The 57,671-nt window shown below is 51.4% G+C and carries 56 protein-coding genes and 1 pseudogene (1 of these 57 running past the window's edge); 29 read left to right on the plus strand and 28 right to left on the minus strand.

The features are described from left to right. Positions 1 to 301: 301 nt before the first annotated feature. Together QWY30_RS14745 and QWY30_RS14750 are read left to right on the plus strand one after the other, a co-directional pair. Positions 302 to 706 (plus strand): annotated as a pseudogene (locus QWY30_RS14745) (carboxymuconolactone decarboxylase family protein); the annotation flags it as partial. A gap of 137 nt (positions 707 to 843) precedes the next feature. Next, positions 844 to 1,758 (plus strand): NAD(P)-dependent oxidoreductase, encoded by a 915-nt coding sequence (locus QWY30_RS14750; RefSeq protein WP_290242301.1) that lies wholly within the window; start codon positions 844 to 846, stop codon positions 1,756 to 1,758. Positions 1,759 to 1,818: 60 nt separating this feature from the next. On the opposite strand, the gene QWY30_RS14755 is transcribed toward QWY30_RS14750, so the two are convergent. Both QWY30_RS14755 and metK read right to left on the minus strand, forming a co-directional pair. Continuing rightward, on the minus strand, positions 1,819 to 2,019 hold the full coding sequence (locus tag QWY30_RS14755) for a DUF1289 domain-containing protein (protein WP_290242303.1): 201 nt from the start codon (positions 2,017 to 2,019) through the stop codon (positions 1,819 to 1,821). A 1-nt stretch (position 2,020) separates the two neighbouring features. Further along, positions 2,021 to 3,190, minus strand: coding sequence for a methionine adenosyltransferase (metK, locus tag QWY30_RS14760; RefSeq protein ID WP_290242306.1), 1,170 nt, complete (start codon positions 3,188 to 3,190; stop codon positions 2,021 to 2,023). Positions 3,191 to 3,407: 217 nt separating this feature from the next. Between metK and dapF the strand changes: the two genes are divergently transcribed. From dapF to QWY30_RS14800, 8 genes are all read left to right on the plus strand, one after another. After that, entirely contained in the window at positions 3,408 to 4,334 is a 927-nt protein-coding gene (gene dapF / locus QWY30_RS14765) for a diaminopimelate epimerase (RefSeq protein ID WP_290242309.1), read from the plus strand. After that, complete coding sequence (locus QWY30_RS14770) at positions 4,331 to 5,020, plus strand: DUF484 family protein (protein WP_290242311.1); 690 nt, start codon at positions 4,331 to 4,333, stop codon at positions 5,018 to 5,020. Before dapF ends, QWY30_RS14770 begins: the two co-directional genes overlap by 4 nt. A gap of 14 nt (positions 5,021 to 5,034) precedes the next feature. Then, positions 5,035 to 5,979 (plus strand): tyrosine recombinase XerC, encoded by a 945-nt coding sequence (gene xerC / locus QWY30_RS14775; protein ID WP_290242312.1) that lies wholly within the window; start codon positions 5,035 to 5,037, stop codon positions 5,977 to 5,979. A gap of 257 nt (positions 5,980 to 6,236) precedes the next feature. Then, the gene (locus tag QWY30_RS14780; protein ID WP_290242313.1) at positions 6,237 to 7,400 is read left to right on the plus strand and encodes a CobW family GTP-binding protein; all 1,164 of its coding nucleotides are present in this window, start codon (positions 6,237 to 6,239) and stop codon (positions 7,398 to 7,400) included. A 207-nt stretch (positions 7,401 to 7,607) separates the two neighbouring features. After that, positions 7,608 to 8,027: an RNA polymerase-binding protein DksA gene (gene dksA, locus QWY30_RS14785; protein WP_290196550.1), complete on the plus strand. Its 420-nt coding sequence runs from the start codon at positions 7,608 to 7,610 to the stop codon at positions 8,025 to 8,027. 128 nt (positions 8,028 to 8,155) lie between these two features. Continuing rightward, on the plus strand, positions 8,156 to 8,692 hold the full coding sequence (gene hslV / locus QWY30_RS14790; RefSeq protein ID WP_290242314.1) for an ATP-dependent protease subunit HslV: 537 nt from the start codon (positions 8,156 to 8,158) through the stop codon (positions 8,690 to 8,692). 2 nt (positions 8,693 to 8,694) lie between these two features. Further along, the gene (gene hslU, locus QWY30_RS14795; RefSeq protein WP_290242316.1) at positions 8,695 to 10,026 is read left to right on the plus strand and encodes an ATP-dependent protease ATPase subunit HslU; all 1,332 of its coding nucleotides are present in this window, start codon (positions 8,695 to 8,697) and stop codon (positions 10,024 to 10,026) included. After that, positions 10,023 to 10,565 carry a cob(I)yrinic acid a,c-diamide adenosyltransferase gene (locus QWY30_RS14800; RefSeq protein ID WP_290242318.1) on the plus strand — a complete coding sequence of 181 codons (543 nt, stop codon included), beginning with the start codon at positions 10,023 to 10,025 and terminating at the stop codon, positions 10,563 to 10,565. Before hslU ends, QWY30_RS14800 begins: the two co-directional genes overlap by 4 nt. Here the strand turns inward: QWY30_RS14800 and QWY30_RS14805 are convergent, their stop codons facing one another. Together QWY30_RS14805 and QWY30_RS14810 are read right to left on the minus strand one after the other, a co-directional pair. Then, positions 10,566 to 11,057 carry a type II toxin-antitoxin system YhaV family toxin gene (locus QWY30_RS14805; RefSeq protein WP_290242320.1) on the minus strand — a complete coding sequence of 164 codons (492 nt, stop codon included), beginning with the start codon at positions 11,055 to 11,057 and terminating at the stop codon, positions 10,566 to 10,568. Continuing rightward, positions 11,054 to 11,383 carry a type II toxin-antitoxin system PrlF family antitoxin gene (locus tag QWY30_RS14810; RefSeq protein WP_290242379.1) on the minus strand — a complete coding sequence of 110 codons (330 nt, stop codon included), beginning with the start codon at positions 11,381 to 11,383 and terminating at the stop codon, positions 11,054 to 11,056. The genes QWY30_RS14805 and QWY30_RS14810 overlap by 4 nt, the downstream gene beginning before the upstream one ends. 191 nt (positions 11,384 to 11,574) lie before the next feature. On the opposite strand from QWY30_RS14810, the gene QWY30_RS14815 reads away from it, so the two are divergent. The 3 genes from QWY30_RS14815 to QWY30_RS14825 are packed head-to-tail and all read left to right on the plus strand — an operon-like array spanning position 11,575 to position 14,678. Next, positions 11,575 to 12,537 carry a Bug family tripartite tricarboxylate transporter substrate binding protein gene (locus tag QWY30_RS14815; RefSeq protein WP_290242321.1) on the plus strand — a complete coding sequence of 321 codons (963 nt, stop codon included), beginning with the start codon at positions 11,575 to 11,577 and terminating at the stop codon, positions 12,535 to 12,537. 41 nt (positions 12,538 to 12,578) lie between these two features. After that, entirely contained in the window at positions 12,579 to 13,751 is a 1,173-nt protein-coding gene (locus QWY30_RS14820) for an L-rhamnonate dehydratase (RefSeq protein ID WP_290242323.1), read from the plus strand. A gap of 3 nt (positions 13,752 to 13,754) precedes the next feature. After that, positions 13,755 to 14,678: a dihydrodipicolinate synthase family protein gene (locus tag QWY30_RS14825; RefSeq protein ID WP_290242325.1), complete on the plus strand. Its 924-nt coding sequence runs from the start codon at positions 13,755 to 13,757 to the stop codon at positions 14,676 to 14,678. Between the two features lie 42 nt (positions 14,679 to 14,720). Here QWY30_RS14825 and QWY30_RS14830 read toward each other — a convergent pair whose 3' ends face one another. Then, positions 14,721 to 15,641, minus strand: a complete 921-nt coding sequence (locus QWY30_RS14830) for a LysR family transcriptional regulator (protein ID WP_290242326.1) — start codon at positions 15,639 to 15,641, stop codon at positions 14,721 to 14,723. A 174-nt stretch (positions 15,642 to 15,815) separates the two neighbouring features. Here QWY30_RS14830 and QWY30_RS14835 point away from each other — a divergent pair, with 174 nt between their 5' ends. Next, positions 15,816 to 16,841 carry a 4-hydroxythreonine-4-phosphate dehydrogenase PdxA gene (locus QWY30_RS14835; RefSeq protein ID WP_290242328.1) on the plus strand — a complete coding sequence of 342 codons (1,026 nt, stop codon included), beginning with the start codon at positions 15,816 to 15,818 and terminating at the stop codon, positions 16,839 to 16,841. Next, positions 16,838 to 17,440 carry a LysE family translocator gene (locus QWY30_RS14840; RefSeq protein ID WP_290242330.1) on the plus strand — a complete coding sequence of 201 codons (603 nt, stop codon included), beginning with the start codon at positions 16,838 to 16,840 and terminating at the stop codon, positions 17,438 to 17,440. Before QWY30_RS14835 ends, QWY30_RS14840 begins: the two co-directional genes overlap by 4 nt. A gap of 1 nt (position 17,441) precedes the next feature. On the opposite strand, the gene QWY30_RS14845 is transcribed toward QWY30_RS14840, so the two are convergent. The 13 genes from QWY30_RS14845 to QWY30_RS14905 form a co-directional block, all read right to left on the minus strand. After that, complete coding sequence (locus tag QWY30_RS14845; RefSeq protein ID WP_290242331.1) at positions 17,442 to 18,059, minus strand: zinc ribbon domain-containing protein; 618 nt, start codon at positions 18,057 to 18,059, stop codon at positions 17,442 to 17,444. Between the two features lie 66 nt (positions 18,060 to 18,125). After that, positions 18,126 to 19,070: a hydroxymethylglutaryl-CoA lyase gene (locus tag QWY30_RS14850; protein WP_290242332.1), complete on the minus strand. Its 945-nt coding sequence runs from the start codon at positions 19,068 to 19,070 to the stop codon at positions 18,126 to 18,128. A 113-nt stretch (positions 19,071 to 19,183) separates the two neighbouring features. Further along, on the minus strand, positions 19,184 to 20,362 hold the full coding sequence (locus QWY30_RS14855) for a CaiB/BaiF CoA transferase family protein (RefSeq protein ID WP_290242333.1): 1,179 nt from the start codon (positions 20,360 to 20,362) through the stop codon (positions 19,184 to 19,186). Positions 20,363 to 20,385: 23 nt separating this feature from the next. Continuing rightward, on the minus strand, positions 20,386 to 21,411 hold the full coding sequence (lipA, locus tag QWY30_RS14860) for a lipoyl synthase (protein ID WP_290242334.1): 1,026 nt from the start codon (positions 21,409 to 21,411) through the stop codon (positions 20,386 to 20,388). A 55-nt stretch (positions 21,412 to 21,466) separates the two neighbouring features. Then, positions 21,467 to 22,111, minus strand: a complete 645-nt coding sequence (lipB, locus tag QWY30_RS14865; RefSeq protein WP_290242335.1) for a lipoyl(octanoyl) transferase LipB — start codon at positions 22,109 to 22,111, stop codon at positions 21,467 to 21,469. 1 nt (position 22,112) lies between these two features. After that, entirely contained in the window at positions 22,113 to 22,385 is a 273-nt protein-coding gene (locus QWY30_RS14870) for a DUF493 family protein (RefSeq protein WP_290242336.1), read from the minus strand. Positions 22,386 to 22,402: 17 nt separating this feature from the next. Then, positions 22,403 to 23,287: a D-amino acid aminotransferase gene (locus QWY30_RS14875; RefSeq protein ID WP_290242338.1), complete on the minus strand. Its 885-nt coding sequence runs from the start codon at positions 23,285 to 23,287 to the stop codon at positions 22,403 to 22,405. A gap of 30 nt (positions 23,288 to 23,317) precedes the next feature. Beyond that, the gene (locus QWY30_RS14880) at positions 23,318 to 24,622 is read right to left on the minus strand and encodes a D-alanyl-D-alanine carboxypeptidase family protein (RefSeq protein ID WP_290242339.1); all 1,305 of its coding nucleotides are present in this window, start codon (positions 24,620 to 24,622) and stop codon (positions 23,318 to 23,320) included. Between the two features lie 48 nt (positions 24,623 to 24,670). Further along, positions 24,671 to 25,318, minus strand: a complete 648-nt coding sequence (locus QWY30_RS14885; protein ID WP_290242340.1) for an alpha/beta hydrolase — start codon at positions 25,316 to 25,318, stop codon at positions 24,671 to 24,673. A 20-nt stretch (positions 25,319 to 25,338) separates the two neighbouring features. Beyond that, positions 25,339 to 26,010: an ABC-type transport auxiliary lipoprotein family protein gene (locus QWY30_RS14890; protein WP_290242341.1), complete on the minus strand. Its 672-nt coding sequence runs from the start codon at positions 26,008 to 26,010 to the stop codon at positions 25,339 to 25,341. 10 nt (positions 26,011 to 26,020) lie between these two features. After that, positions 26,021 to 26,977 (minus strand): MlaD family protein, encoded by a 957-nt coding sequence (locus QWY30_RS14895; protein WP_290242342.1) that lies wholly within the window; start codon positions 26,975 to 26,977, stop codon positions 26,021 to 26,023. Further along, positions 26,964 to 27,764 (minus strand): ABC transporter ATP-binding protein, encoded by an 801-nt coding sequence (locus QWY30_RS14900; RefSeq protein ID WP_290242343.1) that lies wholly within the window; start codon positions 27,762 to 27,764, stop codon positions 26,964 to 26,966. The genes QWY30_RS14895 and QWY30_RS14900 overlap by 14 nt, the downstream gene beginning before the upstream one ends. Further along, positions 27,764 to 28,957: an MlaE family ABC transporter permease gene (locus QWY30_RS14905; protein ID WP_290242381.1), complete on the minus strand. Its 1,194-nt coding sequence runs from the start codon at positions 28,955 to 28,957 to the stop codon at positions 27,764 to 27,766. Before QWY30_RS14905 ends, QWY30_RS14900 begins: the two co-directional genes overlap by 1 nt. An 81-nt stretch (positions 28,958 to 29,038) precedes the next feature. Here QWY30_RS14905 and QWY30_RS14910 point away from each other — a divergent pair, with 81 nt between their 5' ends. Together QWY30_RS14910 and QWY30_RS14915 are read left to right on the plus strand one after the other, a co-directional pair. Beyond that, a complete protein-coding gene (locus QWY30_RS14910; protein ID WP_290242344.1) occupies positions 29,039 to 29,914 on the plus strand; it encodes a biotin--[acetyl-CoA-carboxylase] ligase in 876 nt (291 codons plus the stop codon). Further along, the gene (locus tag QWY30_RS14915) at positions 29,911 to 30,681 is read left to right on the plus strand and encodes a type III pantothenate kinase (protein ID WP_290242345.1); all 771 of its coding nucleotides are present in this window, start codon (positions 29,911 to 29,913) and stop codon (positions 30,679 to 30,681) included. Before QWY30_RS14910 ends, QWY30_RS14915 begins: the two co-directional genes overlap by 4 nt. A gap of 159 nt (positions 30,682 to 30,840) precedes the next feature. Here QWY30_RS14915 and QWY30_RS14920 read toward each other — a convergent pair whose 3' ends face one another. From QWY30_RS14920 to rfbD, 3 genes are read right to left on the minus strand one after another with little or no spacing between them, the layout of a single operon-like run. Then, positions 30,841 to 32,355: a 3-deoxy-D-manno-octulosonic acid transferase gene (locus QWY30_RS14920; protein WP_290242346.1), complete on the minus strand. Its 1,515-nt coding sequence runs from the start codon at positions 32,353 to 32,355 to the stop codon at positions 30,841 to 30,843. 9 nt (positions 32,356 to 32,364) lie between these two features. After that, positions 32,365 to 33,330 carry a lipopolysaccharide heptosyltransferase I gene (waaC, locus tag QWY30_RS14925; RefSeq protein ID WP_290242348.1) on the minus strand — a complete coding sequence of 322 codons (966 nt, stop codon included), beginning with the start codon at positions 33,328 to 33,330 and terminating at the stop codon, positions 32,365 to 32,367. Positions 33,331 to 33,335: 5 nt separating this feature from the next. Continuing rightward, complete coding sequence (gene rfbD, locus QWY30_RS14930; RefSeq protein WP_290242350.1) at positions 33,336 to 34,265, minus strand: dTDP-4-dehydrorhamnose reductase; 930 nt, start codon at positions 34,263 to 34,265, stop codon at positions 33,336 to 33,338. Between the two features lie 111 nt (positions 34,266 to 34,376). Between rfbD and QWY30_RS14935 the strand changes: the two genes are divergently transcribed. Together QWY30_RS14935 and QWY30_RS14940 are read left to right on the plus strand one after the other, a co-directional pair. Then, positions 34,377 to 35,168, plus strand: a complete 792-nt coding sequence (locus QWY30_RS14935) for an enoyl-CoA hydratase/isomerase family protein (protein WP_290242352.1) — start codon at positions 34,377 to 34,379, stop codon at positions 35,166 to 35,168. 504 nt (positions 35,169 to 35,672) lie between these two features. After that, positions 35,673 to 36,587 (plus strand): O-antigen ligase family protein, encoded by a 915-nt coding sequence (locus QWY30_RS14940; protein WP_290242354.1) that lies wholly within the window; start codon positions 35,673 to 35,675, stop codon positions 36,585 to 36,587. 97 nt (positions 36,588 to 36,684) lie between these two features. On the opposite strand, the gene QWY30_RS14945 is transcribed toward QWY30_RS14940, so the two are convergent. From QWY30_RS14945 to QWY30_RS14960, 4 genes are all read right to left on the minus strand, one after another. Next, on the minus strand, positions 36,685 to 37,500 hold the full coding sequence (locus QWY30_RS14945) for an enoyl-CoA hydratase (protein ID WP_290242355.1): 816 nt from the start codon (positions 37,498 to 37,500) through the stop codon (positions 36,685 to 36,687). Positions 37,501 to 37,502: 2 nt separating this feature from the next. Beyond that, positions 37,503 to 38,342 (minus strand): FadR/GntR family transcriptional regulator, encoded by an 840-nt coding sequence (locus tag QWY30_RS14950; protein WP_353958810.1) that lies wholly within the window; start codon positions 38,340 to 38,342, stop codon positions 37,503 to 37,505. Further along, positions 38,326 to 39,504 carry a CaiB/BaiF CoA transferase family protein gene (locus QWY30_RS14955; protein ID WP_290242357.1) on the minus strand — a complete coding sequence of 393 codons (1,179 nt, stop codon included), beginning with the start codon at positions 39,502 to 39,504 and terminating at the stop codon, positions 38,326 to 38,328. The genes QWY30_RS14950 and QWY30_RS14955 overlap by 17 nt, the downstream gene beginning before the upstream one ends. 72 nt (positions 39,505 to 39,576) lie before the next feature. Beyond that, a complete protein-coding gene (locus tag QWY30_RS14960) occupies positions 39,577 to 40,923 on the minus strand; it encodes a leucine-rich repeat-containing protein kinase family protein (RefSeq protein WP_290242385.1) in 1,347 nt (448 codons plus the stop codon). An 86-nt stretch (positions 40,924 to 41,009) separates the two neighbouring features. Here QWY30_RS14960 and rfbB point away from each other — a divergent pair, with 86 nt between their 5' ends. From rfbB to QWY30_RS14975, 3 genes are all read left to right on the plus strand, one after another. After that, positions 41,010 to 42,083, plus strand: coding sequence for a dTDP-glucose 4,6-dehydratase (gene rfbB / locus QWY30_RS14965; protein WP_290242359.1), 1,074 nt, complete (start codon positions 41,010 to 41,012; stop codon positions 42,081 to 42,083). A gap of 11 nt (positions 42,084 to 42,094) precedes the next feature. Continuing rightward, positions 42,095 to 43,279, plus strand: coding sequence for a hypothetical protein (locus QWY30_RS14970; RefSeq protein WP_290242360.1), 1,185 nt, complete (start codon positions 42,095 to 42,097; stop codon positions 43,277 to 43,279). Between the two features lie 116 nt (positions 43,280 to 43,395). Next, on the plus strand, positions 43,396 to 45,246 hold the full coding sequence (locus QWY30_RS14975) for a hypothetical protein (RefSeq protein ID WP_290242361.1): 1,851 nt from the start codon (positions 43,396 to 43,398) through the stop codon (positions 45,244 to 45,246). Between the two features lie 7 nt (positions 45,247 to 45,253). Here QWY30_RS14975 and QWY30_RS14980 read toward each other — a convergent pair whose 3' ends face one another. Next, complete coding sequence (locus QWY30_RS14980) at positions 45,254 to 46,117, minus strand: class I SAM-dependent methyltransferase (RefSeq protein WP_290242362.1); 864 nt, start codon at positions 46,115 to 46,117, stop codon at positions 45,254 to 45,256. A gap of 132 nt (positions 46,118 to 46,249) precedes the next feature. Between QWY30_RS14980 and QWY30_RS14985 the strand changes: the two genes are divergently transcribed. Both QWY30_RS14985 and QWY30_RS14990 read left to right on the plus strand, forming a co-directional pair. Beyond that, positions 46,250 to 47,230, plus strand: a complete 981-nt coding sequence (locus QWY30_RS14985; RefSeq protein ID WP_290242363.1) for a glycosyltransferase family 2 protein — start codon at positions 46,250 to 46,252, stop codon at positions 47,228 to 47,230. A 34-nt stretch (positions 47,231 to 47,264) separates the two neighbouring features. Further along, positions 47,265 to 48,455, plus strand: a complete 1,191-nt coding sequence (locus QWY30_RS14990) for an acyltransferase family protein (RefSeq protein ID WP_290242364.1) — start codon at positions 47,265 to 47,267, stop codon at positions 48,453 to 48,455. A 6-nt stretch (positions 48,456 to 48,461) separates the two neighbouring features. Here QWY30_RS14990 and QWY30_RS14995 read toward each other — a convergent pair whose 3' ends face one another. Beyond that, positions 48,462 to 49,328, minus strand: coding sequence for a class I SAM-dependent methyltransferase (locus tag QWY30_RS14995; RefSeq protein ID WP_290242365.1), 867 nt, complete (start codon positions 49,326 to 49,328; stop codon positions 48,462 to 48,464). Positions 49,329 to 49,534: 206 nt separating this feature from the next. On the opposite strand from QWY30_RS14995, the gene QWY30_RS15000 reads away from it, so the two are divergent. From QWY30_RS15000 to QWY30_RS15020, 5 genes are read left to right on the plus strand one after another with little or no spacing between them, the layout of a single operon-like run. After that, the gene (locus tag QWY30_RS15000; protein ID WP_290242366.1) at positions 49,535 to 50,593 is read left to right on the plus strand and encodes an NAD-dependent epimerase/dehydratase family protein; all 1,059 of its coding nucleotides are present in this window, start codon (positions 49,535 to 49,537) and stop codon (positions 50,591 to 50,593) included. Next, the gene (locus QWY30_RS15005; protein WP_290242368.1) at positions 50,590 to 52,761 is read left to right on the plus strand and encodes a bi-domain-containing oxidoreductase; all 2,172 of its coding nucleotides are present in this window, start codon (positions 50,590 to 50,592) and stop codon (positions 52,759 to 52,761) included. Before QWY30_RS15000 ends, QWY30_RS15005 begins: the two co-directional genes overlap by 4 nt. Next, positions 52,758 to 53,966 carry a glycosyltransferase family 4 protein gene (locus QWY30_RS15010; protein WP_290242370.1) on the plus strand — a complete coding sequence of 403 codons (1,209 nt, stop codon included), beginning with the start codon at positions 52,758 to 52,760 and terminating at the stop codon, positions 53,964 to 53,966. The genes QWY30_RS15005 and QWY30_RS15010 overlap by 4 nt, the downstream gene beginning before the upstream one ends. Positions 53,967 to 54,012: 46 nt before the next feature. After that, positions 54,013 to 55,407, plus strand: a complete 1,395-nt coding sequence (locus QWY30_RS15015) for a DUF2142 domain-containing protein (RefSeq protein ID WP_290242372.1) — start codon at positions 54,013 to 54,015, stop codon at positions 55,405 to 55,407. Positions 55,408 to 55,453: 46 nt separating this feature from the next. Then, entirely contained in the window at positions 55,454 to 57,478 is a 2,025-nt protein-coding gene (locus QWY30_RS15020; protein ID WP_290242374.1) for an acyltransferase family protein, read from the plus strand. Here the strand turns inward: QWY30_RS15020 and QWY30_RS15025 are convergent. After that, positions 57,475 to 57,671, minus strand: partial view of a glycosyltransferase gene (locus QWY30_RS15025; protein ID WP_290242376.1) — the end only. 1,234 nt of this gene lie beyond the right edge of the window; only the last 197 of its 1,431 coding nucleotides appear in the window; the start codon falls outside the window, past its right edge; the stop codon is at positions 57,475 to 57,477. The two genes, QWY30_RS15020 and QWY30_RS15025, sit on opposite strands and share 4 nt — an antisense overlap.

A 57,671-nucleotide genomic window follows, 5' to 3' on the forward strand; every position in this document is an offset into this window, starting at 1 on the left:
ATTACCGTTTGTGGTTGGTTTAAGAAACTCCACTTTGGCACTTAGATGCCGTTAGGTAAAGCGAGGGCTCTCTGCTTTTCTGTCCCCCTCACTCCCCAGCAGGGAGGGAGGCGTCCATTACATCTCCTTTATTCGCATTCCCAATCAATCTTGCTTGACACAGGACAAGTCAAGCGCAGACAATCGAGACCACTCGTGACGTTCGTTACATGTTTTGCTTATACCGTTACATGTTTCGCTGATACGTTGCTTATTTGTTCTACTCAATTTACTTTTGATCATACTGATTTTGGAGCCTTAAATGTCTGCTAAAAGCGAAACCGCTCAATTATTCAAAGACGGCCTGGCCGTTCGTCGTGCCGTACTCGGTGCTGATTACGTTGACGGCTCCATCGCCAAGGCCAACGACTTCACCATGGCTTTCCAGCACATCACCACCGAGTGGTGCTGGGGCTACGCTTGGACCCGCGACGGACTGAGCCGCAAGACACGCAGCATGCTCAACCTCGCGATGCTGACCGCGCTCAACCGTTCCGCTGAAATCAAACTGCACGTCAAAGGCGCGCTCGCGAACGGCGTGACCGTCGAAGAAATCAAAGAAGTCCTGTTGCACGCAACGGTTTACTGCGGCATCCCCGCTGGTCTGGACGCCTTCAAAGCCGCCAACCAGGTGCTCGAAGAAGAAGGCGCTTACGAAAAAGCAGCTGCCAAGGCCGCCAAGAAAAAAGTGACGGCCAAGAAAGCCGCCGCCAAGAAGCTTGCTGCCGCAAAGCCCGCAGAAGTTGAAGCAGCCGCAGCCAAAGCACCCGCCAAAAAAGCTGCCGCAAAAAAGGCAGCTAAGAAATGAGCGCGCTGCCCACGATAGGTTTTGTGGGCTTGGGCAGCATGGGGTGGCCGATGGCCTCCCTGCTGCACAAAGCTGGTTACCCACTTCAGGTGATTGACGCCTCCAAAGAGCGCGCCGAAGCCTTCGCCAAAGAAATCGGTGGCACCGTCGCCGCTTCCAACCGCGCACTCGCCGCTGCCTCCGAACTCATCATCACTATTTTGCCGACCAGCAATATCGTCGAAGCCGTGCTCAACGGCCCTGATGGTCTGTTGGCAGGTCTGCGTCCAGGTTCGGTCGTCATCGACATGACCTCTGGTGTGCCGACGATCACTCGCACGCTGGCCGAACAAGTCAAAGCGGCCAAAGGGCATCTGGTCGATGCGCCTGTTTCAGGCGGTGTGCCTCGCGCCAAGACCGGCGAACTCGCAATCATGTTTGGCGGTAGCAACGAGATTCTCGAACGCGTGCGTCCGGTGTTGTCCTGTATGGGCACCTCCATCACGCCAACTGGTGATGTCGGCTCGGCTCACGCCATGAAAGCACTGAACAACCTGGTGTCCGCGGGCGGCTTTTTGATCGGCGTCGAAGCACTGCTGATCGGCAAGCGTTTTGGTCTGGATCCTTCAGCCATGGTTGACGTGCTGAATTCTTCGACGGGCATGAACAATTCCACGCAGAAAAAATTCAAACAGTTCGTCTTGTCGGGCAAGTACAACGCCGGCTTTGGTCTGGATCTGATGGTGAAAGACCTGAGCATTGCGCTGGGTATCGGTCGTGACACCGACACACCCACACCTTTTTCATCGTTGTGCCGTGAAATGTGGGCCTCGTGCGCACAGATGCTCGGACCCGGCCAGGACCACACGGCAATCGCCAAGTTGTCCGAAGCCTTGGCAGGTGACACCTTGTCAGAAAAGAAAGAAAAATAATGAGCAACCAGTAGTCAAAGAAAAGGGTACTCAGGAGTACCCTTTTTTTATACAACCTGATCAGGTGGTTTCTCCGGGCTTTTTGGGGTAACCCTCAGCCCGGATCCGTACCCATACCGCCTGTTTTTCCTCGTCAGTCATAAAGACCCAGTTCGAGACTTCCATCACCGTTCGGCCGCAGCCGCGACAGACATCATCGAACAAGGTAGAGCAAATCGCCACGCATGGCGAGTCTGCTCCATTTGAGGCATCCGTGGTCACCTTAAACCGACTTTTTCAGTGCGGCAGCCTTGTCAGTGGCTTCCCAGCTGAACTCGGGCTCGCTGCGACCAAAGTGGCCATAGGCGGCGGTCTTGCTGTAGATCGGACGCAACAGGTTGAGCATGTTGACGATGCCTTTTGGACGCAAATCAAAATGCTCGCGTACAAGCAAAGACAATTGCTCGTCAGACACCACACCCGTACCATGCGTATCGACCGTGATGTTGATGGGTTCTGCCACGCCGATCGCGTAGCTCACCTGGACTTCACACTTGCTGGCGAGACCTGCTGCCACGATGTTTTTGGCCACATAACGTGCGGCATACGCTGCGGAGCGATCGACTTTTGAAGGATCCTTACCGGAGAACGCGCCACCACCGTGACGGCATGCGCCACCGTAGGTGTCGACAATGATCTTGCGACCTGTCAAACCGCAATCACCCTGGGGTCCGCCAATCACGAAACGACCGGTCGGGTTGATCAGGAACTTGGTCTTGGGTGTGAGTAAACCTGCAGGGAAACTTGGACGGATGATGTCCTCGATCACGGCTTCGTGAATCGCTGTTTGCGAGATTTCAGGCGCATGTTGTGTCGACAACACAACAGTATCGACCTCAACCGGCTTGCCGTCGACGTAACGGAAAGTCACCTGCGACTTGGCATCGGGACGCAGCCAGGGCAGGCGACCGTCCTTGCGCAATTCGCTCTGACGCTGCACCAGACGATGTGCGTACCAGATTGGAGCAGGCATCAGATCGGGCGTTTCGTTACATGCATAACCAAACATCAGACCCTGGTCACCCGCGCCTTGATTGAGATAGTCCTCGGATGTGCGATCTACACCCTGCGCGATATCGGGAGACTGTTTGTCATAAGCCACCAGTACCGCGCAACCTTTGTAATCGATGCCGTAATCGGTGTTGTCATAGCCGATACGCTTGATGGTGTCGCGCGCGACCTGGATGTAGTCCACGTTGGCTGTTGTGGTGATTTCGCCGGCCAGTACGACCAATCCCGTGTTGCAAAGCGTTTCAGCTGCCACACGCGCGTTGGGATCCTGAGTAAAAATCGCATCCAGAATGGCATCGGAGACCTGGTCGGCGACCTTGTCTGGATGTCCTTCGGAAACGGATTCGGAGGTAAAGAGATAGTCAGAAGACTTTGAAGCCATGATCACGTCCTATTTCTGGCAATCGCCAGAGGTGAAGTTAAGGAGGTGCGTTGCACCCCGGACCGACACCTGAATAGACGCTGGATTGGGCGCGACGCTTTAGCGGATTTATTTTTGTGTCGACTCGGCATTTCAGCTTTTGTCCAACACCGTCGCCCCGCAAGTTGTCGGTTAACTCAGCGACTTAATCAATAGTTTAAGTCAAAACTGCAAACAAATGGGCGATAATCCCTACATGATCTGGAACTTCACAAAAATGCATGGCGCCGGCAACGATTTCGTGGTCCTGGATGGGGTTCGCCAACCCATCGACATGACCCCCGAACGTGCCCGCGCGCTCGCCCATCGCCAGTTCGGCATTGGCTGCGATCAGATATTGCTGGTCGACACACCCTCCCACCCCGAGGCGGATTTCCGCTACCGGATTTTCAATGCGGATGGCAGCGAGGTCGAACACTGCGGCAATGGCGCCCGCTGTTTCGTCAAATTCGTCCACGAGCAAAAGCTCTCCTCGCGCAATCCCTTGCGCGCCGAGATCTCAACCGGACTGATCACACTCGAAGCGATGCCCAACGGCGAGGTGGTGGTCGACATGGGGCAGACCCGTTTCGTCCCAGAGGCCCTGCCTTTTGATGTGACAGGACTCGCGACCCGCACGCAAGGACAAGACACGCTTTACGCCCTGCCCCTGCAAACGCACACCGACCTGGGCGACGTGACAGTCTGGCTGTCCGCCGTCGCGATCTCTAATCCCCATGCCGTGCAGGTTGTGGATGATATCGACACGGCACCTGTTTCCATTCTGGGACCGTTGATCGAGTCACACCCGCGCTTCGCTCGGCGCGTCAATGCCGGTTTTCTACAAATCGTGGATCGACACACTGCGCACCTGCGTGTCTACGAACGTGGCGCTGGCGAGACGCTGGCCTGCGGCTCAGGTGCCTGCGCCGCGGTGGCAGCCGGTATCCGGCGCGGCCTGCTGGACTCGCCCGTACGCGTGCGCACCCATGGCGGCTGGCTGACCATCGCCACCCATGGCGACCAAATGCGCATGACCGGACCCGCCACGACCGTTTTTTCCAGCACGATTGATATCGACCGGCTGGTCGCCTCCATTCCTACTTCCTTTAGTACCAAGCCATGACCGACTCACTGCATCCCCACACTGTCGCCAAATTTCTTCAGGAGCACCCTGAGTTCTTTGTCCAGTATTCGGAGTTGTTCTCGACACTCGAGGTGCCGCACCCACACCAGGCGCGCACGATCTCCCTGGGGGAGCGTCAGATCATGACCTTGCGCGAGAGATTGCGCGATTTTGAATTCAGACTCGCGGATTTAGTACGCAATGCCGCGTTGAATGAAATCACCACAGACAAACTGAATCGCTGGTGTGTCCGGATGCTGGGCGAGCAATCGACCCTGCGCCTGCCAGGCGAAGTTGCCCTGGGTCTGGCTGAACAGTTCAACTTGCAGGAAGTTGCCCTGCGCGTCTGGGGTCTGGACCTGCCGGCCGAAGGGGTGGGTGCCCCAGTTGGTGAAGAAGTGCACACTTACGCGAATAACCTCGTCAATCCTTACTGCGGTAACGATACGACACTCACCCCTGCCACCTGGCTCCATGCCAAACCCGCCTCCCTTGCGATTCTGCCCCTGCGTCCCGCCGTGGGTCAACCCGCCTTTGGACTGCTGGTTTTAGGTTCGGACGACCCCGAGCGTTTCGCACCCGACATGGGCGTCGCGTTTTTGCAAACCGTCAGCATCCTTGCGAGTTCCGCACTGTCTCGACTCAAGCCGGCCGGCACGAATTTGCGCGCCGCTGAAGACTCCTGAATAGGGACTCACCGATGTCCGATCCCGTCACGACCTGGCTCAAACACCTCGAAGTCAACCGTCGTTACTCCGGACATACTCTCTCGGCCTATCGACGCGACCTGCAACAACTTGTCACGCTCGCAGACGGCAAGCCGCTTGAACAATTGGTCAACGGCAACATCCGGCATTTTCTCGCGCGCCTGCACAGCCAGGGACACAGCGCGCGAAGCCTGGCTCGCATGCTGGCCGCCTGGCGGGGCTTTTACAAGTGGTGGGCGCCTCAAAGCCAAATGGCCGCCAACCCTGCGGCAGACGTCCGCGCCCCCAAGGCCTCACGTGGTTTGCCCAAGGCCTTGTCCGTCGACCAGACCCAGGCGCTGCTCGAAGCCCCTGCCCTGACCACCCAAACCGATCCCGCCTCTCTAAGAGACCGGGCCATGTTCGAGCTGTTCTACTCGAGCGGCCTGCGTCTGAGCGAACTCGTCGGGCTCGACATCGATTACACGCAGACCAAAGGGCACACCTCAGCCGGCTGGATCAACTTGAATGATCGCGAAGTCAACGTACTGGGCAAAGGCGGCAAACGCAGAAGCGTCCCGATCGGCACCCAGGCTCTGGAATGCCTGACACACTGGCTCGAGGCACGGCCTCAATTTGCCCGGCCCGACATGAGCGAGGCCGATCAAGCCGCCCTGTTTATCGGCGTACGAGGCGGCAGAATCAGCCCTCGCGTGGTGCAGAGCCAGCTCACGAAACTGGTCAAACTGGCAGGTTTACCGACACACGTTCACCCTCACGTCCTGCGCCACAGTTTTGCCAGCCACGTCTTGCAATCTGCTCAGGATTTGAGAGCAGTTCAAGAAATGCTTGGCCATGCCAATATTTCCACCACCCAGCTCTATACCAAGCTGGATTTTCAGCATTTAGCCAAAGCCTACGATTCCGCACATCCCCGCGCCGGCAGAAAAAGCGAATAAAAACAATTGGTTACCAATATTCAAGCCATTTGCTCAAAGCGAAGATCTTGAAATCTGGCAAAGCAACCTCATATAGAAAATATTATCTGGATTGCGTACAACTACGTGATGACATTTTCATGTCAGACTGATTGCCTAAAATAAGTCTGTGAAGTTTGCCCGAAGGCTTCGGCTGTGCTGTAATCCGGCGTTCGCCTCAGCTCTGAACATTGATCTGAAGCCCTGCACTTTTACCTGTTTTTGAAGTCAACTTGACCATGAATTCCCCTCGCAGTCTGGACCAAATGGTCCCCGTCACCATCCTCACCGGCTTTCTCGGCGCAGGTAAAACGACGCTTTTGAAACGCATTCTGACGGAGTACCACGGTAAGCGTATCGCGGTCATCGAAAACGAATTCGGACCCGAGAGTATCGACAACGACCTGCTCGTGCAAGACCAGGACGAAGAGATCATTGAGCTGTCCAACGGTTGTGTGTGCTGTACCGTACGTGGCGACCTGATGCGCACACTGCTCGATCTGCGTAAACGTCACGAAAGTGGTGAACTCAATTTCGAACGCGTCATCATCGAAACGACTGGCATGGCCAACCCGGGTCCTGTTTGCCAGACGTTTTTCATGGACGATGACATCGCCGAGTACTACCGCCTAGATGCGGTCGTCACCATTGTCGATGCCAAGCACGGCATGGAAACACTCGACGAGCAGGAAGAAGCTCAAAAACAAGTCGGCTTTGCCGACCGCATTTTGATTTCTAAGAAAGATCTTGTGACCGAGGCCGAGTATGCGGCTTTACGTCGCCGGATCGTGCACATGAATCCGCGCGCGTCGATTGAGGCAGTCAATTTTGGCGATACCGATCTGAAAAAGATTATCGACATCAGCGGCTTCAATCTCAACACCATTCTGGATATCGATCCGCAGTTTCTGGCCGACGACCATCCCGATGCCGCGCACGATCACGATCATGACCATAGTCATTGCGATCACGACCATGGTCACTGCGACCACGATCACGGCCATGACCATGCACATGGGCACGCGCATGATCACGATCATGATCCCGCGACCTGCACCAATCCAGACCACAACCATGGTCACTCGCACAAGCCTGCGCACAATGACAATATCGGTGCGTTTGTTTTCAAATCCGACAAACCCTTTGATCCAGAACGTCTCGAAGAATTCCTCGGTGGCGTCGTTCAGGTCTACGGACCCGACCTTCTGCGTTACAAGGGTATCCTTTACATGAAAGGCATCAATAAACGGATGCTTTTTCAGGGTGTCCACATGTTGATGGGCGCCGAACCCGGTAAACCCTGGCTGGCCAACGAAAAAAAGACCACAAAAATGGTCTTTATCGGACGCAAACTGCCACAAGAGATCTTTACCAAAGGTCTGGAGCAGTGCTTGGCCAAGTAGTCCCTCTGCGCCCGTGCGCAGAGCTTAATTAATGGAGTGTTTTTCATGGTATCCAAGGCAGCAACCCCCGTAGCAAGCAAGGCTACTGCAGCAAAAGCCCCCGTATCCACACAGGTCGCGGCCGCTAAAAAAGCAGCTCCCGCACCGGCAAAAACACCAGCCGTCGCCTCCAAAGCGGCGCCAAAGAAGCCTGTTAACTCTGGCGACCTGTCCGAGAACAACCTGCCGACCGAGGCCGAGTTGTTGAAGATGCCTGAGTCGGAATACATGAACGAGCGTCAGCTCGGCTTTTTCCGCGATCGTCTCAGACAACTCGAGCAGGAAATCCTCAGCAACGCCGGCGCCACGACCGAGCATTTGCGCGAAACGCAATTTGTGCCAGACCCGGCAGATCGCGCCACGATCGAAGAAGAGCACGCGCTCGAATTACGCACGCGTGATCGCGAGCGCAAACTATTGAAAAAAGTCCAGCAGTCCATCGCCCGCATCGACAGCGGTGAGTATGGCTGGTGCGAAGAAACCGGTGAGCCCATCGGCTTGCGTCGTCTGCTTGCACGTCCTACCGCGACCCTCTCCCTGGAGGCGCAGGAACGTCGGGAAATGCGACAGAAAATGTTTGGTGATTAATCTGGACTGAGCGTTTGACTCTGCATAAGAGCCTACGCAAGCATGATTGACACATCCCAGGGCACACTTGCTTCATCACGAGTGTGCCCTTGTTGACTCTAAGCTCGACTCTCACTCAAAGTACGCATATGGAACAATTTCACGGCACCACTATCGTTTGCGTCCGTCGCGGCAATCGCGTCGCACTTGGAGGCGATGGCCAGGTCACGCTTGGCAACATCATCATCAAAGGCACCGCGCGCAAAATTCGTCGTCTCTACCACGACAAAATTCTCGCAGGCTTTGCCGGTGCGACGGCTGATGCTTTTACGCTCCAGGAGCGTTTCGAAGGCAAACTGGAGAAACATCAAGGCAATCTCATGCGCGCCGCCGTCGAGCTCACGCGCGACTGGCGAACCGACCGTGTATTGCGCCGCCTTGAAGCAATGCTGATCGTCGCGGACCGCGAACACACACTCGTGCTCACCGGCAACGGCGATGTGCTCGAACCCGAAAACGGCCTTGCCGCGATCGGATCAGGAGGCGCCTATGCACAATCCGCCGCGATGGCCTTGCTCAGGCATACCGAGCTCGCACCCGAAGTGATCGTCAAACAGTCTCTCGAAATCGCCGGCGATCTTTGCATCTACACCAATCAACAGCATCTGATAGAAACACTGGACTAAGCATGTCAGCATCCACAATGACTCCAAGTGAGATCGTGTCCGAGCTGGACAAATATATCGTTGGTCAAAATCGCGCCAAGCGCTCCGTCGCCGTCGCCTTGCGTAACCGCTGGCGTCGCCAGCAAGTCGCCGAGCCGTTGCGTCACGAGATCCACCCCAAAAATATTTTGATGATCGGACCGACGGGCGTCGGTAAAACAGAAATCGCCCGTCGACTCGCCAAGCTAGTTGATGCGCCTTTCATCAAAATCGAAGCCACCAAATTCACCGAAGTCGGTTATGTCGGTCGTGATGTCGACACGATTATCCGAGACCTCGCAGAGATCGCCATCAAGCAAACGCGTGAACAAGAAATGAAACGCGTGCGCACACTGGCCGAAGACTCCGCAGAAGACCGCATCCTTGATGTGCTGTTGACGCCACCACGTGCGGCAGACGGCTCGCCGATCCGTGAAGAAAACGCCACGCGACAGACCTTTCGCAAGCGCTTGCGTGAGGGTCATCTTGACGCCACCGAGATTGACATCGAAGTCGCCCAGCCCACGCCGCAGATGGATATCATGACGCCACCCGGCATGGAAGACATGGCCGAACAGCTCAAGGGCATGTTCGCGGGACTTGCGCGCGATAAAAAGAAAACCCGCAAAATGACCGTGAAAGAGGCCTTCAAACTTCTCGTTGAAGAAGAAGCCGCAAAACGCGTCAACGAGGAAGACTTGCGCACCGTCGCGATCCAGAAAGTCGAACAGCACGGCATCGTGTTCCTCGATGAGATCGACAAAATCGCCGCGCGCCAGGAATCAGGCGGCGCGGACGTCTCGCGCCAGGGTGTACAGCGCGATCTGCTCCCACTGGTCGAGGGCACCACTGTCACCACCAAATACGGCATGATCCGCACCGATCACATTCTTTTTATCGCCTCGGGTGCGTTCCACCTTTCGCGACCCTCGGACCTGATCCCCGAACTGCAAGGACGCTTTCCGATTCGCGTCGAGCTCGACTCGCTAACGGCCAAAGATTTCGTGCAGATTCTGTGCGACACCGATGCCTCTCTGACCAAGCAATACACCGCCCTGCTCGCGACCGAAGACGTGCACCTGAACTTTACAGATGAGGGGATTGCGCGTCTGGCTGAACTCGCTTTCGAGGTCAATGAGCGCACAGAAAACATCGGCGCACGCAGACTCTACACCGTGATGGAAAAGCTCCTGGAGGACTTGTCCTTTGATGCCACCAGCAGCAGCGGTCAGACGATCGTGATCGATGCCAGCTACGTCAACAACAAGCTCGCAGAAGCCGCTGGCAGTCAGGATCTCGCGCGGTACGTTTTATGAGCACTCGACTTTCGATTATCGCGACCCGCACCGGAGACGATGGCTCAACAGGCCTGGGAGACGGCACACGCGTGCCAAAGGACAGCGCACGCGTCCAGGCCATGGGAGATGTCGACGAGCTCAACAGCTGCCTGGGTTTGCTGCTAGCAGACAACTTACCCGCAGACATTGCCTCGGCGATCGCCCCTGCACAGCACGTGTTGTTCGATCTAGGCAGCGAGCTCGCAGTGCCAGGCTACTTTCTGATGAAAGCCGAACAAGTCGCGTATCTGGATCAACAAATCGCGACGTTTAATGGACGGCTCGAACCGCTTAAGGAATTTATCCTGCCCGGCGGCACGCGAGCCGCCTCACTCGCGCATGTTGCCCGAAGCGTCTGCCGACGCGCAGAGCGCTCAGTAGTGTCTTTGCATCACGAAACGCCATTGGGGCCGCTACCACAGCAATATCTCAACCGACTTTCGGACTTGCTGTTTATTTTGGCGAGATGCCTCAACAAAGCAGCAAATCATCCTGATTCGTTATGGCGGCGTGACTGATCACTCTTCATGCAATGTGTATCGCTTCAAGTGCTGAGCCTCTTTGAGCAACTGATCCCAGCTGTCTGGTGGATGACCACTCTCTAACATTTTGCGAAACACCAGATAAGCGTCGTCATTGCTTTCATACGCGCGCTTAGTGTCATCATCGTTCACCCACACATACACAATCATCTTAGCTTGTGCGTGATAACGAAAAAACAAACGATATTGTTGAAAGAATTTAGCGCGAAACCAATGTTTGCGATCTGATCCGAGAGTGCCACCCTGACGATACTCAACTCGCATCGGATCTTGCGGGACGACTTCAAATGCCAACTTCAGGATTGCAGCTAAACGCTTGCTAGCATTCTTCTTTGCATATCCGGTTGGATCCTTTATTTTTAATAATTCAACCTGACTGACGAGTTGTTCAAGTTGATTTAAAAAAAGTGGGTGTGCAAATACTGTCCAACCATTAATCACGAGTCCTTCATTTGACGCACGGTTCACTCATTTTCTTCCGATAAAGGTGAATCTAAATCAACGTCGATACCTTCGACTAATGATTGCGCCCGTTGAACAAAAGCGGGATCAACTGCATGCAAGCGCTCAGGGTGCGTTGCGATATCGCGGGTCAGGAAACCCAGAAACACATCAAGTGCTGGGTCATTCGTTTCGCTGGCTTCTGCTCGCGTCATCATCACCCCTCCCTCAGGGAGGATGGTGTAATGAATTTTGTCCCGCTTTCCCAAGCGCAAAGCACGACGGACCGTTTCCGGTACGGTCGTTTGATAACGATCAGTCAGTTTGGACTCAACTTCAAGCTTGATGGGCATCATGCATAAGGAATTAGCATTTGATAGAAGCTCGAATAGTAATGCATATGCATTACTTGCGTCAAATGGATGAATCTCTCATGAAAATTGATATCCATTAGTTATCAATTAATCATTAAGTTTCATTTTACGTGCATCAGTTCTGCTTCTAGTATGTGGGGGTTCGTCCAACAATGGATCGGGAGACCCTCATGAAAATAAAACTTATCCACACATTGATGTTTGGCTTGGCGGTGGCGATCAGCGCTCCGTCATGGGCTCAAGAGTGGCCCACAAAACCCGTTAAATTACTCGTCGGCTCCTCACCCGGCGGTGGCACGGATGCGATGGCCCGCGCAGTCGCCGACAAGCTCACACCCATGTGGGGGCAAACTGTCGTGGTCGAAAACAAACCCGGCGCATCGAATACCCTCGCCGCGGACATCACAGCCAAAGCAACAGATGGCCAAACGATGCTCATGGGTGTCTCGACCGCACAGGCGATTGCGCCACACCTGCTCAAGCTCAACTACAACAATGAAACAGACCTCGTGCCTGTGGCCTTTACCGGTTCCGTTCCGAACGTCCTCGTTGTCGCAGCCAACAGCCCTGTCAACAGCGTGCAAGATCTGGTGAAACTACTCAAAAGCAAACCCGGTCAACTGAACTTCGCCTCAAGTGGCGCGGGCAGCACCCAGCACATCGCCGCCGAACTCTTTAAAGATTTGGCGGGCGTCAATGCCGTTCACGTGCCCTACAAGGGCAGCGGCCCAGCCATGATCGATTTGATCGCGGGTCAAGTTCAGTACGCATTTGAAACAATGTCCTCAGCTTTGCCACAAATTCGTGCAGGCAAACTCAAGGCGCTTGGCGTCGCAAGCGAGGCGCGCAATCCTCAGTTGCCCGACACCCCCACGATGAAAGAGGCTGGCGTGCCTTTGGTGATGAGCGCCTGGTATGGCGTCTACATGCCCGCCAAAACACCACAGTCTGTCATCAACAAAGTCAATGCCGATGTGAACAAGACGCTGGCGATGCCTGACACGGTCAAGCGCCTGGAGACAATCGGCGCGACGATTCAGCCCATGTCACAAGCGCAATTCAAGGCGTTTCACGACGCCGAAAATAAGCGCTACTCCGATGTGATTAGAAAGAACAACATTCAAGTGAATTAATTAAAAGTTGCCCGTTTAAAAGCTGCTCAGGAAGTCTATTTATGAAGATCAAAGCCGTCCGCGCCCGTGTGTTTGAATGGAAGGGAAAAACCGTTCCACCCCAGGGTAATTTTTGTTCAAACGCCATGGATCTGGTGTACTCAAAAAATGAAACCATGAGTACCTTCCGTTTCCATTCGTGGACGGTCGTTGAAATCGAAACCGATCACGGCATTGTCGGTCTCGGTAACGTTGCGCTCGCACCCAAGATCGCCAAAGCCATCATCGATGAATACCTCGCTGCCATGGTCATCGGCGAAGATCCCTGGGACTACGAATACCTGTGGCAAAAAATGTATCGCGGCACACACGCATGGGGACGCAAAGGCGTCACCATGGCCGCGATTTCTGCCATCGACCTGGCGATCTGGGACATTCTTGGAAAAAGCGTCAACAAACCCGTATTCAAATTACTGGGTGGCCGTACCAAAGAAAAAATTCCCTGTTACTACTCCAAGCTGTATCGCACCGACTTGAATGAAATGCAAAAGGAGGCACAGACGTTTCTCGACCAGGGATTCAAAGCCTTCAAAATGCGATTTGGGTATGGCCCCGCACATTTGCAACATGGCGTAGTAGAAAATCTCAAATCCGTCGCGGCGGTCCGCGAGGTAATCGGTGATGATACAGATCTCATGCTCGAGTGCTATATGGGCTGGAACCTCGAGTACGCGAAGCGCATACTGCCCAAACTGGAAAAGTATGCGCCACGCTGGCTCGAAGAACCTGTCATCGCCGATGATATCGATGGTTATGCCGAGCTCAATCAGCTGACCAGCATTCCGATTTCCGGTGGAGAGCACGAATTTTCTTTATACGGTTTCAAGCAGTTGCTTGATCGAAAAGCCGTTTCTGTGGTTCAGTACGATACGAATCGAGTTGGTGGCATCACTGCCGCCCACAAGATCAACGCACTATGCGAAGCCTATAGCGTCCCAGTCATTCCTCATGCGGGGCAAATGCACAACTATCATTTGACGATGAGTACACTGGCCTCGCCTATGAGCGAATACTTCCCGATGTTCGATGTCGAAGTCGGCAATGAATTGTTCTATTACATTTTCGATGGTGAACCTGTTGCCAAGGATGGTTTTATCCAGCTTGATGACAACACCCCCGGGCTTGGACTCACGCTTAAGACCGAGTTTCTCAAAGACTTCAATATCATCGAGTAATCAATGGCCGCACACCCCAGATATCAAGGCGTATTTCCCGTTGTCCCGACTATTTTTAAAGAGTCCGGAGAACTCGATCTGCCAAGTCAAAAACGTTGCATCGATTTCATGATCGATGCGGGATCGCACGGCTTGTGCATCCTGGCAAACTTCTCCGAGCAGTTTTCGATTTCTGATGACGAAAGGGAACGGCTTACACGCGAGATTCTGGAGTATGTCGCCGGACGCGTTCCCGTCATCGTCACGACAACGCATTACGGATCGCTGATTTGCGCACAACGCAGTCGACGCGCACAAGACTTGGGCGCGTCGATGGTGATGATCATGCCACCGTATCATGGCGCGACCATTCGCGTGCCTGAGCCTAACATTTACGAGTTTTTTTCAATCGTCTCGGACGCGATCGACATCCCCATCATGATTCAGGATGCGCCGGTCAGCGGCACCACTTTATCCGCTGCATTTCTGGCAAAGATGGCGACCGAAATCGCCAATGTCTCCTATTTCAAAATTGAGACCCCCGGCGCAGCAAGCAAACTGCGTGAACTCATCAAGCTCGGTGGCGATGCGATCGAAGGCCCCTGGGATGGTGAAGAAGCCATCACCTTACTGCCCGATCTCGAAGCAGGCTGTACCGGTGCCATGACGGGTGGCGGTTATCCAGATGGTATTCGTCAAATCATGGATCCATGGTTCGCAGGCAATCGTGACCAGGCGATTGACGCCTACACACGCTGGCTGCCTCTGATTAATTATGAAAACCGCCAGGGCGGGATTTTGTCTGCGAAGGCCCTCATGAAAGAAGGGGGCATCATCGCGTCCGATGTTTCAAGACACCCATTCCCAGCCATGAACCCAGCCGTGCGTAGCGGACTGATCGAGACCGCCAAGCGACTTGATCCATTGGTGTTTCGCTGGGGGAAATAAGGCAGGCTAGACCTTCTGACGTCGTCAGGGGTCCTAGCCAGTCTATTGATCTGGGTGCAGCATCGTTAAGAAAGCCCGGGTTGCCGGGGAACAAGGTCGGTCACGCTTGATCAGGCTGCCATACGGCTCCAGCTTGTTCTTGATCCGGTAACGCAGCACTTTGATGCGCCCGCTATCCGAAAAAATACTCGCGACCGACTCCGGTATGACTGCGATCATATCGGTGCGAGCGACGATATCCGCAGTGGTCAAAATCGACGATGTCTCGATCAGATTGGCAGGTAACACGAGATGCTGATCCCGGAACTCCCGCTCAATGACTGTGCGCATCGGACTGCCGGGTCCCTGAAGGATCCAGGGATACTGATGCAACGCCTCCAAAGTGACCTTGGATTTTCCCGCGAGGGGATGGTTGGCGGCCCCCACAATAGATAAGGCCTCGTTGGCGATCGGTCTAAACAGATAGTCATCGTGTTTGACGCTCACGATGCGTCCAATCACCAAGTCCAAGTCCCCTTGATTCAAAGCCTCGATCAACACATCGCTGGTCCCCGTCGAAATATTGATCGATAGCATCGGATACGAACGCCGCATCGCGATCAGCGCATCCGTCAGAATCGCGGGCGAAGCCGCCATGATGCTGCCCAGCGATAGCGAACCATGGATGCCGGTATGCATCGCATCAAGTTCACGCGCCAGTGACTCCAGACTCCCTCTCATGCCCTGAAAAAAACCGAGCACTGTCTTGCCCGCCGCGTTGAGCGTCAGCGTCCGGCCGGTTCGGTCAAAAATCTTTGTACCCAACGCATCCTCGAGCTCGTGCAGCATTTTGGTCGCAGCTGGCTGGGTCATTCCCATCGCCAGGGCGGCGGCACGCAAGGTGCGGTGCTCCTGAATACTGAGCAAAAGCGACACCTGCCGCATCCGCAATCGGTTTAATAAGGTATGAGAATAGTTCGTCATTGAATGATCTATTTAAAATTGATAACCTTGAGATATCAATTAATCATGAAGTTTCATTTTACTGGAATTGATTAGCTCCTTAGAATGTCGGGAAAGATGCTTTAAAACCCCTGCTTTAAAACCCCTAGTCGCGAATCTTCGCGCTGTGATGCCCTGGCCACAAAAGAAACCCTCATGCAAAAAGCTCTTCCTGTTGTCGTCCTGACCCTCGGCGATCCCGCCGGCATCGGCCCCGAACTCATCGCGCGCCTGCTCGCTCAACACCCTGTCAGCACCCTCGCCAATGTCGTCATCGCCGGTGACCGCTGGCTATGGGAGCAGGGCCAACGCATCGCACAGGTCAGCGTACCCACAGCAGATATCGACTCGTTTGAGGCGGTCCGTCAGCGTCCCAATCAACAGCTTCCCGCTTTTTTATCCATCCAGTCGATCGAACCCAGCAATGTCACCATCGGTCAGGTCAGTGCACTCAACGGTCAGTCCGTTTTAAAGATCCTGGATGCCTGCATGGATGCGACACTGGCGGGTCATGTCGATGCGATCTGCTTTGCCCCACTCAATAAACAAGCCATGAAAATGGGTGGCATGAAGCACGAGGACGAGCTGCACCACTTTGCCGAATACTTGGGCGTGACCGGTTATTTCTGCGAGTTCAATACACTCGGCAACCTCTGGACCTCGCGCATCTCCTCACACGTCCCGCTCAAAGACGTCGCCCAGTACCTCAGCAAAGAGCGCATCGAACAAGCCTCGGAGCTCATTTACAAGGCATTGCTCGCGAGCGGCTTTGAACAACCCAAAATCGCCATCGCTGCATTTAACCCGCATGGTGGGGACGGAGGATCCTGCGGTCGCGAAGAGATCGACATTATCGCTCCCGCCGTCGCCGCACTTCAGGCTAAAAACTGGCCCACCGAGGCTCCTTTTCACGGTCCATTTCCGGCCGATACGATTTTCTTGAAAGCCCAAGCCGGCGAGTATCAGGCGATTGTCACCATGTATCACGACCAGGGACAAATCGCGATCAAGCTGCTCGGTTTTTCAAGAGGCGTCACCGTCCAAGGCGGTTTGCCTATTCCCATCACCACACCCGCACACGGCACGGCCTACGATATCGCCGGGAAAGGTCGGGCAAGCGTAGAAGCCACTTGGCAGGCCTTTCAAATCGCCGCGCGTATGGGCCAGTCCTGGCGGCCATGATTGATTGGCAAATTGTGATTGCGATGGCGATGTTTGCCTTCGCCTCGTCAATCACGCCAGGTCCGAACAACATGATGTTGCTCAGTTCGGGCGTGAACTTCGGCTTTCAGCGCACCATTCCCCACATGCTTGGGATTTCATCAGGTCATCTGGTGATGCTGCTCGCCATTGGCGCCGGTCTTGACCAGCTTTTCCAAGCCTTTCCGCTTGGCTATCAGATCATGAAGGTCGTTGGCTTTTGCTATCTGGTATATCTGGCCTGGCGCATTGCATTTAACCAGACGCCTTTACAGCGCGGTGAAACAAAAGGCGAACCCTTAGGCTTTATGGGAGCGGCACTATTTCAATGGGTCAATCCAAAAGCGCTTCTGATGGCAGTGACTTATTTCAGTAACTACATGCCAATCGATGCGTCAAACACGTTCATCTTTTCAACGTGTTTAATGTTTACCGCAATCAACCTGCCTTGTCTGGCCCTGTGGGTACTGCTAGGTACCCAACTCGAACGCGTCTTATCCAAACCACGGCAGCGTCAAATATTTAACGTCGTAATGGCGCTTTTACTGATTTTGTCGATGGTGCCCGTGCTGTTTCTTTGACTCAGTGCGTCGCAACGCGTTCACGCAGCGCCACAAACAACTTAATCAAAATCAAGGTCTCCGGTACTCCGGAGATATACGCGTCGTAATAATCAAAACTCGTCTCCGCATACATTGGATCAAAGCCTGACAATCCGTCCAGATAGGAATAGACGTGCCAGGCGATGAGCGGCAACAGCCACAGCGTGCGATTTTTATCGACGGCCTGTTTTTTAATCAACCAGTATGCGAACCCTAAGTACACCACTACAAACAGCGCAAAAATACCCACTGGTATGGTGAAAAAGCCTCCGCTTTGTTCCAAAAAATCAGTCGCGGAGTTGGTCAAGAAATATGCGCCAATATTAAAAATCGAAACGTAAAAATACATTTTCCAGAGTTCATCTGGATTATCGAACGCTTTGAGCTTGACTGGAGCCACAGCGACTGAGGGAGTGGACGCTTGAGCGGATACGACAGGTGGCGCAGGTGATACGGGAGGTACAGCTGGCACAGGAGGGATGGGAGGTACAGGTGCGACAGGCTCCGCCGCTGACGCAGGCGTCAACGCGTGACCACAGGCGCTACAGAAACGGGCATCGGCCGGATTTTTAGTGCCGCATGCTGTGCAAAAAGACATCACTCACCTCTACCCTGATTAAAAGTCCGTCTCATGCAACATGTCACGGACTTTCCTAATTGATGATCAGCCTACAGCGCGTCTGACAGAGTCCAAGGACATCAGCTTGAGACGCGGACCCGCTTTCATCATCTGTCCTGGCAATTGTCGACCCATCATACGCTCGACCTGCTTGGCGACTTCGATCAATTTTTCCAGATCAATGCCCGTTTCATAGCCGCACTCTTGGAGCAAATAGACCAAATCTTCGGTACAAATATTGCCTGTCGCACCCGGAGCGAAGGGACAACCACCCAGACCCGCGATTGACGACTCAAATTCACGCACGCCGAGCTGCAAGCCATTCATGACGTTGGCCAACCCCACCCCGCGTGTATTGTGGAAATGCAAAGCAATTTCCATTTCGGGGTATTTGTTGCGTACAGCATCCACCACGCGCGTCACCACAGGAGGTGTGGCCATGCCCGTCGTATCGCCAAAAGTAATGTTGCGAATCCCGTGTGCATCGTAGGAACCGACAATCTTCAAAATATTGTCGATTGAAACTTCGCCTTCGAACGGACAGCCGAACGCAGTCGCCACCGCACCACGCAGCTTGATATCCCACTGGCGGGCGATCGGCACCACCTCGGCAAAATCCGCAATCGCCTGATCAATCGATTTGTTCAAATTCGTTTTGCAATGGCTTTCGCTAGCGGAAATGAAACCCACCATCATGTCGGCCTTGGCAGCCGCGGCACGCTCAGCGCCACGCGCATTCGGTACGAGAACGGCCAGACGGACGTTTGGATTACGATGCACCTGTGCCAGCACCTCGGCCGCGTCGGCCAGTTGAGGCAGTGCGCGAGGCGACACAAAAGATGTCGCTTCGATGCTGCGGACACCCGCATCAATCAGCGCATTGATTGTTGCAACCTTGTCGGCCGTGGCGATGAACTCTGGCTCAGCTTGAAAACCATCTCGGGTCCCGACTTCGGTAACCGTCACGAAATTTTTGGATTGCTCTGACATGGTGATTCTCGTAAAAATAGAGTCGAATAATGAACCAATATTACACAATGGCAGACTCGACTGATACCTGAAAGCCGACCCAATCGGATCAGGCCTACTCTGAGTCACAAAAACTAAATAATTCCACGGTTTTTAAGAGAGGCAATCGCCTCAGCAGTCAAACCCAACTGCCCCAGCACTGCTTCGTTATCGACGCCTAACGTCGGTGGCGGACGATGGATTTGACAGGGTTCGTCGGAAAACTTGATCGGAAAGCCCAGCACATCGAGACGCCCGTGCTCGGGATGCTCGATCGTCAAGCGCATCTGCTGATGTTGCGTCTGCGGGTCGTCAAAGACCTCACCGATATTGAGTACCCGACCACAGGGCACCCCAGCCTCGTTGAGTTTTTCAATCCAGTGCGCGATGGGTTTTTGCCGAACCTTTTCGTTGAGCGCGGCATTGATCGCCTCGCGATTGGCAAAGCGCAGAGCATTGTTGGCAAACTCGGGGCGCTCCCGCAAGTGTTCGAGCTCGAGCGCTACCAACAGCTTGTCATAGAACGTATCGTTACTCGGCGCGATCGCGACCTGCCCATCCGAAGCCTCGAACAACCCATAAGGCGAAGCCAGCGCATGATCATTTCCCGTTCGCAAAGGCAGCTTGCCCGTCGCGAAATAGTTCGTCGCCAAAAAAGCCAGCATGCTCGTTAAACCGTCGGTCAGCGAAGTCGTGACTTCCTCACCCTGTCCCGTACGTGCGCGTCTCACTAAAGCCGCCAGAATCCCCATCGCCGCATACGAACCCGCGATCAGATCCGAGATCGGTGGCGCAGCCCGCATCGGTGGCTCATTGGCCGCACCATTCACACTCATGAAACCGCTCATCGCCTGGGCAATGAAATCAAAAGAAGGCCGATCCGCATACGGACCATCGAGACCAAAGCCCGTGACATTACAACTCACCAAGTCAGGCTTGATACGCGAGAGCGCCTCGCGTCCAAAACCCATCTTGTCCATGATGCCTGGACGATAGTTGTTGACCACGACATCCGCGGTTTTGAGCAATTCGCGCAAAATGTCTTTGCCTTCAGGTGCCCGCAAATCAAGCGTGATCGAGCGCTTATTGCGGTTAAAAGAGGCGAAATAATATGAGTACCCATTAGGCGCTTCACCCTGATGGCGGACCGGATCACCACCCTTGGGATCCTCAATCTTGATGACCTCGGCCCCCATGTCGGCCAGAAACATCGTACAAAACGGACCAGACAAAATCCGCGTAAGGTCTATGACCCGGATACCCTGAAGCTGCATATGTTAGGTGATGACTTTGATCGTTATCCCGCTGCACTCAAACTCGCGGCATGCGCTTGCTCATCTGCGTGATACGAAGACCTGACCATCGCGCCAACTGCAGCGTGATGAAAGCCCATCGCATAAGCTTCACGCTCGAACATTTTGAATGTATCGGGATGCACGTAACGCAATACGGGCAAATGATGTTCAGAGGGCTGCAGATACTGGCCGATGGTCAGCATCTCGACATCATGCGCGCGCATGTCTCGCATGACCTGGAGGATTTCTTCGTCGGTTTCTCCCAGACCCAGCATCAACCCTGATTTGGTCGGTGTGTTGGGGTGACGCTTTTTGAATTCCTGGAGGAGCTTGAGCGAGTGCATGTAGTCCGAGCCGGGACGGGCTTGCTTATACAAACGGGGCACGGTCTCGAGATTGTGGTTCATCACATCAGGCGGACCGCCGTCCAGAATCTCCAGCGCACGATCAAGACGTCCACGGAAATCCGGCACCAAGACCTCGATACGCGTCTCGGGGGACAGCTCGCGCACCTTTTGAATGCACTCCACAAAATGGGCTGCACCTCCATCACGCAGATCGTCACGATCCACAGAGGTAATCACCACATAAGTCAGCTTAAGTGCGGCGATCGTGCGCGCCAGATTGACTGGTTCGTTCACATCCAACGGATCGGGGCGACCATGTCCGACATCGCAAAACGGACAACGACGCGTACACTTGTCACCCATGATCATGAAAGTTGCCGTACCCTTGCCAAAGCACTCGCCGATGTTCGGGCAAGAGGCTTCTTCGCAGACGGTGTGCAGATTGTGCTCGCGCAAAATCCGCTTGATGTCGTAAAACCTTGAACCTGCAGGTGCGGCCTTCACTCGGATCCAGTCCGGCTTTTTCAGGCGCTCGGCAGCAACGACCTTGATCGGAATCCGCGAGGTCTTGGCCTGCGATTTCTGCTTTTGAGTCGCATCGTAGGGAGCGGCTGCAGGAGTCACGGATGAGCTCGCCGATGTGGCTGCGGCTGCAGAGGTTTGTTCAGGTTGTGTAGACATAGGGTCCGTGGACGTTTTTGCACGCCCAGCCGTTCATTAACAGTGAACAATCATTTTACTCGTTGGAGAGTGACAAACCGCAGTACCTTGTAATTTGTTGGGACAATGTTTGCGCAACATCAACCCAGCCTGCCTTGACGCCTAGCTGCGCCATGGACACGGTCTGCAAACCTGCGTAGCCGCAGGGGTTAATCCCGTTAAACGGGGTCAAATCCATGTCCACATTGAGCGCCATACCGTGATAGGTGCAGCCATTGCGGACCTTAATGCCCAGGGCGGCGATTTTAGCGAGCTCTGCTGAAGCTTCAACGCCCGTAGGCACATATACGCCCGGCGCCCCCTCTTTACGACAGGCATTCTCGATACCGTAGAGTCTGAGGGTCTCTATGGTTGCTTCCTCGATCTGGTGCACCATCGCCTTGATAAACCGCCCGGAGCGTCTGAGATCGGCGAGGATATAAGCCATCACCTGACCGGGACCGTGATAGGTCACCTGGCCACCTCGATCAGTTTGCACAACAGGGATATTGCCCGGATTCAATACATGTTCGGGCTTGCTGGCCTGACCCAGCGTATAAACAGGCTCGTGCTCGACCAGCCAGATTTCATCCAGGGTGTCCGGAGTACGCGCCTCGGTAAAGGCTTGCATGGCACGCCAGACCGGTTCATAAGGAGTCGGACGCGGCCAGGTGCGGCTCAAGTTACAACACCACCGATACCAGCGGATGCCCGTGCAAAGCGCGGTACAGCGCGTCGAGCTGTACGCGCGAAGTGGCATTTACGGTGAAGGTCAGCCCAATATAGTTGCCGCCTTTACTCGGCCGCATTTCAACCGTCGCGGCATCAAACGCTGGGTCATGTTCAAGGACAAGCGCAGTCAACACCTGAGCGAGCTCAGGATTTTGCTTTCCCATCACTTTGATGGGAAAGGCGCACGGGTACTTGATCAGCGATTCGTTTTCTGGAATAGACACTTCAGTGACACCGTTCTTTATGCCAACGCCGCGATGCGAGCATCGTAGGCTGCGCGCAATTTTTGATAGACCGGTCCGGGCTTGCCGGAACCCACGGGTTTGCCATCAAGCTCAACCACGGGCAAGACCTCGCGCGTAGCCGAAGACATCATCATCTCGTCCGCATTACGGGTTTCCTGCTCAGTCACGACACGCAACTCGAAAGGAATGCCGGTTTCTTTACAAAGCTCCTCAAACAAACCGTAACGAATGCCTTCGAGCACCAGGTTGTTTTTCAGAGGTGCGATGACCTTGCCGTTTTTCACGACCCACATATTACTCAAAGCGCCTTCGGTCAAATTGCCGTTGCGAAACTGGACCACCTCGTCCACACCCGCGTTGACCGCGGCTTGTTTGGCCAGGACGTTGCCGAGCAGCGAGACCGATTTGATATCGCAATGCAGCCAGCGCTCATCGGGGATACTCACTAGACGCACGCCTTTTGCACGCAGTTCTGCGCTTGGGGGCGTCATGGGTGAGGCCATCGCAAAAACTGTTGGTTTGACTGTCGGCACAGGGTAGGCATGATCACGCTTAGCCACACCACGCGTGATCTGAATGTAGACCATGCAGGTTGGATCGGGCGTCTTGGAGACGAGGTCCTTGACCAGCTCCATCCATTGCGCCCTGGTCATGGGCGGCTCGATATGGATCTTGGCCAGGCTGCGCTCCAAACGGGTGAGGTGTTGTTCCATCCGGAAGGGCTTGCCATGATAAATCGGCACGACCTCATAGATGCCGTCACCAAAAATAAAGCCTCGATCCAGCACTGAGACTTTGGCTTCAGACAATGGTCCGAAAACGCCATTCAAATACACAATCGGATCACCCGACACACCTTGAATCAACATATTCTGAACCATTTTTATCTATGCTCTCTTTGAGAAAAGGAATCACTCAGGCTTTTTGCGGAACCACAATCTGACGGAGTCCACCGTACGGCCCACGAATCCGGCACGCTCGACGGGATCCAGCACCAGCAGAGGGCGCGTCAACAACATTTTGTCATCCAACATGAGCGTCAGCGTGCCCACGCGCTCGTCCTTGGCCAGTGGCGCCAGCAAAGGATCCGGACGCTTGGCGATCGGCTTGACCTCACCGGCTTTGCCGCGCGGCACCGTGACCCACAAAGGCTCGGCTACGCCAAGCTTGGTGGAGTCGACTTTGCCCTGCCAGACTTGCGCCTCGACTGCGGCGTGCGTCTGATCGAACAACTTCACTGTTTCAAAGTTCTGGAACGTCCAGTTCAACAACTTCAGACTTTCCTCTGCGCGCGTGGCCATGCTGTCAGAACCGACAATCACTGTGATCACACGGCGATCGCCACGTTTGGCGGTTGCCACCAGGCAGTAACCGGCCGCATCCGTATGTCCGGTCTTCATGCCATCCACCGAAGGATCGGCCCACAACAAGCGATTGCGGTTGGATTGCTTGATCTTGTTGTACGTAAACTCACGCATCGCGTAGTACGGAAAATAATCGGGATGATCCGTAATCATCCGGCGCGCGATCGTCGCCAGATCACGCACAGTTGTGACGTGCTGTGGATCTGGCAAACCTGTTGTGTTGACATAGACCGTATTGGTCATGCCCATGCGACGCGCTTCTTCGTTCATCACCGAGACAAACGCGGACTCGCTGCCCGAGACGGCTTCGGCAAGCGCCACCGACGCATCGTTCCCCGACTGGATAATCACGCCCTTGATCAGCTCATCAACCGTCACCGGTTTGCGGGGCTCGATGAACATGCGCGAACCGCGTGTTTTCCAGGCGACCTGCGAGACGTTGGCTTGCTGATCGAGCGTGATGCGCTTTTCTTTCAGCGCGTTAAACGCCACATACGCTGTCATGATTTTGGTCAGCGAGGCAGGCTCGATTTTCATGTCAGGATTGGACGAGGCGACCACCTGGCCGCTCGTGACGTCCACGGTAATCCAGGCCTTGGCTGCGATCGCAGGCACTGGTACGGCCGAAAGATCGCCCACCTGAACGGGCACCAAAGGCGAAGGCATGGTGGCTGTCGTCGCAGCCTCTGAAGGCGCGGCCTTGGGGGCAGACGCCTGTGATTTCTCTGTGGGTGATTTCTGCGCCCAGACCGGTGTCAGACCTGTCGTCGTCACTGCGGTGAGCGTCACCACAACTGCTATCGCGACCGAGGAGATGCTGCGTCGGCCGGCGCAAAAAAGGTGGTTAAGCATAAGAGGCACTCACAATCGTAAACAACCTATTATAGGCATGTCAGGCGTTCAACCAAGCGCTTTCAAACGCGTTTGCACTAGTTGACGGAGCACCAGCAGCTTGCCGTGAAAGAAATGTCCCGCTTCGGGGATCACGACGACCGGCATCCCGATTGGACGCGCCCATTCCATCACCTCGGACAGCGGCACTACCTCATCGAGCTCGCCATGAATCACCAAGGCATCCTCAGGCGCCTTGGCATCGCTATGACGAAAACGCAAAGCCGCCGATCCGGCCAATATGACAATATTTGGCAGATTTTTACCGGCTTTTTCCCACTGCGCGTAAAGCTGCACACCGATTGAGGTGCCAAAAGAAAACCCACCCAGCACCCAGGGCTTGGCCGCGATCTCAGGGTAGCGGACCCGAAACTGCTCTACCAACGCCGCCATATCCTGCAGCTCGCCCTTGCCATGATCAAAACTCCCACCCGAAGCGCCGATGCCCCGGAAATTAGGACGCAACGCGACCAAACCTTGCTGCACGCAGGCACGCGAGAGTGTCGTCACAACCTTGTTGTCACGCGTCCCACCCTGGGATGGATTAGGATGGAGAATCAGTGCCCAACCGGTCGGCGCCCCCTCGGGCCAGTCCATCGCGCAATCAATGATGCCAGCCAGGCCATCAAAACTCGTATTTTCAGTATGTGTAGGCATAAATAGTTTTTTAAATTAGATCATCGCTTGGTCGTCGCACGCATGCTGGTCAACCATTGTGCCACTTGTTCCGCAGCCTGATCGGTCGCCGCACGCAACGCCAAAGCACCGCCCGGGGCATCCTGTGTCGTGGCAGGGACGCGCACGTTAATCAAACGCTGGCCCAGCACCTCGGACCCACGCATCAGCACCGCCTGCAACGTCAACTGCGCCTGACTCGAATTGCCATCCGGTGAAAACGTTTGCTCGAACCTCTGGAGATTGAGACGCAGCTGTGGGACATCGCCACCCATAGTTTGCTGCAGGACTGCGCCTTGCAAGGAAAGTCGATCCACAATGCGCTGCGTCACCAGACGCGCAGGAGGCGCGACCCAGCGATAAGTCGTATAGGCCTGAGGCTGCCCCTGATCTCCCACTCGCCAGACCACCATGGTCTCGGTCAGCAGTGAAGCGGAATTTGCAGGAGGCACCGCAATCGGAGGCATCTGCGGCAATGCGCCCGCATCGCCCGTGACGGTCATCGCTCCAGCGCCCAGATCGAGTTGCTTCGGTGCAATCGCGCCATCACCCGATGCGCAGGCCGCCAGCAGACTCACGACACCCAACGCGACACAAACTTTCAAGACGCATGCTTTCAGGACGCATGCTTTCAGGACGCACACCTTCAACTTAGTCATTTGTAAATTCGTCATCTCGATATCCTCAACGCCCAACGGCGCCAAAACCTGCAAAACCGGGTTCACCGGGTCCGGGCACCATGCGAGGGGGTCCGAAAATCAGCGACTGGGGGGCTTGTCCCAATTGACGCGCCGTTTGCGTGAGTGCGCGCGAAGCATCGGTCGCGCTCAACGTCAACATCGACACATCCGGCAGCGTCGATACGCGCAGCTGGGCCACGGCCTCACGGATATCCTTGAGACTCTGCGTCACCTGCACCATCGTGCCACCTGGCGCATTGAAACCATCGAGAGTCTTTTGCGCGGAAAGCGTGAGCTTGCGGATATCGATCATGGCATCGTCGACACGCTTACCGGTGACCACCAGCCCGTCGATCAGCGCCGGCACCTTTGCAATGCCAGGCTCGAGCATCACGACCGAGCGTCTGAGTTGATCAGATAATGAAGCGACGTTGCGCAAAGTCGAGTTCAAGGCCTCGATGTTTTCATCGCTGGCGAGTTTTTGGATGTGCAGCAATAAACCCTCGACTGCAGGCGCCATCCCCGAGGCCTGCGCGATCAGGCGATCCAGAAAATTGGGACGGATCGGAATCTGTGCGATTTTGCCCGGACTCGAATCCAGACGCGTCGTCGACGTACCATCGTCTCGCAACTCGACGTTTGAAATCCCCGTCACACCCGCGATCACAATCTCCGCCCACGTCGCGCGTGTGATGGGTGTTCGAGGATCGATTCCAATCAAAATCAAGACCTTGCCAGGCTTTTCAGGCACGAAGCGCAAAGACTCCACATTGCCGACCGGCACACCCTGATAGCGGACCTCGGACTGAACCGACAAACCCGTCACAGGCGAAGTCGCAATCAACTCGTAGGGCACGCGGGGCAGATTTTGCTTGCTCACCCAAATCGCGACGACGCCCGCCGCGATCACGAGCAGCAGTGTAAATAGTCCCGCCAGCAGGGCATGACTACGATTTTCCATTTTTCGCTTCCTTAGGATTTGCCACGCCAAACGCGCGCACTGCGCGTTCACCATGAAAGAAGGCATCGAGGAAAGGATGTTTGACTTTCATCACTTCCTCAAGCGTACCTTCGACCAACACTTTCTTTTCAGCCAATACTGCCACGCGTGTCGACAATGCCGCAATCGTATCGAGATCATGCGTCACCATCACGACCGTAAAACCCAACTCACGATGCAGGGCACGAATCAATTCGCAAAACTCGTCCGAACGCTGTGGATCCAGACCCGCCGTCGGCTCATCCAAAAATAACAACTCTGGATCCAGCGCCAAGGCGCGCGCCAATGCGACACGCTTGATCATGCCCCCAGACAGATCCGAGGGCATCAAGGCCGCATCACGCGCAGTCATGCCCATCCAGCTCAGTCGCATCAACACCACTTCGCGGATCAAGTCCTCGGGCAGGTGATGCATCTCGCGCAAGGGCAGCGCAATATTGTCAAACACGGGCAAGGCGGAAAACAACGCCCCCGCCTGAAACAACATGCCCCAGCGCCGCGTGAGCGCAATCCGTTCGGCGCCCACGTAATCATGCACCGGCCGCCCAAACACACTCACCACGCCCGCACGCGGCCGATCCAGGCCCAAAATCTGCCGCAATAACGTTGTCTTGCCCGAACCCGAACCACCGACCAGGGAAAGGATTTCCTTGGGGAAGATTTTTAAATTCAAATCCTTGTGAACCACATGCGTACCAAACGCAGTCGTCAGATTATCCACATCGATGATGGGTTGATCCTGTTGCATCAGATCCCCATCTCGTTAAAGATGATCGCGTACAAGGCGTCGATCAAAATCACACCCGTAATCGCCGTCACCACAGACGCCGTTGTCCCGCGACCCAGGCTCTCGGTATTGGGTTCGATACGCAATCCAAAGTGGCAGGCGATCAACGCGATCCAAAGACCGAAGGTCACGCCTTTGATCAAACTGATTTTGTAGTTTGTCAAACCGACCGCATCCGGCAATTCCGTAAAGAACCATTGCAAAGACAGACCGAGCTCAAGTTTGGCAGCGATCATGCCACCAAACAAGGCAATCGCATCGGTCCATAAGACCAGCAAAGGCATTGCAACGGCCAGTGCGATCATGCGAGGCAAAATCAGGCGTTGCCCATGTGAAATGCCCATCACCTGCATGGCATCGAGCTCTTGCGTCACACGCATCACACCGATCTGCGCCGTAATCGAAGACCCTGAGCGTCCGGCCACCAATATCGCGGCCAGCACCGGACCGAGCTCGCGCACAGTCGCGATCCCGAGCAGCTTGACAATAAACTGACCCGCACCAAAGACCGCGAGCTGTTGGGCAGACAAATACGACAGCACCACACCGATCAAAAATCCAACCAGCGCCGTGATCCCCAGGGCCTGTGTGCCGACGCGATAAATCTGCGCGGAAATTTCACGCCAAGGACCCCGCACAGGGTGTCGCAAAAACTTGGCGAAATCCAGCACAAAGCCACCCAGCAGCAGCAATAACTTTTGACCATGCTCAAGGGTGACAAACACACCCACGCCAATCCCGCGCACCCACGCCAGCCAGTCCGTTGGCGGCTTGGGGGGGACGCCATCGATCGGATGGTCCGCCAAAATCTCAAATAAAGCTTGCTGACCCGGCGTGAGCTGCGTACCCGCCGGGATCTTTTGATCCCAATACTGCCACAGCAGCTGCGCCCCCACCGCGTCCAACATGCCAATGCCGGAAAGATCCCAAGCAATTGAGGGAGCAAAGGACTTCGCGGCCGCAAGCGCCTGTCCGCGTCTACCAACCTCGCCCTTGATCGCGAGCGCTTGCACATTCCAGTTCCCCGTCAAGACACAGCGTCCACCTACGACCGTCACGGGCGAAGCATTGTTCGTCGCACCGCCTGCAGTCGTGGAAACTGTGTGGGGTGCTTGAGGTGCTTGGGGTGCTGCGGTTGGAGTTGGTAACGCCATATAGGACTGGAATCCGTCAAAAATTGCTGCTTTCATTCAGACTGATTCCCTCCATCATAATTCACCCCGTAAAATCAGGTGATGCGCATTTCCGCCCACGCCGATTCCTGCTCCCCTTTTCCAAGTCCCGAGGACTTGAGCGAGGCATTCATCACGGCTTTGCCGGACTTTGGTTCGGTTCAATGGGTCGCTAGCACCGGCTCCACCAACGCGGATCTCATTCAGCGTCTTAGGCGTTCTGAACCCATCCCCGCCCGCCCGTGGCTGTTGGGGGCGCATCTGCAAACTGCCGGCAAAGGACGCGCCGGCCGACCCTGGGCCAACACTGCCGGATCAACGCTCATGTTTTCCTGCGCCTTTGAGCCCAAGATCCCGCTGTCAAAGCTGCCAGGTATCGCGCCCGCGCTTGGCGTGGCGACCTGCCTGGCTCTGCGCGCGTTACTTGGTGCGCAGCATGATCACAGCGCGCTCGAGTCCCTCACCCTTAAATGGCCCAACGACCTTCAGTGGCATGGCGCCAAGCTCGCGGGCTTGCTGATTGAAACCGGACCTTCCGCTCAAGTGGTGGTCGGAATGGGACTCAATCTGCGGGATGCTTCCGCACTGAGTGAGGTACTCGGACGTGAAATCGCCGATCTGGGGATGATTCAAGCGGAGCCATTGCCCTCACCCGCGCAAATCGTTGCCCATATTGCAAAAACCTGGCAACAGGCGCTAAAGGTTTATGGCGAGCACGGCTATGCGGCGTTCAAACAAGACTTCGAGACCGTCGATGTGCTCGCCGGGCAGCCCGTGCAAGTGATCGACCAGGGCAACATCCTCCATGAAGGCATTGCGCAGGGCACTGATCATCTGGGCAGGCTTTGCGTCGTGACCGAAACAGGCGCGATACCCATACTGGTCGGCGATGTCTCGATTCGTCCAGCACACACTCACAACGCAAAGGGGACTCCATGATCGTCTTGCTCGACGTTGGTAACAGCCGACTCAAACTGGGCTGGTATCACCCCAGCCTGGGCCGTGAGGCGGCTGTGCATGCGGTGGCACTCAATCCGTTGGCCCAGCTGCCAGAGCGACTGCGCAAGTGGCTGTCCAGCCTGCCAGTCCAGCCCCGCGCGGCGATGGGTGTCAATGTCGCAGGGAGCGTAGTCGCAGACATGCTGACGGAGGTTTTTCGGGAGGCGAGTTGTCCGCTGAGCTGGAATGCCCCTGCCGCCACCCAGCTTGACGTCCAAAACGGCTACGACAGACCCGAACAGCTCGGGGCCGATCGGTGGGCCGCGCTGCTGGGGCTGGCCGGTCATTTTCCCAAAGCACATCCTCCCCTGGTGCTTGCCACCTTTGGGACCGCGACCACCATCGACACCCTCAGCCCGGAAAAACGTTTCGAAGGCGGACTCATCCTGCCCGGTCCGGCCCTGATGCGACAGTCTCTTGCCCAAGGCACGGCCAACCTGCCTCTGGCAAGTGGCGCAGGCTCAGACTATCCCACCCACACCCTGCAAGCCATCTCCACAGGCGTGGTCGCCGCGCAAACTGGGGCCGTCTGGCGCCAGTGCGAAATCACGCGTCAACGCTTCGGCGTGGCACCGACACTCTGCGTGAGCGGTGGCGGCTGGCCCGAGGTCGAAACAGAAGTCCGACGCATGTTGGCCTCGCTCGACATCAAATTTATCGCCCACCCGGTACTCGATGGACTGGCGCGCGTGCTGCAGAGCGAATAAGCTATGGGACATCAGGGATTAATGCGAGTCACTGCATGAGAGCTGTTTTTATTATTTTGATGTTGATTAATCTTGGCGTCTTTGGCGTGGGCCAGGGATGGTTTGGCACGCCTCGGGCGGAGGCTGGTCGCACAGCGCCAAACAAACTACCTGTGCCGCTTAATGCCGACGCTGCAAAGCTTGGTCCCGTGCAACTTCAAAGTCGTTGATCTGCTGCAAAATCCGGGCAGTCGCGCCCGTATGCAGAGCTACCCAATCACGCCCGGAATGACCACGCGCAGCCAGCGCCTCGGGTTCCTTGAGCCAATTCAAGGCCGTCGCCACGGCACGTAACGCAGGATCCACAATTTCCGAACGCTGAATCTGCACTGCAGCGCCCGCTGCAACCGCACCCTGTACCGCATCGGCAAAATTACGCGCGAACGGCCCGACGATCACGGGCGTTCCCATCGCGCACGCCTCGATTAGATTTTGACCACCATGCGGCGCAAAACTTCCCGCCACAATCGCAACATCACTCGCTGCATAAAAGAACGGCATCTCACCAAGCGTGTCACCCAAGACCACCTGCACATCCGACAACTCACGATCAGCGTGCGTGTTGTGACGAATATCAGACCACCGCACAAAACGCAGCCCGGATTGCTCCAGCAAAGCCGCCGCCTCGTCAAAACGCTGAGGATGACGCGGAATCAGGAAAAACAAGGGAGGGGGAGAAGCTGGGGAGGGGTAGGAAGGGGAAGCAGATGTGGGGTTGTCTGAAGCACCGATTGACGCGTTCAATTTCAATGATGGCTCTGTCGGCACATCATTGGACACAATAGGCGTCAAAATCGGATCAAAATGCACAGCGTGCGCCGAGAAATCCTCCAGCTTGACCCCGGGATGTTTGAGCTGATGCTGGATCGCCGAGACAAACATCGCATCCTCGCCTTCGCGCGTGCTCGCAATCGAAATCACCGGGCGGGTCAGACGTTGACGCCAAGCGCGGCCCGCATCGACCGCGACAATCGGCAACACCACATCAAACTTTAGATTGCCGACGATCTGCACGTTCGAGGCACCCACCTCAAACAACCTGCGCGCATCGTCTTCGGTCTGCGCCAGCACCAGATCAATGCTGGCATACGCGTCGCGCATCAGACTCAGGAACACCTGATCGATGCGACGGACATGTCCCTGCGCACGCTCAGAAAACCGCGCGCTCGCCAAAATCATCGGCACATCGGCTTTCTGGGCCTGATCCAGCAGATTGGGCCAGACCTCACGTTCAATCAAAATCCCCAGTCTGGGACGATAGTGTTTGAAAAACCGGCGCGTCGCACCGGGAAAGTCATAGGGCAACCATTGCTGACGCAATTGACCCGTCGCGATCTCGGCGGCAAACAACTTTGCACCCTCGGCGCGGCCTGTGGGTGTGGTGTGCGTCAACAACACACGATCGCCGCGCGACAACAAGGACACAATCAAAGACTGCGCCGCACGTGTCTCGCCCAGGCTCACCGCATGTACCCAGACCGGTGGTTCGCCATCCCACGGCAGGGCATAGGAACCGAAGCGATCCGACGAGAAAATCTTCCAATCCCCACCCGCGCGACGAGCACGCCAATACATCCACCCCCAGATCAGGGGGGACAGCAATCTCAAAAGGAGGGTGTACGCCTGTTGTGCCATGGCGAGATACTAGCGCAGAGCGTCGTTCAATGCACTTAAAACTGTCTCCCGGGTGGGAGATTTGCCCCGATCCCCCAGACTAGCCGTGAAAGCCGCACCAACAAGAGGCGTTCTGACAGGCGTGGAAGCTTTGTAAATACCGATGGTTGGACGACCAAGAGCCGCCGACAGATGTGTCAACCCGCTATCGAGCCCGACCATCAGTCTTGCGCCCGCCAGACAACGAGCCGCCTCCGTCAAATCCATACGAGGCAGCACCAGCGCATTGCGACGGCCAGCGACAAGAGCCTGAGCCCGTTGCATTTCCGCATCGTTCCCCGCCAACAACTTGAGTTGCAAACCCTCGTCAGTCAGACGATCAAATACCGCCTGCCAGTCCTGCTCGGGCCAGAGTTTGTCGTCACGACTCGCCGAGGGCATGATCACTGCATAGGCATCCTCGTGCGTACGCAATATCCGAGCTTCGTCTTCGAAAGCCTGCAAACCAAAATCAGGCGCTCCCTCATAGGTGTAACCAAAGGTTGCCGCCGCCAGCTCTCGCTGACGCGTCACCGCAGGCTGCCAGAATTTCACACGATGACGCACGTCATAAAACAATGAGGCTATTGGTTCACGAGCGGAGGTAAAACCAAGACCATGCTTGACACCAGAGGCCATGCGTGTGAGCCAAACCGATTTCAACAACGCCTGCATATCCAGCACGATATCGTAGCGACGCGCTCGTAGATTAAGCTCGAGAGTCCGACGTGCGGCTCTCACCTCCGCTGACCACCAGGCCTTGCGCCAGCGACGATGCGCCACGCGAATCACCTCATGCACCGCAGGATGCCAGGCCGGAATCTGCGCAAAACTCTCCTCGACCAGCCAGTCAATCTGCGCCCCCGGCACATGCCGCGCAATGTCGGAAATCGCAGGCAACATGTGCACCAAGTCACCCAGCGAGGATGTACGAACGATCAGGATTCTGGTGGTCACTTCGATCACCTCCCCTGTTTGAGCGATATCAACACCTCATCCACCCCCACCCGCCAATCAGGCAAACTCACGCCAAACGCCTGACGTATCTTGCTTGTATCCAGGCATGAATTCATCGGCCGCGTCGCAGCAACGGGAAAGTCCTTGGTGCGAATCGCCGAAATCGCGTGATCCGCGACCTTGATCGGCCAGCCGGCGTCGCGCGCCCGAGCGATCACATAGCTTGCATACGCATGCCAATTCGTCTCACCACCCGCCGTCAGATGGTAGACACCCCAGCGCGGATCGTCTGCCGGCTGTCCAGTCATCTGACCCAAAATCTGCGTCGTTGTCTCAGCAATCAACGCAGCCGTGGTCGGTGCCCCCACCTGATCAGACACCACTCTCAACTCATCTCGCTCCTGTGCGAGCTTGAGCATGGTCTTTAAAAAATTTCCACCGTGCGCCCCGAACACCCAGCTTGTCCGAAAGATCAAATGTCTTGGGCAGGCCTCAGCGACCGCGCGTTCGCCCTCAAGCTTGGTGCGACCATAGACTGACAAAGGCTGAGTCTCGTCCGTCTCGACATGAGGCGTCTTTTTAATCCCGGCATACACATAGTCCGTCGAGTAATGAACCATGCATGCCCCAACGGTATGCGCAGCCCTGGCAAGCAGACCCGGCGCGACTACGTTAATGGAATTCGCAAGCTCAGTCTCTGTTTCGGCCCGATCCACTGCGGTGTAGGCTGCAGCATTCACGACAATGTTCGGTTTCACACTCGAAACGAGTGCTGAAATCGGGCAGTGTGCGAGATGATCTGCCCCCCTACCTACTACACCCAGATCTAACTCAGCGCGCGTACAAACCACCAACTCCCCCAATTCCTGGAGAGAGGATTTCAGCGCATGACCAACCTGACCGTTGCCACCAATTAAGAGGATTTTGGTTTTCATCTGCGAATTATGCATCATCAAAGACCTCTGAAAAGGGCCATTCGATATTGTTATGCTTATGCAAACACAACAAATCAACAAACCAACAAATCTAATGGGGACGATCAAACCATGACCAATACCTTCCTGCCACAAATGACTCAACTGAGCTGCAGCCTTGTCGATCATATTGCTGTGCTGAGCCTCAATCACGCTCCCGTCAATGCCCTCTCAAAAACCCTCAGCGATGAGCTCACCGCGGCGCTCGACATCATCTCCGAGACACCCGAGGTACGCTCCGTTGTCCTGACCGGTGAGGGCAAAATATTTTGCGCTGGCGCCGACCTAAAAGGCCGGTCTTCAGTTATCAAAGGACCCGGTGATCTGCCCGCTCACTCACGCCGCACGAGAGAGTGTTTTCATGCAATTCGGGAATGCACCAAGCCTGTCATCGTCGCCCTCAACGGTCCTGCCCTTGGAGCGGGCCTCGCGATCGCTGCCTCGGCCGACCTGATCATCTCCTCCGAAAAAGGCTGCCTGGCACTGCCCGAAATCGACGTCGGCCTCCTCGGTGGCGGCAGTCACGCAGCGCGCTTGTTTCCTCACACCATGCTGCGCAAAATGATGTTCACCGGCTACCGCGTACCTGCCGATGAGCTATACCGTCTGGGAGTCGTACTGCAAGTAACCACTCCCGAGGGACTGATGCCTGCTGCACTCGAGCTTGCACAAACGATCGCCAGCAAGAGCCCGCTCTCGATTGGGCTGGCCAAACAAACGCTCAACGCCATCGAAGACATGAGCCTGCGGGATGGCTACCGCTACGAACAGGACATGACCGCAGCGATCGCAAAAACCGAGGACGCAAAAGAGGCGCAGAAAGCGTTTCTGGAGAAACGGCCTGCGGTTTTTGTCGGGCGATAAGTCGCCCACCGATCAATTTAAAAAATATACAAAACATGTACTTGTATTAATAATTTAATTTTTAGCTTTAAGGAGATCTGTTGGAGCCTAAGTTAAACTAGCCCAAATACCTTTTCTTTAGCGTATAAAAACTAATAATCCATGTCCAAACAATCCGCACATCAGCTAGGCTGGTATTTGTGGTTAGCCTTAGTAGCCTTTTCACCTGCGTCTACCAAAGCCGCAGGCGCAGCATGGGTAATGGCGATTGTTTGGAGTTTTTGGCTTGCTGGTACAACACCCGTTATCGAGGCGAGCACTGCCGGACGCCGCGAGCTATATCGCGCTACGACGGTCATCTTTTGGTGCTTTGCCGCAGCGTTTGTTTTACGAACAATCGGTCAGCTTTACTGGGAAGACAGCTGGGCATACAGGCATTTCGATGTGCGCATGCTGTTGACCGCGATCGCTCTACACATACTGGTCAGACGAATCAACATCCAAACAAAATTTCGCAGAGAATTGGTGACCGCTCTCGCATTGTCCTGCATACCTGCTCTGATTGTTTCGTATCGGTGGATTCAAGAGCTCAGCATCCCGACCAATATCATTCCCTGGGCTTTTGGCATGTCATTGTTTGCATTGGTCCTGGCAAGCTACAAACTATCACCCGAGCCACACCTTGAAAAAAAATCGCTTGCCTTGAACAGCATTGCTACAGCAGGCTCTTTATTATTGTTAACTTCAATTGTTCTGGCAGGAGTTCGCGGTGCCTATTTGGCAGTTATCTGGGTGTTTTGTTTACTGCTGTTTAGCTTTAGACAAGACATCTCCTTAAAGCGCCTCAATAGCAGACGCCTCTGGCTGAGTTACGCGGGTATTGCTGTTTTTCTTGGCATATTATCCATCAGCATTCCTGAGCTACACGAAATCCCCAAAAACCGCGTCACAACAGCTCTGAACGAAATAAACAGTTTTAAAGAAGATCAAAGGGGCACCTCTGTAGGACTGCGCCTGCACTTTCTGGAAAGAGGAGTGGAATCTTTTGCTCAACATCCTTTGCTAGGTGTGGGGATCGAAAAACGAAACCAGCTCGTCGACCAATGGAGCAGGGAGGCCAAGTTCCCTTTTGATGAAATGGAACATACTCATAACGAGTACCTCAACTCAGTCATTGATTATGGCATTTTAGGAGGGGGCGCCACACTTTCCTATTTACTTGGCATTTTGTTAGCCGCCCTGATCGTGCGGCGAGTCAATGTTGTGCTTTCACTTACCCTCGCAGGTATCTGTTTTACAACATTCACCACTTTTTTTACAAATACCAATACGTTGCATAATTTCACAAGCGTAACACTCGGACTTGCATTGATTTATTCCATCATTCTTTGCACGAACCACACGCTTCACTCTGACACTGACCAGGCATGCAGGACGTAAAAAAGCGCCTCTTTAATTAGAGGCGCTTATCAAAAACGCTTTCAAATGCGGCGCATACTTGAAGAGTTAACCTTGAAGGTTAACTCTTGATCAGTATTTACTTTCCACGAAACACAGGTGCACGCTTTTCAGCGAAGGCACGCTTGCCTTCCTGATAGTCGTCGCTGGCGAAACATGCCAAGACCATCTGTTTGATGCCTTCGACGTCCACGTGTGGAGGTACTTTCTGAAACTCGCGGATCGCTTTTTTACCTGCGCGCAGCGTGATGGGTGCGTTCGCAACGACTTTGGCGAGATACTCATCCACAGCCTTGTCGAGCTCGGCTGCTGGCACCAGATGTTGAATCAGACCTTTTTCCTTGGCTTGCTGCGCCGTGAAACGCTGGGCGGACAACATAATGTCGAGCGCCTGTGGCGCGCCGACTGTGCTGACCAGGTTACGAATCGCGGTCAAGCGATAGCCCAGACCTAAACGGCCGGCGGGAATTGCAAACGTACTGACATCGGATGCGATACGGATGTCGCAGCACAAGGACAGGTTCAATCCGCCACCGATGCAATAGCCGTCGATACGACCGATCACTGGCTTGGAGCAGTTGTAAATCGAGCCCTGGGCTTCTTCGCCCACACGTTCGTACTCGGCGACCGCATCCGCTGCAGTGCGCAGTTTTTCAAACTGGGAGATGTTGGCGCCGCTGACAAAGGACTTGCCACCCGCGCCGGTCAAGACCACCGCACGGATCTCGTCATCGTTTTCAAACATCTTAATGACGCCGGGCAAAGCCGCCCACATGTCGTATGACATCGCATTGTGTTTGGCTGGGTCGTTAAAGGTAATCCAGCCCACAGCACCCCTTTTCTCGATGATCAAGTTGTCTGTGATTTCGCCCTGCAACAATCTGGTGGTCGTCATTTTTAAAGGTCTCCAAGTAATGTTCGATAATGTGCCATAGCGGTTTCTAAATGTGTCCTCATGGCGAGACGAGCACCTGCCGAGTCACGCCGGGCGATTGCCTCGACGATGATCTCGTGCTCGTTCTCTATTTCTTCCACGCGAGTCGTGCCAATCGTTCTGAATCTGAACGTGCGTACAGCATGATGGATCACATGACTCAAATGTCCCATGATGCGAACAAAGTAAGGATTGTTGGCGCAATGCGCGACCGCCAGATGAAAATCTACCGACGTGTGCGAGGCCGCCTCCCAATCCGAAGCGTGTTGCTCCAGACGCCTAAGCGACTGACGAAGCGACTCAAGCTGAGCTGCAGTGCGGTGCGTCGCTGCCAAGGCAGCAGCACCCGATTCGATCTCAATCCGCAATTGATGCACATGAATGAGCTGAGACAAGTCCAGCAAATCGTCATGCGATACCTCGAATGGACGCAGCGCGATATCTGCACAGACAAAGGTACCCACGCCATGACGCGTCTCAACCAAACCCGTGAGCTTGAGCCGCGCGATCGCTTCGCGCACCACATTGCGGCTGACACCAAATTGCGCGCCAAGCTCCTGCTCGGTCGGTAAACGCTGTCCGGGGGCGAGACTTTCATTGAGGATACGTGTGCGCAGCTGCTGCGCGATCTCATCCGGGAGATTTTCCGGACGGCCGAGACTGTCAAAAGCCGACGCGGTCGACGAGGACACGGCCGAAGCAAGCTTGGCACTCGCGCCTCGACGACCTGTCGCCTGTTGTCTGCGAGCCGTGTAGACGGTTGTGGTGATGCCTGGCTTATCCAACTTAGATCGCACCTTCACGAGCGAGCTCTTCGATGCGAGCCGCACTGATACCGAACTCTGCGAATACTTCTTTATTATGCTCGCCACGATCTGGGGCGGCCACAAAGACCTCGCGCTTGGAGCGACTCATGATGACGGGCTGACCCACCACACTAATTTCTCCAAGCTTGGGATGCTGGAGCTTTTTAGCCATGCCCAGATGGACGACCTGAGGATCTTCCATGGTTTGCTGCACGTTCTTGATCGGACCACAAGGCACACCTTCCTTGTTGAGCAAATCAATCCAAAATTCCGTGTTTTCCTGTTTCGTCCGTGCGTTGATGGCGGCATTGAGCTCAGGACGATTCTTGGCGCGTAGCTGGAGGGTCTTAAACCGAGGGTCGTCGATCAGCTCTGGCAAGCCCAACACATTCGCCAGACGTACATACATTTCCGTACCCATGGCGGCAATATTGATATAACCATCCGAAGTCGTATACACACCTGTCGGCGAGCTGGTGGGATGGTCGTTGCCACTCTGCCCCGGGATTTCCTTGTTCATCAGCCAACGCATGATCTGAAAATCCATCATCCAGACCTGAGCCTGCAAGAGCGAGGACTGTACCCACTGACCCTCGCCCGACTCCTCGCGCTCGAGCAGTGCAACTAAGGTACCGATGGCACAAAATAATCCCGAAGTCAGATCCGCCACCGGTATGCCGGCACGCATGGGCCCGCGACCAGGCTCACCCGTCACGGACATAATGCCGCCAATACCCTGGGCAATCTGATCCAGACCAGGACGATCCTTGTACGGACCATCTTGGCCAAAGCCAGAGACGCTGGCGAGAATGATGCGTGGATTGACCTTGCGCAGTGACTCGTAGTCGATGCCAAGCTTGAATTTGACGTTGGGGCGATAGTTTTCAATCACCACATCCGCCTGCTTCACCATCTCCATAAACAAAGCCTTGCCCTTGGGGTGCTTTAAGTTGATGGTGATGCTGCGTTTGTTACGGTGGGTATTTTGGTAGTCTGCAAACTGCGCTGAGCCGCCCGGTTTGTCGTCCGGCATATCACCCGGCTCTTCGATCTTGATGACATTTGCACCCCAGTCTCCCAGCTGGCGGACCGCGGCAGGGCCAGAGCGCACGCGCGTCAGATCCAGCACAGTAAAACGGCTGAGGGGTAGCTTGGGCATTGAGGTCTCCGGTGCAGTCGGGTGCAATTATGATTGCAATTTTTAGATGTTGGACATCTTACAAGAAAATAATTAAGCTGTCCGGATTCTTGCCACGACCTCTGTAAAAACAGGTCGTTGGGTTGGGTCTATGTGCAAGCAAGCATCACGCAACGCAGTTAAATGGGTCAGCGTCGCAAAGGTCGCCCCCGCCGTTGCCTCACCTTCGTAGCGCTCAAGCAATTCCTCGAGCAAATAACCGAAGGCACGCACTTCGATCTTTTCAAGCGCGTGACTGTGCGCAGCAGCGGTAGGCTTAAAACACGCCGCTCCAAAATCACCTAGCAAGGCATCTCCATTTTGGCCCAACAGAATATTGTGCGCGTACAAATCACCGTGCATGATTCCATTAGCATGCACTTGCTGCGCGACACCAGCGATACCAGAAACGATGCTCAGCATTTCAGAAAAACTCAAGCGTAAGTCATCGTCATAGACATCGCGCGTACACGAGGCAAAGCTTGGCGGGCCAGCCAGGTTGCGATAACTTGCATCGACGAGAGACATCACCAGACCATTCACGCCCTCCGGATGATCCCCTATTTTGCCAAGTACTTTGATCAAGTTTGGATGAATCCCCGCCCGCATGCATGCAGCCATTTCACTGATCGGCAAACCATCGCTTGTCAGCTCACCTTTGAATAACTTGACGGCAACCGGGATCGGGGTGACAGATTGCCAGACAGCTTGGTAAATCACACCCGAGGCACCCTCGCCAAGTTTTTGCTGCAAAGACAAAGAAGACCAGGGAATCTGCTTGACTGGAGTATCTGCCAGGGCGGTTTGCTCGTTGTGTGAACAAAACGGATTGCCCGAATAGCTTAACCAGGACAGGCGCGGCAATTTGAACAAGACCTCAGGTAAGACATCAAATCTGTTCGCCGCGATTCGGAGGAGCTCCAGATTTTTACACAGGCTGAGTTCTTGTGGCAGAGCCTGCAGGCGATTACCCGCCACCATCAGTTTTTGCAGATAAGGACGATGACCGAGCTCAGACGGCAATGCGGACAGCTGGTTCCCCGTCAAAATCAACCAGCGCAACAAGGGAGGCAAAGCTTCGGGCGCAATGTGAGTGATTCGGTTGTTCCTAAATCCGATCATGCTCAAATTTTTACATTGACCCAGTACGCGCGGCAGCTCGGTAAAGTGGTTATCAGAACAGAACAGGATTTTTAACTTACGTAGTTCGGGCAGGCGATCGGGCAGTCTGGATAGGGCGTTACCTGACAGGTCAAGGATCTCCAGAGAGTCCGCCAGGCTGAAGATTTCAGCGGGGAAATCTGTTAGGTTGCAGGGTAATTGCAGGCGAACCCGCCCTGCCAAGCGACCCGCCCGGGACTCTTCTCTAAACTGCTCCAGTGTTGGAATCGATACATTCATAGCCTGAAAGAGTAACAAATCCTCGACCAACACCCCTCGTTCATACCCTACAATTTGGCAACAAATCGACCTTTTGAGTACATGAGATGATTCTTGTCACCGGTTGCGCAGGCTTTATAGGTAGTAATTTTGTTCATACGTGGCTTTCAAACCATGACGAACCCATTGTGAATCTGGACAAACTGACCTATGCAGGCAATCTCGCGAATCTGGCCTCGCTGGCAGATGACAAGCGTCATATTTTTGTGCAGGGCGATATATGCGACCAAAAACTCGTCTCTGAACTGCTCTCTTCATACAAGCCCCGCGCCGTTCTCAATTTTGCCGCTGAGTCTCACGTTGACCGATCAATTCTGGGTCCGGGCGAGTTTATCCAGACCAATGTGATCGGCACGTTCAACTTGCTTGAGTGCGTTCGCGCCTATTGGTCGACCCTGCCCGCCGAGGACAGCGGCGAGGACGTGAACCAGGCAAGCTTTCGCTTTCTGCATGTTTCGACCGATGAAGTCTATGGCACCCTGGGACCTCAGGACCCTCCTTTTGCCGAGACGAACCCTTACGAGCCGAATAGCCCCTATGCGGCCAGCAAGGCCTCGTCCGACCATCTGGTTCGCGCCTGGCATCACACCTATGGCTTGCCTGTTCTGACGACCAACTGCAGCAACAACTATGGTCCCTATCACTTCCCAGAAAAACTGATTCCACTCGTCATCCTGAATGCCTTAAATGACAAGCCCCTGCCGATATACGGCGATGGTCAGCAAATTCGTGACTGGCTATTTGTACAAGATCACTGCCGCGCGATCATACGAGTCCTCGAAGCCGGGCGCATTGGAGAGACCTACAATATTGGCGGCTGGAACGAGATGGCCAATATCGATGTTGTTAAAACGATCTGCAGCCACCTCGATACGTTGCGCCCCCGGACGGATGGTAAAAAATACGCGGAACAGATCACCTATATCAAAGATCGCCCCGGCCATGATCGCCGCTACGCGATCGATGCACGAAAAATCGAAAGCGAACTGGGGTGGAAGCCACAAGAAACGTTTATAACCGGGATTAAAAAAACGGTGGAGTGGTATCTGGACAATCCCGAATGGGTGGAAGGCGTTACCAGCGGGGAATATCGTCAATGGCTGGGTAAGCAGTACGGTTAGGCGTCATTACCTTGCCATCACCTCGCCCTCCACATCTTTTAGTTGCCCTGTCATCTCATGGCTTTGGTCATCTATCACAGGCAGCACCCGTCATCAATCAATTGCGCGAACTGATCCCGAATTTACGTCTTACTATTAGCGCAACCTTTCCTGCCGATCAAATTCAAAAGCGAATACTCAACCCCGACGTTTTACAACCCGTCGCCGATGACTTTGGCATGGTGATGCGAGATGCACTGACGGTCGATCTTAGCGCCAGCTTGCTTGCTTATCAAAAGTTTCATGCCTCCATGCCCGAAAGGATTGAGCACCTATCCGAGGAACTGCTTGAACAAAAGGTCGATCTTGTCTTGGCAGACATTCCATATTTGACGCTCGCAGCTGCAAAAAAAGCAGGCATTCCTTCTGTTGCGCTGTGCTCGTTGAACTGGGCCGATGTTCTTGAGCATGCGCTTTTGCTGGCGACTCCTAATGCTCTTGAAAATACTGCTGCATCACGTTCTATTTCGCCAGAGCTTGCGCGCGTGGGAGCAGAGATTGTGCGTGAGATACGCGGGATTTATCAGCAGGCTGACTGCTTCTTGTTGCCTACACCTAGTATGCCGATGCTAACGCTCACCAATACGCGTGCAATCGGCCCCGTCTGCAAACCGGGCATCATGCGCAGAGACGCACTAACTTTAAACACACAGGTAACTGAGGATGTCTGGCTTGTGTTGGTCGGGATGGGAGGGATGCCCTTCGACCTCGAGCTTGATGAATGGTCAACTCATATGCTTGGCAAGCCGATTCACTACATAGTGGCCGGTAAAATTGCACAAATATCTAAGCATCCACACGTCATTTCAGAAACCCAAACCGGCCTGAGCTACTCTGATTTAGTTGCCTCCGTCGACTTAATCCTAACCAAGCCTGGTTATGGCATGTTTGTCGAAGCGGCTGCCGCTGGTGTCCCTGTTTTGTATGTTGAACGTCGCGATTGGCCCGAAGCAAAAGCACTAACAGACTGGCTTGAGGTCGTTGCTCATTGCACTGAGATATCAACCGAAGCTTTGCATCGCGGTGACTTTGAAGATGAGATGCGCAAACTGCTTGAGCTAGGGCGCTATGACCCTGTCGCTGCGACAGGTAATATGCAAGGTGCTACTTTTCTTGCCCAATATCTTTGTTCTACAGGGGAGGCTTGTCGCGGGTGACGTTATGCAAGACATTCATGTCACACAACGCACTGCATTAGACTCCAAAAACTCACCTAACCAAAACAACTACATAATCAAAGTTGCACTTCGGACCTGAAACCAACGGATTCACTATGTCAACTTTTCTTCTCTTTTTATCTAGTTTCGGACTGATAAGCTTTATTAGCCAACAAGCAGAAATTGGTCGCTATAAAGCACCTTTTATATTTTGCTGTTCTGTAAGCTTGGTCCTCTTCTTTTTTGCACTATTTGATTTGCTTTCCCTTGGTTTGATATTTGCTACTGCTTTGGGATGCTTTTTAGCGATTTTACAAATTATTAGAATTGTAAGGAATCCTAAATCTTTAAACATTCCCTATTCTGATGTGTTGATTGTTGTTCCATTTATTGTTTTTTATATTGCTGTTGCTAAGGATTTTAAATTCTTAATATGGGATGAGTTTTCTTTTTGGGCAAGCAGTACAAAAATAATATATGAAACAAATGCATTGTTCAAAAGCGACTCCCCGATTTTTTTAAAATCTTATCCTCCCATTCAACAGCTATTTCAGTACTACTTTGTCAAACAAACATTTTGGTCTGAAAAAAATGTGTTGTATGCACAAACGTTTTGGGTTTTGTCTTCGATTCTGTGCGTGGTGGGCTCCATAGTTAAGAGGCCACTAAATGTCTCGCTCACTTTCATTATTGCCACATCATTTTTGTATTTTTTTAATTATAGTTACTCAACAATTTATTCTGATCAATTGCTGGGTGTATGCTTTGCAGCCTGTTTAGCTTTGGCCTATAGTCAGCTTAAAAAAATTACCACTGTCATCGTGTTTTTTATTGCTATTGCTGCCTTAGCATTAATCAAAGAAATAGCTATTTTGTTAGCCATTGTTGCATTTGGTGTTTTCTATGTTTCTTATTTTCTTGAAAACCAATCCTCAAATAACTCATTAAAAGCTAGATTGCTTTACCCGACGATCGTTGCGTTGCTTGGGTTTGCAGCGACTTTAGGTGTTTTAAAGTCGTGGTCTTGGTATGTCGCAAAAATCCAAGCAACTCGAGATGTGGTAATTCCGAATTTCAGCATTTTTACTGAGCCTGCTTTAAGTAAGCGCTTATCCCTCACAACGAGCGAATTTTTCACTAGGGTTTTAAAGCCTGGGTTTTTGAGCATAACTGATCGTTGGTCGATTGCTAGCCCTTCCTTAATGTTTTTGTTAATTATTTTTATTCTTTTAAGTGTGGCTGTCGTTTTAATTAAACCTAGGATATTGCGAACAAAACTTGTCTGGACACTAGCGATAATTTTTGTTGGGGCACTGGGTTATCTCGCCGCACTTTTTTTAAGTTATCTTGTTTTTTTTACAGAATACGAAGGCATTAGACTCGCATCCTTTGAAAGGTATTTTTCTAGTTATATCCTTGCTTGGATGCTATTGCTTTTTGCTTTTCTCTGCAGCGCGATTGATGAACTGAAAACAAAGTCCTTAGTGACTGTACACGCTGCAGTTGGATTGTTTATATGTTTACTTGTTCCAAGCGTATTTTTCAAAGAAGTTAAATTGATTGAGGCTGGCGGCGAAGCTTATCAGCTTCGTCAGAGAACGGAGTCATTTGCTGACAAAGTCAAAAAGTATATTCAACCCAATGAAAAAGTGTATTTTATTGCGCAAAATTCTAATGGGCTAGAAAGAATTATGTTTTATTACGCCATGCTTCCCTACACAAGCTCAATGTCTTGGTGTTGGAGTATTGGAAAAAAATACTATGAGGGTGATGTTTGGTCTTGTGATGTCAATTTACCAAGCCTCTTGGATGGATATGAGTACCTAGCGGTTTACCGAGGTGATGAAAAACTTTGGCAATCTGGCGGCACGTTATTTGATAAAGATAGTACTAAAAACGGATCACCCAGTCTTTTTAGGATAATCCGAACTGATGGCAAAATTGAATCATTTAGCCGCCTTGAGTAAATTGAGTTTATTTCTTTTTTTGTGTAATGACATACGCGATGTCACTTGGCAGAATTTTCAGCAGTGGCATGGCAATGAAGATTAGGCAATAGATTAAGCTTGTGACGATTGGTCTTGTTTTTTTATTCGCATAGGTCAGTCTCGTATATAAACCATCGAGGCTGAGTGTTTCTAGGCGACCTTTGTCTTTGACTTCGAAGCCTTGGCTCGCAAGAAGAATCCCTAGATTTTTTTGATTAAAGTAATGGATATGTGGTGAGGGCATCCCCACTTGCCACATTCTTTCGAAAAATCCTTTCATGCCGATGAAATTGAATATTTTTGAAAGGCGATAGAACACTCCATTGCTATCAGGTAGATTTAATACAAGCAACCCATCATCCTTTAGATGGTCATTGCAAGCAGACAATACTGACTGAATATCTGGGATATGTTCAATCACATCATTAAAAACAATGACGTCAAATTTTTCGTCTGTACTTAAAATCTGTGGAAAATAACCCATCCTAATAGGTAAGCCGAGCTTTAAAGTTTGTTTAAATATTGTTTGATCAGGTTCAATGCCAAGCACATCGAAATGATTCTTGGCCAACTCAAGAAACCAGCCGTGTGCGCAGCCCACATCAAGTAATTTGTGATGGTTAGAAGTAAACGTGCAGATTCTATTCAACAGTGTCTTGAAATTGATATTTCTTACTGTGCGTAGACCAGACTCCCGCGAGAACTCATCCAGCGGACGGTGCAGGTCTGTTTTATTGATGGTCGGCAGGAGTGTTGCCATTTCATAATGACAACGCTTGCATACAAAATGCCAAGGCTCATTGCCAGCTGTCATGACTGATTTGCAAACCGGGCATGCTTTGTCTAACATGAAGAAGCTCTTAAATGTACAGATCTATTAATGTAATAGATAATGGGCCTTTAAGTTTTTTCTGATTTATTAAGTTACTTAAATTGAACTGGCGTTTACAGGCAATAGCGCCACGACTTGGAGTCAGGTTTAGTGTTCGAGAATAAAGACGAATGGCGAGTGGCTGTCGTGATACCTGCCTATCGGGTTACTCAGCATATCAGCGAAGTCATTCATGGCATACCTGAATCAGTATGGGGTATCTACGTAGTGGATGATGCCTGCCCGGATGAAACAGGTAAGTATGTAGAGACATTCATTACCGACCCTCGAGTTCGCGTTTTATATCAGCCAGTCAATCAAGGTGTGGGTGGCGCAGTGATGGCCGGATACCAGGCTGCACTTGCAGATAAAGCAGACATCATTGTCAAGGTTGACGGTGACGGGCAGATGGATCCTGCACTTATTCCGGATTTTATTGCGCCAATCATCTCTGGTGAAGCTGATTACACAAAGGGAAATCGCTTTTATGATTTGGAGAAGATCCGATCAATGCCTAGAGTAAGAATTTTCGGCAATGCCGTTTTGTCCTTACTTACAAAGTTATCCTCTGGCTACTGGAATTTATTCGATCCCACCAATGGGTATACCGCGATACATGCAGACGCCTGTAAGCATCTTCCATTTCATAAAATTAGCAAACGTTATTTCTTTGAAACTGATATGTTATTTCGGCTAAATACGCTTCGGGCCATGGTCGTTGACGTTCCAATGGATGCAAAGTATGGCGAGGAAACTAGCCATCTTAAAATATCCAAGATAATGGGCGAATTTCTATACAAACACACTAAAAACTTTTGTAAAAGAATTTTTTATAACTATTTTCTGAGAGACCTGTCGCTCGCCTCTATTCAACTTGTTTTAGGATTTTTATTGACCTTTTTTGGTGTTGTATTCGGTGGCTATCAATGGTTAATATCAGCCGATGTTGGCATACCAGCATCGGCTGGTACGGTCATGGTGGCAGCGATGCCACTCTTAATTGGTTTGCAACTTATTTTGTCTTTTATTGGCTACGATATTGCCTCTGTCCCGCGCAGACCCATTCATCGATTAAAGCGAAGACGAACGTAGTAACGCACTTGATTTGATTACATGCCATTCTTTAATGAACACTCCATCCTCAATTACTCAAAGATCAGACACTGGTCATAATAAGAAAAATGAACTTGAGATGCCCTCGCATTTATCGGCACTGGATGGATTTCGTGGCTTACTTGCAATGTGGGTTTACCTAGGGCATTTGGCTAATTCGGTAGGTTTTAAAAACTATGTTTTAGGCATGCATGCCCTAGCTGTCGACTTATTTATGATTTTGTCAGGTTTTCTAATGGTTTATACATGGAAAACAGCTATCAGTTTTAGGCACACTTTTAGTTTTAGTTTTACCAAAATAGCGATCCCCTTTTATGCGAATCGTTTTTTTCGCATCGCACCACTCTATTATTTCTTACTCATCATTTGCTTTTGTTTTTTGCCAGTATTGGCAGAAATGCATGATGCAACGCATAAGTTGATTCCCCCCCCATGGGCGGAGGGTTTAAGTAGCTATAACCCACATACCGTTTGGGACTTTTCCAATTTTAAATGGCTGTTCTTGCACACCACTTTTGCATTCGGGGCGGTTCCTGGAATGGAGTCATCAACGCCACTCCCTGGCTGGAGTTTGTCGCTGGAAATGCAGTTTTATTTAATCATGCCAGCACTGCTGTTGATGTTTGGTCGAATTCATATCATTTTGCTAGCCGCACTAACAGCAGTTCTTGCTTTTTATGCGCCCTCACTTTTCGGAAATTACTTAACACCAGGTTCGATTGCACATTTTGGCCAGCCTAGTTTTATAGTTTATCGGCTGAATGCTTTTATGGCGGGGCTGGTGATCGCAGTCTGGCTGCGCAATAGACAGCTGGAAAAACCTAGCTTAATGGTTAATGTATATACAGTTTTAGCGAGCGTGATTTGCATTCTTCCATTAAGTAAACCTGTTATCTTGGGTTATGCACTTTTTATAATTCTAGTTTTAAATCGGTCGTTTATTCTTGACCAATTGTTTAGTCTTAAGCCACTCAGATTTTTAGGTAATATCTCATATTCAGTTTATTTATCCCATATATTGATTGTTATACCAATCGTATATTGGCTAGTTAATCAACATGCCTTTCTGGCTTTAGACGATTCAATTCGATTTGTCGTGGCTGTGGGATTAACTGCGCCGTTTGTCATTTTAATCGGATATGTATTATTTCGAACGGTCGAGATCCCTGCCACTCGATTAGGTCATTATTTTTTGAATCGATGAATCTATTTATAAATATGGATTAGACAATACAATATTAGACCGGCTTGGGGTAAGTTGATTGCGAACTGCATGATCTAAAACGTGACATTGATACATGTGGTCAATCCATCGCGCATTTTTGAATATTCTGTAACTTCTAAGAAAAGGATGCTTTTCTATTGGTCGCATTGGATGCTCCTCAGTAAACTCATGAACGGCAGCTTGTTCTCCGCACCATGAGTTGTGACTAGGGTATTCCAAGTCATCCAAATAAATCATGACCTGAGGGAGCATGTTGTTTGCAGAATGCGTTAGTAGCTTTAGGGCATCAACGGTAGAACTGTAATAATCCACATCAATTGAAACAAATCCTATTGGTGCCTTAGAAAAATCTTTTTCGAGAAATGCCTTCATTGACTCTGCAATAGGTCCGAGAACTAATTTTGTGTTGTCATCTAGCAGGCGCGATAGTTTCTCAAAAACCATCGGAAAGTCGCCAGCTTGATATATCTCTGGATGGTCTTTATAGGATTGTGGCGGCGGCATGCCAGCACCCGTATCAAAACCGTAAATATCAAAATGAATGCCTGTTGATTTTGTTATTTTTTTTGCGATTTCTTGCAAATTAATCAATCCTGAACCTGCGGCAACGCCAAATTCGAAAATTGATACTCGATCGTACCCAAGCGCTTTTGCTTGATCAGCGACACTTAACAGAGAGTATGCATGCTGTGGCCTGATTACCAGATCGAAGTCAATTTTTGTCCTATATGAACCAAAAAGGCTAACAAATAGCGCAATGATATTCAAATGAATTGGCTCAGAGAGGCGCTCGTAGAAGATACGCTTCCAAATGTATGTTTGACTAAGTTTTTTTAAGTATGCAAGTGACATTTGTTTAAACTAGCAGATGGTTAGGGTCGAAGAATTCCGTTACTGCAGCAGATGGTATGAGCGTAATTAAGTACGAGACTGTAAGTGCCCAAATTGTAGCGTTAAGTGGTCGGCGCAGTGCTCGCGTCAAAGGGGTTAGGATTAGTAGTTTCCGATGTAAACATCGCTACAATCTAGCTATGTGAATGTAAATTAGGATGTTTAGAGTGATCGTTAACGAATCTTATAAAGATAAAACCATCTTAATCACGGGTGGTGCCGGTGCAATCGGTAGCAACTTGACCCGAGCACTCGCTCAAGCGGGTGCCGCAAAGGTAATCATTCTTGATGATTTATCCGCGTCATACAATTGGAGCATTCCTAACCTGCCCAATGTCTTGTTTGTAAAAGGCAGCATTACTAATGACATTGATTTAAAAAGGGTTTTTCATGAAAAGCCTGATTACATCTTTCATTTGGCCGCTTTTTTCGCCAATCAAAATTCCGTAGATTATCCAGAAAAAGATTTATTGGTGAGCCAGCTTGGTACGGTCAAGATGCTGGAATACGCTGTACTCCAAGGCGGTCTCAAAAGATTTGTATACGCAGGCTCTGGCTGTGCGATATACGGTGCACAGGCGCCACTTCCGCTAAAAGAAGACTTTGTTTCCATGCACCTCACGACCCCCTACCAAATCTCCAAGATGGCAGGGGAGTTGTACTGTAATTTTTATTGGCATCATTATGGCCTGCCCGTTGTAAAAACCCGCTTTTTTAATTCATATGGACCAGGCGAAGTCCCTGGGCAGTATCGCAACGTCATTCCCAACTTTATTTATTGGGCAATGAAAGGTCAGCCATTACCAATTACTGGCGATGGAAAAATGACGCGCGACTTTACGTATGTCATGGATATCGTCGATGCACTTTTACGTGCAGGTATTGTTGAAGAGGCAATTGGTGCTGAGATGAATATTGCCTCCGCCACAGAGACGGAAATCGTTCAAATGGCAGAGATGATTAATGAATTAACGGGTAATAAGGCAGGGCTGCTTTACACCGATCGACGCAAATGGGATACAAAGTCCAGACTACTTGCAAGCGTTGACCGCGCACGAGAGTTACTTGGATACGATCCTAAGACAACGTTTGAAGATGGGCTAAAAACAACCATTCAGTGGTTTAAGGATAATTGGGAAGACATTTCTCGTGATGCAGAGTTCCCTCCAGGTATGTCCTCTGCTGTTAAAAATTATGTTTTACGTCAAGACGCTGAACGCGAATGAAACAGGTTGTCCAAAGTTACAAGACTGGAGAGGTCACACTACGAGAAGTCCCAGTACCACAGTGTGGCAGCAAACGTATTCTGGTCCGTAACAGCCACTCGCTCATCAGTTTAGGTACCGAACGCTCAACCATTGAACTAGGCCGGAAATCCTTGCTAGGTAAGGCCGCCTCACGACCAGATCTAGTCCGACGCGCCTGGGATAAAGCCAAAAAAGAAGGCTTACTTAAAACATGGCAAGAGGCCATGGGACGCCTAGATACGCCTACGCCTCTGGGGTACAGCAGTGCTGGCGTCGTTGAGCAGTGCGGAACCGCTGCAACCGAATTTTCTCCAGGCGACAGAGTGGCGTGTGTAGGACAGGGGTTTGCTTCACATGCTGAATTTGTCTCAATCCCTGTCAATCTGGCCGCACAGATTCCCAAGGGTGTGACGGATGATGAGGCGGCATTTGGAATGCTGGGCATCATCGCATTGCATGGTGTGCGTAGTGCCAATCTGACATTCGGTTCACATGTCGTTGTGATGGGTCTAGGATTGTTGGGTTTATTGACGATCCAAATTCTTCGCGCTTACGGCTGTGAAGTGCTTGCTATAGATCCTGCGCTGGACAAGGTAGAACTTGCCAAGCAATTAGGATTTGCGAACGTTACGACGAATGCAGAAGATTTATTGCAAATTTCTAATCACAAAACCTTAGGATATGGAGCTGATGCAGTCATCATTACTGCAGCGAGCAAAGATCGGAGCTTGGTTGATCAGTCGATTAAGTTATGTCGCACCAAAGGGCGAATCGTCATCGTTGGCACTGCAGATATTCATCCTGATAGAAATGAGCTGTGGCTCAAAGAGATCGAACTCGTCGTTTCACGAGCAGCAGGCCCTGGATCCTTAGACCCCATCTATGAAATAGAAGGTGTTGATCTTCCGATTGGCGATGTTCGTTGGACACAAAAACGTAATTTGCAAGAATTTCTACGTTTAATTGCAGACAAAAAAGTGGATGTGTTGTCCCTAATTACACATCGGTTCGCCATCGAAGAGGCCGAGAGTGTATATGGACAATTCGTTGCAGGCAGCCTCATTCAGCCTATAGGCGTATTGCTGAATTATCCAGAGACAGCACACATTGCACGAACAATGACATTAGCCCCAGTGCAAGTCATGCCTCGCAACGTAGACAAGATACAAATTGGTGTGATTGGCGCTGGGTTATTTGGAAAAGCTTTACTTCTACCTGCCCTGAAGTCGCAGACTGGCGTTGTCCTTCATACCTTAGTAACAGGTTCTGGAGCGAGTGTTGAGCACAGTGCACGTAAATTCGGATTTTTAAATCAATCTACCGATACAGATAGTGTCTGGGGAAATTCTCAATTAGATGCCGTTATTGGGCTCACACCTCACAGCCAACATGCACAACTTGTTTTTTCTGCAATAAAAATGAGTAAAGCGCTATTTCTGGAAAAGCCAATTTGCGTGAGCGTTGACGAGCTCGCGAATTTGCGTGAATCTGCCTCCGAAGCTAGCTCATTACCTCTAGTATTTGTTGGGCACAACAGAAGATTTTCACCGCACGCAGTGCAAATGCAAAAGTGGTTGGCTGACCGTCAAGGACCGCTGGTTTTACAAATGCGCATTAACACAGGATTTATTCCTGTCTCGCACTGGGTTCACTCAGAAGATGAAGGTCGAAGCCGCGTAGTCGGTGAAATGTCTCACTTTATTGATCTTATTCAATGCTTGGCAAAAGCATCTATTGTGCGAGTATCGGCAGAAAGGATTTCTGGCGATAACCGAAGTGCGGTTAATAATGACAATATCGCCATCAGTTTTAAACTGAGCGATGGTTCTGTCGGCTCTATGATTTACTCTGCGTCCGGTGATAAAGCGTACTCCCGAGAAATGATTGAAATATTTTTTGATGAGAAAACGATTGTTTCAAAAGATTTTCGGGTAAGCGAGTTTCATAAAGGCGGTAAGTCAGAAAGCTTTAAGACCAGCGGACAAGAAATGGGATATTCACAAGAGCTGATGCACTTTGTGAACTGCGTGAAGGGAACTGAATCACCCGTTGTTTCATTAAATGAATCCTTCGAAACAATGGACGTCATTTTTGCCATTGAGCGCGCTTTAGCAACCGCAACTATCATTACCATTGGTTCAAAGTGAAAATCCTACTTGTTACCGATTCGTATCCACCGGAGATTCGCTCCGCCTCTCATCTGATGCTTGAGCTTGCACAAGAGCTTGAACATCGAGGCCATGACGTCACCGTGATTACTACGTGGCCCGAATACAATTTAGATCAGGCAATCGAACACAAAAAATTTAGTGAGTTTGAAATTGAAGACGCGATTAACGTGATTCGAGTCAAAACCTTGCCTCACCATAACGTCAATTACATTGTGCGTGGATTATCTCAATTATTAATGCCACTGCAGTTTTTACTCAAACTTAGACGGTACAAGATTAAGACAGACGCAGTTGTTGTTTACAGCCCTCCTTTGCCTTTGGCACTCGTCGGAAGCTGGCTTAGAAAATATGGGGTGAGAAACATCTTGAATATCCAAGACCTATTCCCCCAGAACGCCATTGATCTTGGAATTTTGCGCAGCAATGCTCAAATTAAGTTTTTTAAAGCGTTAGAGAAGTATGCCTATAAAACTGCTGACATCGTCACCGTTCATTCCGAAGGTAATCGAAAGATGCTTTTGGAGCAGCAAGACAAGATCGAATCAAAACTCAAGCTTTTACATAATTGGGTGGATGTTGAACACCATAGTTCTGAGCATTCGACAGTAAACTTTAAGCAAAAGTGGGCAATTCACCAAAAGCACGTTGCTGTCTTTGCAGGTGTAATGGGCCCCTCACAGTATCTTGATCTGATTTTGATGATTGCAGAGCAGATGCAAGAGAACACGGATCTTTTATTTTTACTAGTTGGAGATGGTAAAGAAAAAGAAAGACTTCAGACGCTTGCCAAGACTAAAGGACTCTCAAATGTCCGCTTTGAGGGTTTTATCTCACGAGATATTTATCCAGATTTACTCAGCGCCTGCAGTATCGGGCTCGTATGTTTAAGCCCACAGAATCAAACCCCAGTCGTGCCGGGGAAAATATTAGGACACATGGCTGCTGGATTGCCAGTTGCTGCTTTTCTTCATACAACAAGTGATGCGCATCAGATGATATCGGATGCAAATTGTGGTGTTTCAGCAAATTCTGCTGATGTGCAAGAGTGTGTCAGAGCGATGAAAGATTTGCTTTCGCGAGAATCGGAGTTTGGTCGCATAGGATTGTCAGGGAAACAATATGCGAAGCAGCATTTTTCTAAAGAAGTCTGCGTGTCCCAGCTTGAAGCAATGCTCAATTAAGTTCCTATTTTTTTAGATATGCTTTAGAAATGAATGAGTGCATTTCATGACTGACAAAAATGCAGCGATCACTACAACAAAAACTAATAGCCGTAAAAATATAATATTTGTAGCTTTGTTATTTGTAGTGTGTAATTTTTTATCTACATTCATTCCTCCTTTTCAATCACCAGATGAATTTGAGCATGTCACCAGAGCCTATTTATTTGGCAAAGGCGTGATTGTTCTTGAGGTGCCTAAAGATGAAGTATCAGGTGGCTTCATTGAATCTGGGCTCGCTCGCTATATGGATGCCTTTAGACCGTTGCCTTTTAATCCTGATCGCAAGATTTCAGACTATGAACTTGCTGCTGCCAAGAAAATAGAATGGACTGGGACAACAGAATTTAATCGCGCTCCAGGGATGGCTTTTTATTTCCCAGCCATTTACAGCATACATGCTCTAGGGCTCTTAATGGGTGAGCATCTTAATCTGTCGGTTGATGCGACTTACAAGCTCACCAGGGCATTGTTATTACTTGTGATCTGCGGGATTCTTTACTTTTCATTTCAGCTTTATCAACCACCTTATCTCGTCATGGCATTACTAGTGATCCCTATGAGTTTATTTCAGCTTGCTTCAGCAAGTTTAGATGGGATCGCAACGGCAATTTCAATTTTTCTTATTTCTGCATTTTTAAAAATTACTGAAAACAAAGAGCAATCAGCAAAGTGGCTTTTTTATACTTTAATGATTGCATGGTTGCTATTGGCTTCAAGTCGTGTTCAGCAGTTTTCTTTGATTCTTTTGGTGGCAAGTTGTGGTTACTTTATGCGCAAGCCGCGCTACTTTTTTCTGACTTTTCTTGCCGCACTCCTCGTCATTGTTTGGCAGATAATTGCGGTGACAACGAGTGTGGATGGTCGTGTCAAGCTTGGGGCGCCTACATCCACAATCGTAAGTTGGTATTTAAATCACCCGTGGGATTTTGTCGTTGTCATGCAGACAACTTTGAGTAGCTCAGAAGCTTGGCGCTCATACTTAAGTAGTTTCTTTGGTATGTTAGGTTGGCTCGATACACCATTTAAAGGTAAAGAGTATCTCTACTTGTTAGGTTTGACCTCGCTGATTGCATTACTTTCGATGACCGTCCGTAATTTGCATATTCACCTTGAGGCTAGGCTATTTCTTGTGATTTGTTCAGTCGGGTCGATATTATTGATTTATTTTGCCCTGCTGGTGACATGGACACCACATCCAGCCATTGTTGTGCATGGCGTCGTTGGAAGATATTTTCTAATCCCTGTGCTCATGCTTGCTTATGCATTTGCAGATGTGACAGTTACAGCGAATTCTAAAAAACAGCTTTGTGCACTAATTTTACTAATTTGTTTGGGCGTATTTAGCGTTGTGAATACCAGTCAGCTCCTCGACAGCAGATACTTCGAGCAGACCAAGTAACCGCGCAGACAACCTGAATATACAGCCACAGTCACAGGACATCATTGTGGGCACGACATTTAAAGAAATATCTCCATTTTCAGTCCAACCTGATTTCAAATCTTATCGGCCAGACATTGATGGTTTGCGTGCCTTGGCTGTATTAGTAGTGGTTATTTATCATGCGTTTCCAGGACGATTACCTGGTGGTTTTATTGGCGTAGATATTTTTTTCGTAATCTCAGGGTATTTAATTTCTGGAATTATTTTTTCAGAACTTTCAACAAATACTTTTAGTATCCGTCGCTTTTATGAACGTCGTATTCGACGCATCTTCCCTGCTCTTTTGATTGTTTTAGCCTCCTGCTTGACTGTTGGGTGGGTCGTCCTGCTAATAGATGAGTACGCTCAGCTAGGTAAGCATGTATTGGCGAGCGCAGGTTTTTTGTTAAACCTTGTCTTATGGAGCGAGAGTGGGTATTTTGATAATGCTGTCGATACAAAACCTTTGCTTCATTTGTGGTCTTTGGGTGTAGAAGAGCAGTTTTATATTTTTTGGCCTTTAATTTTAGGATTTGCGTGGAAACAGAAAGTAAATATTAAATGGCTAATTATTGTTATCTGTTGCCTCTCATTTGCATTTAATTTACACCAAACTTCTGTTGATCTCACTGCTGCATTTTACTCGCCGCTCACAAGATTTTGGGAGTTATTGATTGGCGCGTTAATTGCATATTGGGTCCAAAGCAATTCTTTTGGAAACAATGGACTTTTTTCACAGGCCTCTAAAAATGGGCTATCTATCGTTGGTTTTCTTTTAATTTTATGTGCTCTGTTTTTCATTGATAAGGAACGTGCTTTCCCAGGCGCTTGGGCACTTTTCCCCGTTTTAGGTGCCGCACTCATTGTTCTCGCTGGTCCATCAGCATTGATCAATCGCACGGTTCTATCCCATAGAGTCATGGTTGGAATCGGCCTCATCAGCTACCCACTCTACTTATGGCATTGGCCTCTACTGTCTTTTGCGCGAATTTTAGAGAATCAAACTCCAACAGGTTTTGTTCGCTTATTTATTGTTACCCTTTCATTTTTTTTAGCGTGGGCGACTTATGTTTTTATTGAAAAACCAATACGACATCAAAATAAAAATAGGCACTTTGCTTTAAATACAATTTTTGTAACAATGTTCGTTTTTGGTGGTGTTGGCTATTGGATTTTCTTGAATCAAGGGATAGAAAATCGTTTGGTGGTCAAAGCTAGCTTGCAAAATGCACCATTTGTAAAAATTGATTTTCCGCCCGAAACTTTATGTACGGAAGGCTTGAATAGTCGCATAATCAACTCTCCAGCCCTGCAGTTTTGTAAGCGTTACGCATCAAAAGAGCCACAAAAGACAATTTTGTTATGGGGTGATTCGTCAGTTGTGTCCTTACTTCCTGTTTTCGCAACGATTGCAAAAGAGAAAAATTACGCAATCGTTAATATTTTTCATCTTTCTTGTCCGCCCATTATTCAGGCTCGCAAAAGCTCTTTTACTTTTGAAGATAGTAAAAAATATTGTGCTGACGGTGTTATACAAGGTGAAGTTGTTGATTTTATCCGTCAACTCAAACCTGACCTAGTCGTCATCGCTGCAGCTTGGACCGTTTACGGAAATAAAGAATTTCTCACAAATGTGACGGATGATATAGCAAATCCTGCATCCACTAGAAAGGTGTTAACAGAAAATTTACCCGATACGCTAGATCAGTTGACGTCAATCTCCAACGTAATTGTGATTAAGGGTTGGCCTGTCCTTCCTAGAAATCCACACACACGCGTTGTTGATTTGATAGGCCTGTCTAAAGGGGAAGTCACAGTCCCACAAAAAGAGTTTGAACTGAATACTCAACTTATCAATCAAGTGTTCGATAACCTTACAAATAAGCGTATCAGTCTTTACACGCCAACTCATAAATTATGCGACGGAACGCTTTGTCACAGCATCGTTGACGGAGTGATGTTCTACGAAGATACCTATCACTTAACTTCTCAAGGCGTCATGCATTTCAAAGAAGATCTAGAAAGAATGATTGATCAAAGCCTTCATTAAATAAATTTAATGCGTCTTGCCGCGAATGCCACCATTCTTAATAATAACCAACCGTGTTTCCAGCGCGATATATTTGTTTCTCCATAGCGTCTCGCTCGATAGCGGATAGGCACTTCAAGAATTTTAAGGTTCAGCCGAGCTGCACCAAAAAGCAAATCAAAATCTCCAAAAGGATCGAAGTCACCAAAATAAG

This window comes from Zwartia panacis, from assembly GCF_030410395.1.
GTDB lineage: Bacteria > Pseudomonadota > Gammaproteobacteria > Burkholderiales > Burkholderiaceae_B > Zwartia > Zwartia panacis.

Coding starts and splice junctions, on each gene's coding strand:
- QWY30_RS14750 (WP_290242301.1), top strand. CDS start 844: ATGAGCGCGCTGCCCACGATAGGTTTTGTGGGCTTGGGCAGCATGGGG.
- metK (WP_290242306.1), bottom strand. CDS start 3,190: ATGGCTTCAAAGTCTTCTGACTATCTCTTTACCTCCGAATCCGTTTCC.
- dapF (WP_290242309.1), top strand. CDS start 3,408: ATGGGCGATAATCCCTACATGATCTGGAACTTCACAAAAATGCATGGC.
- QWY30_RS14770 (WP_290242311.1), top strand. CDS start 4,331: ATGACCGACTCACTGCATCCCCACACTGTCGCCAAATTTCTTCAGGAG.
- xerC (WP_290242312.1), top strand. CDS start 5,035: ATGTCCGATCCCGTCACGACCTGGCTCAAACACCTCGAAGTCAACCGT.
- QWY30_RS14780 (WP_290242313.1), top strand. CDS start 6,237: ATGAATTCCCCTCGCAGTCTGGACCAAATGGTCCCCGTCACCATCCTC.
- hslV (WP_290242314.1), top strand. CDS start 8,156: ATGGAACAATTTCACGGCACCACTATCGTTTGCGTCCGTCGCGGCAAT.
- hslU (WP_290242316.1), top strand. CDS start 8,695: ATGTCAGCATCCACAATGACTCCAAGTGAGATCGTGTCCGAGCTGGAC.
- QWY30_RS14800 (WP_290242318.1), top strand. CDS start 10,023: ATGAGCACTCGACTTTCGATTATCGCGACCCGCACCGGAGACGATGGC.
- QWY30_RS14810 (WP_290242379.1), bottom strand. CDS start 11,383: ATGCCCATCAAGCTTGAAGTTGAGTCCAAACTGACTGATCGTTATCAA.
- QWY30_RS14815 (WP_290242321.1), top strand. CDS start 11,575: ATGAAAATAAAACTTATCCACACATTGATGTTTGGCTTGGCGGTGGCG.
- QWY30_RS14820 (WP_290242323.1), top strand. CDS start 12,579: ATGAAGATCAAAGCCGTCCGCGCCCGTGTGTTTGAATGGAAGGGAAAA.
- QWY30_RS14825 (WP_290242325.1), top strand. CDS start 13,755: ATGGCCGCACACCCCAGATATCAAGGCGTATTTCCCGTTGTCCCGACT.
- QWY30_RS14830 (WP_290242326.1), bottom strand. CDS start 15,641: ATGACGAACTATTCTCATACCTTATTAAACCGATTGCGGATGCGGCAG.
- QWY30_RS14835 (WP_290242328.1), top strand. CDS start 15,816: ATGCAAAAAGCTCTTCCTGTTGTCGTCCTGACCCTCGGCGATCCCGCC.
- QWY30_RS14840 (WP_290242330.1), top strand. CDS start 16,838: ATGATTGATTGGCAAATTGTGATTGCGATGGCGATGTTTGCCTTCGCC.
- QWY30_RS14845 (WP_290242331.1), bottom strand. CDS start 18,059: ATGTCTTTTTGCACAGCATGCGGCACTAAAAATCCGGCCGATGCCCGT.
- QWY30_RS14850 (WP_290242332.1), bottom strand. CDS start 19,070: ATGTCAGAGCAATCCAAAAATTTCGTGACGGTTACCGAAGTCGGGACC.
- QWY30_RS14855 (WP_290242333.1), bottom strand. CDS start 20,362: ATGCAGCTTCAGGGTATCCGGGTCATAGACCTTACGCGGATTTTGTCT.
- lipA (WP_290242334.1), bottom strand. CDS start 21,411: ATGTCTACACAACCTGAACAAACCTCTGCAGCCGCAGCCACATCGGCG.
- QWY30_RS14875 (WP_290242338.1), bottom strand. CDS start 23,287: ATGGTTCAGAATATGTTGATTCAAGGTGTGTCGGGTGATCCGATTGTG.
- QWY30_RS14880 (WP_290242339.1), bottom strand. CDS start 24,622: ATGCTTAACCACCTTTTTTGCGCCGGCCGACGCAGCATCTCCTCGGTC.
- QWY30_RS14885 (WP_290242340.1), bottom strand. CDS start 25,318: ATGCCTACACATACTGAAAATACGAGTTTTGATGGCCTGGCTGGCATC.
- QWY30_RS14890 (WP_290242341.1), bottom strand. CDS start 26,010: ATGACGAATTTACAAATGACTAAGTTGAAGGTGTGCGTCCTGAAAGCA.
- QWY30_RS14895 (WP_290242342.1), bottom strand. CDS start 26,977: ATGGAAAATCGTAGTCATGCCCTGCTGGCGGGACTATTTACACTGCTG.
- QWY30_RS14900 (WP_290242343.1), bottom strand. CDS start 27,764: ATGCAACAGGATCAACCCATCATCGATGTGGATAATCTGACGACTGCG.
- QWY30_RS14905 (WP_290242381.1), bottom strand. CDS start 28,957: ATGGCGTTACCAACTCCAACCGCAGCACCCCAAGCACCTCAAGCACCC.
- QWY30_RS14910 (WP_290242344.1), top strand. CDS start 29,039: ATGCGCATTTCCGCCCACGCCGATTCCTGCTCCCCTTTTCCAAGTCCC.
- QWY30_RS14915 (WP_290242345.1), top strand. CDS start 29,911: ATGATCGTCTTGCTCGACGTTGGTAACAGCCGACTCAAACTGGGCTGG.
- QWY30_RS14920 (WP_290242346.1), bottom strand. CDS start 32,355: ATGGCACAACAGGCGTACACCCTCCTTTTGAGATTGCTGTCCCCCCTG.
- rfbD (WP_290242350.1), bottom strand. CDS start 34,265: ATGAAAACCAAAATCCTCTTAATTGGTGGCAACGGTCAGGTTGGTCAT.
- QWY30_RS14935 (WP_290242352.1), top strand. CDS start 34,377: ATGACCAATACCTTCCTGCCACAAATGACTCAACTGAGCTGCAGCCTT.
- QWY30_RS14945 (WP_290242355.1), bottom strand. CDS start 37,500: ATGACGACCACCAGATTGTTGCAGGGCGAAATCACAGACAACTTGATC.
- QWY30_RS14955 (WP_290242357.1), bottom strand. CDS start 39,504: ATGCCCAAGCTACCCCTCAGCCGTTTTACTGTGCTGGATCTGACGCGC.
- QWY30_RS14960 (WP_290242385.1), bottom strand. CDS start 40,923: ATGAATGTATCGATTCCAACACTGGAGCAGTTTAGAGAAGAGTCCCGG.
- rfbB (WP_290242359.1), top strand. CDS start 41,010: ATGATTCTTGTCACCGGTTGCGCAGGCTTTATAGGTAGTAATTTTGTT.
- QWY30_RS14975 (WP_290242361.1), top strand. CDS start 43,396: ATGTCAACTTTTCTTCTCTTTTTATCTAGTTTCGGACTGATAAGCTTT.
- QWY30_RS14980 (WP_290242362.1), bottom strand. CDS start 46,117: ATGTTAGACAAAGCATGCCCGGTTTGCAAATCAGTCATGACAGCTGGC.
- QWY30_RS14990 (WP_290242364.1), top strand. CDS start 47,265: ATGAACACTCCATCCTCAATTACTCAAAGATCAGACACTGGTCATAAT.
- QWY30_RS14995 (WP_290242365.1), bottom strand. CDS start 49,328: ATGTCACTTGCATACTTAAAAAAACTTAGTCAAACATACATTTGGAAG.
- QWY30_RS15005 (WP_290242368.1), top strand. CDS start 50,590: ATGAAACAGGTTGTCCAAAGTTACAAGACTGGAGAGGTCACACTACGA.
- QWY30_RS15015 (WP_290242372.1), top strand. CDS start 54,013: ATGACTGACAAAAATGCAGCGATCACTACAACAAAAACTAATAGCCGT.